Origin of the sequence: Microbacterium sp. NPDC096154, from assembly GCF_040302945.1 — a bacterium.
Classification (GTDB): Bacteria; Actinomycetota; Actinomycetes; order Actinomycetales; family Microbacteriaceae; genus Microbacterium.
On the sequence record NZ_JBEOSM010000005.1, the window covers coordinates 115344 to 172140 of the forward strand.

The 56797-nt window shown below is 69.8% G+C and carries 51 protein-coding genes and 1 tRNA gene (2 of these 52 only partly in view); 28 read left to right on the forward strand and 24 right to left on the reverse strand.

Annotation, left to right across the window (positions count from 1 at the left end; genetic code table 11):
* The 3 genes from purS to ABTW64_RS08790 form a co-directional block, all read left to right on the forward strand.
* On the forward strand, nucleotides 1–166 hold the 3' portion of the coding sequence (gene purS, locus ABTW64_RS08780; RefSeq protein ID WP_350621697.1) for a phosphoribosylformylglycinamidine synthase subunit PurS. Its footprint begins 101 nt before the window's first position; only the last 166 of its 267 coding nucleotides appear in the window; its start codon lies beyond the left edge, outside the window; its stop codon occupies nucleotides 164–166.
* Nucleotides 163–870, forward strand: coding sequence for a phosphoribosylformylglycinamidine synthase subunit PurQ (gene purQ, locus ABTW64_RS08785; RefSeq protein WP_350621388.1), 708 nt, complete (start codon nucleotides 163–165; stop codon nucleotides 868–870). The genes purS and purQ overlap by 4 nt, the downstream gene beginning before the upstream one ends.
* Nucleotides 871–974: 104 nt before the next feature.
* Complete coding sequence (locus tag ABTW64_RS08790; protein WP_350621390.1) at nucleotides 975–1916, forward strand: 2-hydroxyacid dehydrogenase; 942 nt, start codon at nucleotides 975–977, stop codon at nucleotides 1914–1916.
* An 88-nt stretch (nucleotides 1917–2004) separates the two neighbouring features.
* Here the strand turns inward: ABTW64_RS08790 and ABTW64_RS08795 are convergent, their stop codons facing one another.
* The 6 genes from ABTW64_RS08795 to ABTW64_RS08820 form a co-directional block, all read right to left on the reverse strand.
* Nucleotides 2005–3852: a coiled-coil domain-containing protein gene (locus ABTW64_RS08795; protein WP_350621392.1), complete on the reverse strand. Its 1848-nt coding sequence runs from the start codon at nucleotides 3850–3852 to the stop codon at nucleotides 2005–2007.
* A 363-nt stretch (nucleotides 3853–4215) separates the two neighbouring features.
* Nucleotides 4216–5061 carry an ABC transporter permease gene (locus tag ABTW64_RS08800; RefSeq protein WP_350621394.1) on the reverse strand — a complete coding sequence of 282 codons (846 nt, stop codon included), beginning with the start codon at nucleotides 5059–5061 and terminating at the stop codon, nucleotides 4216–4218.
* A gap of 2 nt (nucleotides 5062–5063) precedes the next feature.
* The gene (locus ABTW64_RS08805; protein WP_350621396.1) at nucleotides 5064–5873 is read right to left on the reverse strand and encodes an ABC transporter permease; all 810 of its coding nucleotides are present in this window, start codon (nucleotides 5871–5873) and stop codon (nucleotides 5064–5066) included.
* Nucleotides 5866–6735, reverse strand: coding sequence for an ABC transporter ATP-binding protein (locus ABTW64_RS08810; RefSeq protein ID WP_350621398.1), 870 nt, complete (start codon nucleotides 6733–6735; stop codon nucleotides 5866–5868). Before ABTW64_RS08810 ends, ABTW64_RS08805 begins: the two co-directional genes overlap by 8 nt.
* Before the next feature lie 29 nt (nucleotides 6736–6764).
* A complete protein-coding gene (locus ABTW64_RS08815; RefSeq protein WP_350621400.1) occupies nucleotides 6765–7823 on the reverse strand; it encodes an ABC transporter substrate-binding protein in 1059 nt (352 codons plus the stop codon).
* Nucleotides 7824–8080: 257 nt separating this feature from the next.
* Entirely contained in the window at nucleotides 8081–8593 is a 513-nt protein-coding gene (locus ABTW64_RS08820) for an adenine phosphoribosyltransferase (protein ID WP_350621402.1), read from the reverse strand.
* A 31-nt stretch (nucleotides 8594–8624) separates the two neighbouring features.
* Here ABTW64_RS08820 and ABTW64_RS08825 point away from each other — a divergent pair, with 31 nt between their 5' ends.
* Entirely contained in the window at nucleotides 8625–9215 is a 591-nt protein-coding gene (locus ABTW64_RS08825) for a hypothetical protein (protein WP_350621404.1), read from the forward strand.
* A 128-nt stretch (nucleotides 9216–9343) separates the two neighbouring features.
* Nucleotides 9344–9613 (forward strand): GlsB/YeaQ/YmgE family stress response membrane protein, encoded by a 270-nt coding sequence (locus tag ABTW64_RS08830; protein ID WP_350621405.1) that lies wholly within the window; start codon nucleotides 9344–9346, stop codon nucleotides 9611–9613.
* Nucleotides 9614–10032: 419 nt separating this feature from the next.
* On the opposite strand, the gene glgB is transcribed toward ABTW64_RS08830, so the two are convergent.
* From glgB to ABTW64_RS08850, 4 genes are read right to left on the reverse strand one after another with little or no spacing between them, the layout of a single operon-like run.
* Complete coding sequence (gene glgB, locus ABTW64_RS08835) at nucleotides 10033–12285, reverse strand: 1,4-alpha-glucan branching protein GlgB (protein WP_350621407.1); 2253 nt, start codon at nucleotides 12283–12285, stop codon at nucleotides 10033–10035.
* A complete protein-coding gene (locus tag ABTW64_RS08840) occupies nucleotides 12282–13736 on the reverse strand; it encodes a maltokinase N-terminal cap-like domain-containing protein (RefSeq protein WP_350621409.1) in 1455 nt (484 codons plus the stop codon). The genes glgB and ABTW64_RS08840 overlap by 4 nt, the downstream gene beginning before the upstream one ends.
* Complete coding sequence (gene treS, locus ABTW64_RS08845) at nucleotides 13733–15502, reverse strand: maltose alpha-D-glucosyltransferase (protein WP_350621411.1); 1770 nt, start codon at nucleotides 15500–15502, stop codon at nucleotides 13733–13735. The genes ABTW64_RS08840 and treS overlap by 4 nt, the downstream gene beginning before the upstream one ends.
* A complete protein-coding gene (locus tag ABTW64_RS08850) occupies nucleotides 15499–17496 on the reverse strand; it encodes an alpha-1,4-glucan--maltose-1-phosphate maltosyltransferase (protein ID WP_350621413.1) in 1998 nt (665 codons plus the stop codon). Before ABTW64_RS08850 ends, treS begins: the two co-directional genes overlap by 4 nt.
* A 184-nt stretch (nucleotides 17497–17680) precedes the next feature.
* Here ABTW64_RS08850 and glgP point away from each other — a divergent pair, with 184 nt between their 5' ends.
* Complete coding sequence (gene glgP, locus ABTW64_RS08855) at nucleotides 17681–20296, forward strand: alpha-glucan family phosphorylase (RefSeq protein WP_350621415.1); 2616 nt, start codon at nucleotides 17681–17683, stop codon at nucleotides 20294–20296.
* A gap of 335 nt (nucleotides 20297–20631) precedes the next feature.
* Here glgP and glgX read toward each other — a convergent pair whose 3' ends face one another.
* From glgX to dnaK, 5 genes are all read right to left on the reverse strand, one after another.
* Complete coding sequence (gene glgX / locus ABTW64_RS08860) at nucleotides 20632–22788, reverse strand: glycogen debranching protein GlgX (protein ID WP_350621417.1); 2157 nt, start codon at nucleotides 22786–22788, stop codon at nucleotides 20632–20634.
* Entirely contained in the window at nucleotides 22785–23216 is a 432-nt protein-coding gene (locus ABTW64_RS08865) for a heat shock protein transcriptional repressor HspR (RefSeq protein WP_350621419.1), read from the reverse strand. Before ABTW64_RS08865 ends, glgX begins: the two co-directional genes overlap by 4 nt.
* 116 nt (nucleotides 23217–23332) lie before the next feature.
* Nucleotides 23333–24316, reverse strand: a complete 984-nt coding sequence (locus ABTW64_RS08870; protein WP_350621421.1) for a DnaJ C-terminal domain-containing protein — start codon at nucleotides 24314–24316, stop codon at nucleotides 23333–23335.
* A 122-nt stretch (nucleotides 24317–24438) separates the two neighbouring features.
* Nucleotides 24439–25125: a nucleotide exchange factor GrpE gene (locus ABTW64_RS08875; protein WP_350621423.1), complete on the reverse strand. Its 687-nt coding sequence runs from the start codon at nucleotides 25123–25125 to the stop codon at nucleotides 24439–24441.
* Nucleotides 25125–26981, reverse strand: a complete 1857-nt coding sequence (gene dnaK, locus ABTW64_RS08880; RefSeq protein WP_350621425.1) for a molecular chaperone DnaK — start codon at nucleotides 26979–26981, stop codon at nucleotides 25125–25127. The genes ABTW64_RS08875 and dnaK overlap by 1 nt, the downstream gene beginning before the upstream one ends.
* Before the next feature lie 199 nt (nucleotides 26982–27180).
* On the opposite strand from dnaK, the gene ABTW64_RS08885 reads away from it, so the two are divergent.
* Nucleotides 27181–28539, forward strand: coding sequence for an MFS transporter (locus tag ABTW64_RS08885; RefSeq protein WP_350621427.1), 1359 nt, complete (start codon nucleotides 27181–27183; stop codon nucleotides 28537–28539).
* 90 nt (nucleotides 28540–28629) lie between these two features.
* Here ABTW64_RS08885 and ABTW64_RS08890 read toward each other — a convergent pair whose 3' ends face one another.
* Nucleotides 28630–29274 (reverse strand): MarR family winged helix-turn-helix transcriptional regulator, encoded by a 645-nt coding sequence (locus ABTW64_RS08890; RefSeq protein WP_350621429.1) that lies wholly within the window; start codon nucleotides 29272–29274, stop codon nucleotides 28630–28632.
* Nucleotides 29275–29362: 88 nt separating this feature from the next.
* Between ABTW64_RS08890 and ABTW64_RS08895 the strand changes: the two genes are divergently transcribed.
* From ABTW64_RS08895 to ABTW64_RS08905, 3 genes are all read left to right on the forward strand, one after another.
* Complete coding sequence (locus ABTW64_RS08895; RefSeq protein WP_350621431.1) at nucleotides 29363–29944, forward strand: winged helix DNA-binding protein; 582 nt, start codon at nucleotides 29363–29365, stop codon at nucleotides 29942–29944.
* Between the two features lie 194 nt (nucleotides 29945–30138).
* Nucleotides 30139–32730, forward strand: coding sequence for an immune inhibitor A domain-containing protein (locus ABTW64_RS08900; protein ID WP_350621433.1), 2592 nt, complete (start codon nucleotides 30139–30141; stop codon nucleotides 32728–32730).
* An 81-nt stretch (nucleotides 32731–32811) separates the two neighbouring features.
* Nucleotides 32812–33177 carry a YchJ family protein gene (locus tag ABTW64_RS08905; RefSeq protein ID WP_350621435.1) on the forward strand — a complete coding sequence of 122 codons (366 nt, stop codon included), beginning with the start codon at nucleotides 32812–32814 and terminating at the stop codon, nucleotides 33175–33177.
* Between the two features lie 20 nt (nucleotides 33178–33197).
* Here the strand turns inward: ABTW64_RS08905 and ABTW64_RS08910 are convergent, their stop codons facing one another.
* Nucleotides 33198–34370 carry an alcohol dehydrogenase catalytic domain-containing protein gene (locus ABTW64_RS08910; RefSeq protein WP_350621437.1) on the reverse strand — a complete coding sequence of 391 codons (1173 nt, stop codon included), beginning with the start codon at nucleotides 34368–34370 and terminating at the stop codon, nucleotides 33198–33200.
* 223 nt (nucleotides 34371–34593) lie between these two features.
* The gene (gene dcd, locus ABTW64_RS08915; protein ID WP_350621439.1) at nucleotides 34594–35199 is read right to left on the reverse strand and encodes a dCTP deaminase; all 606 of its coding nucleotides are present in this window, start codon (nucleotides 35197–35199) and stop codon (nucleotides 34594–34596) included.
* A 251-nt stretch (nucleotides 35200–35450) separates the two neighbouring features.
* Here dcd and ABTW64_RS08920 point away from each other — a divergent pair, with 251 nt between their 5' ends.
* The 9 genes from ABTW64_RS08920 to ABTW64_RS08960 all read left to right on the forward strand — a co-directional run bounded on the left by ABTW64_RS08920 (nucleotide 35451) and on the right by ABTW64_RS08960 (nucleotide 44148).
* Entirely contained in the window at nucleotides 35451–36035 is a 585-nt protein-coding gene (locus tag ABTW64_RS08920; RefSeq protein ID WP_350621441.1) for a hypothetical protein, read from the forward strand.
* Between the two features lie 111 nt (nucleotides 36036–36146).
* A tRNA-Gly gene (locus ABTW64_RS08925) sits at nucleotides 36147–36220 on the forward strand.
* Nucleotides 36221–37481: 1261 nt separating this feature from the next.
* A complete protein-coding gene (locus ABTW64_RS08930; protein ID WP_350621443.1) occupies nucleotides 37482–38513 on the forward strand; it encodes an NAD(P)-binding domain-containing protein in 1032 nt (343 codons plus the stop codon).
* A gap of 28 nt (nucleotides 38514–38541) precedes the next feature.
* On the forward strand, nucleotides 38542–39447 hold the full coding sequence (locus ABTW64_RS08935; RefSeq protein WP_350621699.1) for a cation diffusion facilitator family transporter: 906 nt from the start codon (nucleotides 38542–38544) through the stop codon (nucleotides 39445–39447).
* Between the two features lie 383 nt (nucleotides 39448–39830).
* Nucleotides 39831–40361 (forward strand): signal peptidase II, encoded by a 531-nt coding sequence (locus ABTW64_RS08940; RefSeq protein WP_350621445.1) that lies wholly within the window; start codon nucleotides 39831–39833, stop codon nucleotides 40359–40361.
* A gap of 3 nt (nucleotides 40362–40364) precedes the next feature.
* Nucleotides 40365–40700, forward strand: coding sequence for a DUF6804 family protein (locus ABTW64_RS08945; RefSeq protein WP_350621447.1), 336 nt, complete (start codon nucleotides 40365–40367; stop codon nucleotides 40698–40700).
* Nucleotides 40701–40705: 5 nt separating this feature from the next.
* Entirely contained in the window at nucleotides 40706–41650 is a 945-nt protein-coding gene (locus tag ABTW64_RS08950) for a cytochrome c oxidase assembly protein (RefSeq protein WP_350621449.1), read from the forward strand.
* An 18-nt stretch (nucleotides 41651–41668) separates the two neighbouring features.
* Nucleotides 41669–42061: a Cd(II)/Pb(II)-sensing metalloregulatory transcriptional regulator CmtR gene (gene cmtR, locus ABTW64_RS08955; protein WP_350621451.1), complete on the forward strand. Its 393-nt coding sequence runs from the start codon at nucleotides 41669–41671 to the stop codon at nucleotides 42059–42061.
* A 182-nt stretch (nucleotides 42062–42243) separates the two neighbouring features.
* Nucleotides 42244–44148 (forward strand): heavy metal translocating P-type ATPase, encoded by a 1905-nt coding sequence (locus tag ABTW64_RS08960; protein ID WP_350621701.1) that lies wholly within the window; start codon nucleotides 42244–42246, stop codon nucleotides 44146–44148.
* Between the two features lie 282 nt (nucleotides 44149–44430).
* Here ABTW64_RS08960 and ABTW64_RS08965 read toward each other — a convergent pair whose 3' ends face one another.
* From ABTW64_RS08965 to ABTW64_RS08990, 6 genes are all read right to left on the reverse strand, one after another.
* Nucleotides 44431–45408, reverse strand: coding sequence for a F510_1955 family glycosylhydrolase (locus ABTW64_RS08965; RefSeq protein ID WP_350621453.1), 978 nt, complete (start codon nucleotides 45406–45408; stop codon nucleotides 44431–44433).
* The gene (locus tag ABTW64_RS08970; RefSeq protein WP_350621455.1) at nucleotides 45405–46007 is read right to left on the reverse strand and encodes a DUF305 domain-containing protein; all 603 of its coding nucleotides are present in this window, start codon (nucleotides 46005–46007) and stop codon (nucleotides 45405–45407) included. Before ABTW64_RS08970 ends, ABTW64_RS08965 begins: the two co-directional genes overlap by 4 nt.
* Nucleotides 46008–46075: 68 nt before the next feature.
* Nucleotides 46076–46531: a DUF6153 family protein gene (locus ABTW64_RS08975; RefSeq protein WP_350621457.1), complete on the reverse strand. Its 456-nt coding sequence runs from the start codon at nucleotides 46529–46531 to the stop codon at nucleotides 46076–46078.
* Between the two features lie 43 nt (nucleotides 46532–46574).
* Nucleotides 46575–48797 (reverse strand): heavy metal translocating P-type ATPase, encoded by a 2223-nt coding sequence (locus tag ABTW64_RS08980; protein WP_502892315.1) that lies wholly within the window; start codon nucleotides 48795–48797, stop codon nucleotides 46575–46577.
* A gap of 69 nt (nucleotides 48798–48866) precedes the next feature.
* Nucleotides 48867–49193: a heavy-metal-associated domain-containing protein gene (locus ABTW64_RS08985; RefSeq protein WP_350621459.1), complete on the reverse strand. Its 327-nt coding sequence runs from the start codon at nucleotides 49191–49193 to the stop codon at nucleotides 48867–48869.
* A 24-nt stretch (nucleotides 49194–49217) separates the two neighbouring features.
* Complete coding sequence (locus ABTW64_RS08990; protein WP_067027616.1) at nucleotides 49218–49499, reverse strand: metal-sensitive transcriptional regulator; 282 nt, start codon at nucleotides 49497–49499, stop codon at nucleotides 49218–49220.
* A 114-nt stretch (nucleotides 49500–49613) separates the two neighbouring features.
* Here ABTW64_RS08990 and ABTW64_RS08995 point away from each other — a divergent pair, with 114 nt between their 5' ends.
* From ABTW64_RS08995 to ABTW64_RS09035, 9 genes are all read left to right on the forward strand, one after another.
* A complete protein-coding gene (locus ABTW64_RS08995) occupies nucleotides 49614–50018 on the forward strand; it encodes a four-helix bundle copper-binding protein (protein WP_502892316.1) in 405 nt (134 codons plus the stop codon).
* Nucleotides 50015–50536: a DUF305 domain-containing protein gene (locus tag ABTW64_RS09000; protein WP_350621462.1), complete on the forward strand. Its 522-nt coding sequence runs from the start codon at nucleotides 50015–50017 to the stop codon at nucleotides 50534–50536. Before ABTW64_RS08995 ends, ABTW64_RS09000 begins: the two co-directional genes overlap by 4 nt.
* 144 nt (nucleotides 50537–50680) lie before the next feature.
* On the forward strand, nucleotides 50681–51121 hold the full coding sequence (locus ABTW64_RS09005) for a hypothetical protein (protein WP_350621464.1): 441 nt from the start codon (nucleotides 50681–50683) through the stop codon (nucleotides 51119–51121).
* 143 nt (nucleotides 51122–51264) lie between these two features.
* On the forward strand, nucleotides 51265–51879 hold the full coding sequence (locus tag ABTW64_RS09010) for a TlpA family protein disulfide reductase (protein ID WP_350621466.1): 615 nt from the start codon (nucleotides 51265–51267) through the stop codon (nucleotides 51877–51879).
* Nucleotide 51880: 1 nt separating this feature from the next.
* Nucleotides 51881–52621, forward strand: a complete 741-nt coding sequence (locus tag ABTW64_RS09015) for a cytochrome c biogenesis CcdA family protein (RefSeq protein WP_350621469.1) — start codon at nucleotides 51881–51883, stop codon at nucleotides 52619–52621.
* Complete coding sequence (resB, locus tag ABTW64_RS09020; protein WP_350621471.1) at nucleotides 52602–54332, forward strand: cytochrome c biogenesis protein ResB; 1731 nt, start codon at nucleotides 52602–52604, stop codon at nucleotides 54330–54332. The genes ABTW64_RS09015 and resB overlap by 20 nt, the downstream gene beginning before the upstream one ends.
* Nucleotides 54329–55009: a DsbA family protein gene (locus ABTW64_RS09025; RefSeq protein WP_350621473.1), complete on the forward strand. Its 681-nt coding sequence runs from the start codon at nucleotides 54329–54331 to the stop codon at nucleotides 55007–55009. Before resB ends, ABTW64_RS09025 begins: the two co-directional genes overlap by 4 nt.
* Nucleotides 54981–56573, forward strand: coding sequence for an apolipoprotein N-acyltransferase (gene lnt, locus ABTW64_RS09030; RefSeq protein WP_350621475.1), 1593 nt, complete (start codon nucleotides 54981–54983; stop codon nucleotides 56571–56573). The genes ABTW64_RS09025 and lnt overlap by 29 nt, the downstream gene beginning before the upstream one ends.
* Nucleotides 56570–56797, forward strand: the start of a protein-coding gene (locus tag ABTW64_RS09035; protein WP_350621477.1) for a DUF3515 family protein. The gene runs 258 nt beyond the window's last position; the window shows 228 of its 486 coding nt (coding positions 1–228); the start codon lies at nucleotides 56570–56572; its stop codon lies beyond the right edge, outside the window. The genes lnt and ABTW64_RS09035 overlap by 4 nt, the downstream gene beginning before the upstream one ends.

Consider the following 56797-nt stretch of genomic DNA (forward strand, 5'->3'; position numbering starts at 1 on the left):
CCAGAACGTGCGCATCGGCAAGCGCATCGAGCTCACCGTCGAGGGCGAGGTCACCGACGAGCTGCTCGCGGAGGCCCGCCAGGTCGCCGACGAGATCCTGTCGAACTCGGTCATCGAGGACGTCGTGAACGTCGAGGTGCTCGCCGACAGCCGGGTCTCCGCATGACCGCCCGGATCGGCGTCATCACCTTCCCCGGGTCGCTGGACGACCGCGATGCGCAGCGCGCCATCCGCCTCGCCGGCGGCGAGCCCGTGGCGCTGTGGCACGGCTCGCACGACCTCGACGGCGTCGACGCCCTCGTGCTGCCGGGCGGCTTCAGCTACGGCGACTACCTGCGCGCCGGCGCGATCGCCGCGCACGCCCCGATCATGGCGGAGGTCAAGGACGCGGCCGCCAAGGGCATGCCCGTGCTCGGCATCTGCAACGGCTTCCAGATGCTGGTCGAGGCGCATCTGCTTCCCGGCGGCCTGATCCGCAACGCGCACCAGCAGTTCATCCGTCGCGACCAGCGCCTGCGCGTCGAGAACGCGTCGACCGCGTGGACCAGCGCGTTCGAAGTGGGCCAGGAGATCGTCATCCCGCTGAAGAACGCCGACGGCGGCTACATCGCCGACGCCGAGACGCTCGCGCGCATCGAGGGCGAAGGCCAGGTGGCTTTCCGCTACCTCGGCGTCAACCCCAACGGATCGCTCAACGACATCGCGGGGCTCACCAACGAGCGCGGCAACGTCGTGGGGCTGATGCCGCACCCCGAGCACGCGGTCGAGCCCGGCTTCGGCCCCGGCACGATGGCGGCCATGCGTTCGGGCATCGACGGCCTCGGGTTCTTCACCAGCGCGATCGCGGCCACCGTCGCACAGGCCGCGTAAGCGACTTCCGCCCGGCGCCGCCGCTCCCCTCCCCGGACGCGGCGGCGCCGTTTCGTGCGCCGGCATGGAGCCTCGCCCACGGACGCGCCACTAGGGTCGAGAGGGTGAGCGACTCCCCCGAATCCGTGGTCTTGTCCGTGCCCACCGCCGAGCTCGCCGAGGATGTGCGCGGCCTGATCGATCCGAACCTGCCGATCGAGATCGTCGAGTGGGACGGCTCGGCGCCCGCGCCGCGCGAGCGCCTCGACATCGTCGTGCCTCCCTACATGAAGCAGGGACAGACGCTGGCCGCGCTGGCGGATGTGCCCCACCGCCTCGTACAGGGGCAGGCGATCGGCTACGACGGCGTCGCCGAGCGGCTGCCCGCCGGCACCGTGTACGCGAACGCCGCGTCGGTGCACGAGACCGCGACGGCCGAGCTCACGCTGGCGCTCATGCTGACGGCGCAGCGCGAGATCGACCGGATGGTGCGCAACCAGGATCGGGGCGTGTGGGAGTCGTTCGAGTCGACCGGCCTGGCCGACAAGCGCGTCGTCATGCTGGGCTTCGGAGGAGTGGCGAAGGCCATCGCCGACCGCCTGCTGCCGTTCGAGGTCGAGCTCGTTCCGGTCGCGTCGAGCGCCCGGAAGGAGGACGGCATCGACGTGCATGCGATCGACGAGCTACCCGAGCTGCTGCCGACCGCAGACATCCTGGTGATCGTGCTGCCGGGCGGTCCCGAGACCCGTCACCTGGTCGACGATGCCGCGCTGTCGGCGCTGCCGGATGGAGCCCTGGTGGTGAACGTCGGCCGCGGGCCGATCGTCGACACCGATGCCCTGGTCGACCATGTGCGCCGCGGGCGCCTTCGCGTCGCCAGCGACGTCTTCGACCCCGAACCGCTGCCGGAGGACCACCCGCTGTGGTCGTTGCCGGGCGTCGTGATCGCGCCCCACGTGGGCGGGCGCTCGGCTGCCATGCGTCCCCGCATCGCCAAGCTCGTGGCGACCCAGGCCGAGCGGATGGCACGCGGAGAGGATCCGATCAACGTGGTGATCGACGCCTGAGGCGCCTCACCGAGAGACACTGAACCCCCGGGCTGAGGCCCGGGGGTTCCGGTGTGCGGGCGGCGACGGTGCGCCATCCCTGGTGGCGTCAGCCGCGCAGACCCAAACCGCCGAGCAAGCCCGTGAGGCCTCCCAGCAGACCCCCGAGGCCTCCCAGCGGGCTCTCGGGCTGCGTCTCGACGGGCTCCTCGGTGAGGCTGTCGAGCAAGTTGCCCAGCAGACCCTGGACCGCCCCCAGGCCGGCGCCGAGGCTGTCGTCGAGGCCTGCGGCCAGCTCGTCGAGCCAGTCGTTGAGCTCTGCGCCACGCAGGCCCACCCGGTCGGTGACCTGCTGCACCGCGTCCACGACCTTCGCGACGAGGCCCAGGTCGGCACCGTTCAGCAGCTGATCGATGATCGAGTCGAGCACCGCCTTCAGCTGGGCCGGGTCAAGGGCCGAGAGGCCGGGAAGCTGCTCGAGGATCTCCTGCAGCATGGCCGGGTCGAGCGCGGCGAGCTGCTCGAGGATGTCCTGAAGGATGGCCGGGTCGAGCGCACCGAGCTGCTCGAGGACGTCCAGCAGGAGCGCGGGGTCGAGCGCGCTCAGCTGCTCCAGCAGGTTCTGCAGCATCGCCGGGTCCAGCGCACCCAGCTGCTCCAGCAGCGCCTGCAGCATCGCCGGGTCCAGCGCACCCAGCTGCTCCAGCAGCGCCTGCAGCATCGCCGGATCCAGCGCACCCAGCTGCTCCAGCAGCGCCTGCAGCATCGCCGGGTCCAGCGCACCCAGCTGCTCCAGGATGTTGAGCAGCGCGGCCGGGTCGAGCTCGGCGGTGATCGTGGTGAGCGTGCCGACGATCAGCTGCAGCTGCACCGGCGTCAGCGTCTCGCTGAGGGCGACGAGCTGGTCGACCACGTCCTGGATGACAGCCGGGTCGACCGCGCCGGCCACGAGGTCAGCCACCTGCTGGGCGATCGCGGCCACGACCGCCGGGTCGAGGGCTGCGAGCTGGTCCTGAAGCTGAGCCAGCACGGTCTCGAGCTGAGCGATGGCCGCCTCGAGCGCCGCCGGGTCAAGACCCAACTGAGCGACGAGCTCCTCGATCGCGGCCTGGACCGCGGTCGGGTCGAGCATCTCGGCGAGCTCGGCGATCTGGGCCAGAGCGGCCTCGAGTGCGGCGGGGTCGAGCACCTGAGCGAGCGCGGCCAGCTGACCGAGCACAGCCTCCAGCTGCGCGGGGTCGGCGATCTGCTCGACGAGCGCCGCGACCTGGGCCGCGACATCCTCGATCACGGCGGGGTCGACGTTCACGAGCGCGAGGATCGAGAGCTGGTCGATCACGATCTGCAGCGTGGCGGCGTCCAGCACGTCGGCGAGCGACTCGATCTGGTCGATCACGGCCTGCAGAGCGGCGGGGTCGAGCCCGAGGGCACTCAGCTGATCGAGGATCTCCTGCAGCTGCGCCGGGTCGAGCGCGCCCTGCGCGAGGGCGACGAGCTGGTCGACGGCCACCTGCAGCTGCGCGGGGTCGAGCTGCTCGGCCAGCGCGGTGATCTGGTCGACCACGGCCTGCAGCTGGGCGGGGTTGAGCCCCTCGGCGACCAGCGCGGCGATGTCGTCGACGATCTGCTGCAGCTGCGCGGGGTCGAGCTGCTCGGCCAGCGCGGTGATCTGGTCGATCAGGGCCTGCAGCTGCTCGGCGGTGATCTGGTCGGCCAGCTGTGCGGCGATGTCGTCGATCAGGGCCTGCAGCTGCTCGGGCGACAGACCGAGGTCGGCGGCGTCGAGCACGAGCGAGAGGTCGGCCGCGATCTCGGTCGCCGTCAGGACGATGCTGCCGTCGGCCTCCGCGCTGGTGGCGTTCGCGGCGGTGCCCACGCTGACGAGTCCCGCGGCGAGCACGGCGGTCGCCGCACCGAACGCCGCACCCTTGCGCAGCGAGTTCTTGAGCTTCGACATAGGTGTCGAGTTCCCTTCGTCTTCCGATGGCGCCATCGGGGCGCACCGTTCGGCGCGCCTCCGCTACGGTAAGCACCGATATCCCGGAACTCCGGCGGAGTGCCCCGTGGAGAGGTGCCCACCTGGGCACGGCTCCCCACTGCCGTCGACACGACTCTCCATCCCGCGACCGACCACCCCATGGGCACGGCATTGATGCCGACTGGTGGCTCAGCCGTGCCGAGCGCGTCGACAGCTCGACGGCGCTGAGGGGCAGCTCGGGAAGCTGTGCGCCGCGAGGGCCGTGAGCGCCGAAGACCCGCGTATCGGCCCTAGGCCGAGCGAGCGCGCCCGGGCAGGGTCGAGGGAGCGGCTCGGCGCCGCTCAGACGCCCTTCACCGGATGCATGCCCATCCGGGTCAGCGCGACATCCTCGACCACCTGCATCACGTTGTAGAGGATCAGGGCCGCTGCGGTGACGAGCACGACCGACGCCCACACCTCGGGGAACTTCGACTGCGAGATCGCGGGGCCGATACCGCCGCCGATGCCATCGCTGGTCGCCAGCCACTCGGCCAGCAGCGCCCCCGTGATGGCCCCAGGCACCGAGATGCGCACGGCGGCGAAGAAGGCCGGCAGCGACGAAGGCAGGGCCACCTTGCGCAGCGCCGTGAACGCCGACCCGCCGTACACGTGCACCACGTCGTTCATCTGCGGCGATGCCGAGCGCAGGCCGAAGACGATGTTCACCAGCGCCGGGAACAGCACCACGATGCCGCCGATCACGGCCACCGACCAGAGGTCGCGGCCGAAGATCAGGGTGATGACGGGCGCCATGGCGACCAGCGGCACCGAGCGCAGCAGCATCGCGAGGGGCATGAGCGTGTGCTCGATGCCGCGGTTGAGCTGGAACAGGATGGCCCCGAGCAGCGCGACGACGAGTCCGGCCGCGAAGCCGAGGAGCGCGTGCCCCAGGGTCACCCCCAGCCGTCCGAACAGCAGGGCGCGGTTCTCAGCCGCGGCGTCGTCGGCCATCAGGTAGGTCCAGATGTCCGCCGGCCCCTTGCCGACGTAGGGGTTGACCCCGAACACCCACAGCATGACCTGCCACAGCGCGGTGACGACCACGAGCGTGAGGGCGAACATCAGCAGCCCGCGGCCCAGCACGCGCGCCGTCGACACGGCGGCCTGACGGCGCAGGGACGCGGAGGTCTCGGTAGCGTCGCTCATCCTCACGCTCCCTTCGACCACGGCGCGGCGGCGTGCGCGACGAGCCCGACGACCCAGTAGCCGGCAAGCGCGACGATGCCGGAGAGGATCGCCAGGGCCCACACCAGCGGCGCGTTGAAGTCGACCTGGGCGACCATCATCGCCCGGCCGACGCCCGCCTGGACCTTGCCGAAGAACTCACCGAGCACGGCGCCGAGGAACGCGGCGGGCACGGCGATCTGCAGCGCGTTCAGGATGGCGGGCAGCGCCGCGACCAGGCGCACCTTGACGAGCTGCGTGAGCCGCGAGCCGCCGTACACCGCGACGACGTCGAGCGCGCTGCGGTCGGCCGCCTTGAGCCCGAGCAGCGCGCCGACGACCGTGGTGAAGAACACGCTGAGGGCGGCCAGGATGATCGACGTCGCCGAGGCGTCCCCGGCCTTCGGGATCGGCAGCATCACGATCAGCACCATGCCCATCGCGACGATCGGCAGGCAGTACGTGATGGTCGCGAGCTGCATGACGACGCCCTCGAGCCGCGGAACGACGAGCACGAGCGCCGCGAACAGCAGCGCGAGGCCGTTGCCCCACAGATAGCCCAGGCCGGCCTCGGCCAGCGTCACGCCGAACTGGGGCGCGAAGTACGCCCAGCCGCGCTGCACCGCCTCGACCGCCACCTGGCCCGGCGTCGGGATCGGCTGCGCGCAGCTCGGTCCGAGGCACGACAGCACGGTGGCGGCGAGCAGCCACCACAGTGCGACGACGCCGACCACGCCGACCGCTCCCCACACCGACGAGGGGATGGGGCGTCGTGCGACGCGCGCGTCAGCCATCCGCGGTCCCGCTCTGCACGACGGCCTCCGCAGACGCCGCGGGCTCGCCGTCATCCGCAGCGGAGGGCGACCCGAACAGCAGGTCGGACGCATGGTCGACGTACGCATGGAACTCGGGCGTGCGCATCATCTCGGGCGTGCGCGGGCGCGGCAAGTCGATGTCCATGACCTCCTTGATGCGCCCGGGGCGCGGCGTCATGACCGCGACCTTGTCGCTCAGGAAGATGGCCTCCGAGATGCCGTGCGTCACCAGCAGCGTGGTCGCGGGCTTCTCGGTCCAGATGCGCAGCAGCTCGAGGTTGAGGCGCTGGCGCGTCATGTCGTCGAGCGCGCCGAACGGCTCGTCGAACAGCAGCACGTCGGGCTTCATCACCAGCGAGCGCGCGATCGACACGCGCTGGCGCATGCCGCCCGACAGCTGAGCCGGCTTGGCCTTCTCGAAGCCTGTCAGCCCGACGAGGGCGATCAATTCGGCGACGTAGTCCTTGTCGACCGGCTTGCCCGCCACCTCGAACGGCAGCTGGATGTTCGACTGCACGCTGCGCCAGGGCAGCAGCGCCGCATCCTGGAACGCGATGCCCAGCTTGTTCGAGGCGCGCAGCTCGGCCGGCGTGTGGCCGTCGACCCGCGTCGTGCCGCTCGTCGCCGACTCGAGCCCGGCCAGGATGCGCAGGATGGTCGACTTGCCGCATCCCGAGGGACCCAGCAGCGACAGGAAGGCGCCCTGCTCGGTGTGGAGGTTCGCATCCTGCAGGGCGACGACGTCGCGCCGCCCCTGCCGGAAGACCTTGTTCAGTCCGCTGATGTGCAGACCGGTGCCCAGGACATCCTGGGCACCGGTCGTTGCTGCCGTGTCGGTCACGGTGTCGAATCTCTCCGCGGTCGTGAGCGTCAGCCGGCGTAGTCGACGAGCTCGGGGTTCTCGGCGTAGACCTCTTCGAGGAGGCTCAGGTCGAAGATGTCGGAGGCCGCGACCTCGATACCGGCGCCGGCGAGGCTGTCGACCGTCGCCTGCTGCATCTCCTCCGTGATGACGAACAGACCGTGCTCCTCGGTGTCGGGCGTGGAGATCAGATCGATCTGCGCCGTCATGGCCTCGAGGGTCTTGACCGGGTCGAGGTCGGTGCCGAAGTCGGCGACGACATCCTCAGCGGCCTGCTCCGGGTCGGCGAGCACGTCGGTCCAGCCCTTGATCTCGGCGACCAGGAAGTCCTTGAGCAGTTCGCGGTTCTCGGCGAGGTACTGATCGGTGACGGACACGGTCTCGGCGACCAGCGGGAAGCCGTTGTCGGCGAGGGGCAGGTTCGTGATCTCGTGTCCGGCCAGCTTGACCGTGAGCGCCTCGTTCGTGAGGTAGCCGTAGAAGCCGTCGACCTCGCCGTTGGTGAGCGGCGCCGGGTCGTACTGCACAGCCACGATCTCGACCTCGTCCTGCGCGATGCCGTTGGCCTCGAGGAACGCGTCGAAGGCGGCGCGGTTCGAGTCCTGCACGCCGATGGTCTTGCCCGCGAGGTCGTCGACCGTGGCGATGTCGGCGCCGTCCTTCAGCGACAGGATCGTGAAGGGGTTCTTCTGGTACGTGGCGCCGATCATCTTGATCGTGGCGCCCTCGTTCGCGACCGCGGCGCCGACGGCCAGCGGGTCGTTGAGCGCGACCTGCACCGTGCCGCCCATGAGCTCGGCGATGCCCGTCGAGGGGCCCTCGAGCAGCGTGACCTCGTCGAAGCCCGCCTCCTCGTAGTAGCCCTTCGAGGTCGCATAGAACTCGCCGGCGAACTCCTCGTTCTTGATCCAGCTCTGCTGGACCGTGATGCTGCCGTGGCCGGCCGACTCGCCCGCGGCGGGCTGCTCGGCGTCGGCGCCGCCGCCGCAGGCGGTCAGCGCAAGAGCGCCGGCGAAGGTCAGGCCGGCGGCCGCGAGGCCGCGGCGGATGAAGGGGGTGCGGGTCATGATGGAACGGTCTCCACTCGTGCGGGACGGGGCGTGATCCGACATCCGGAAAGATCCGGGGGGTCTCACGCCGGGAGGGTGATCGGCGGGGACTGGCCGACCTTTCCACCGTAGGGCGCAGCGAAGAAGCCAGCCGGACACCCGCGTTTCGGCGATGTAAAACATCATGCCGTGGCCGACCTGCGAAATAACAGCATGCCGCCGCGCGAGCAGCGTCCGTTGCAGGATCGATACCCGGGATGTCTCGCCGGCGGGCGTCAGGCGGTGAAGACGGCGTGCACGTCGCCGGCGATCGCCCGGCCGCCGAGGTCGTTCAGCTCGAGCACCACGGCCGAGCCCACGACGGAGGCGCCGAGCTGGGCGACGAGACTCTGCGCCGCGGCGAGCGTGCCTCCCGTGGCGAGGACGTCGTCGAGCAGCAGCACCCGCTCGCCCTCACGCAGGACGCCGGGCGCCTCGATCGTGGCGGTGCCGTATTCCAGCGCGTACGAGACGGCGGCAGCCGGGCGGGGGAGCTTGCCGGCCTTGCGGATCTGCAGCATGCCGACGCCGGCGAGCGCCGCCGCGTAGCCCGCGAGCAGGAAGCCCCGGGCCTCGATGCCCGCGACGATGTCGAAGCGCCCGTCGAACGGCTCGATCAGGGCCCGGATGACCGTGCGCAGCGCGTCGCCGTCGGCCAGCAGCGGCGACACGTCGCGGAACAGCACGCCGGGCTCGGGGTAGTCGGGCGTCAGGGCGATCAGGGACTCGGCACGGGCGAGGGCATCCACCCCTCCATCCTCGCGCACCTACGCTGGAGGCATGATCCGACTGCAGGCTGACGCAGACGCGGCGCGCTGGGTGCCGGTGACCGGATCGCTGGGGCTGCGCGGGCGCCGCCATCGCAAGGCGGCCATCCGGATGCTGCTGGGCCAGGGATCGCTGCTCATGGGCGGTCAGGGCCGGGGCAGCGGGATGCTGGCGTGGACCCTCAGCCAGGCCGCTCCCCTGCTGATGCGCCGCGCCGACGGGCGCCTGCTGATCTGGGTGTGGAAGGACGACCCCGAGCTGCTCGTCGTGGCGGCACAGGCGCAGCCGATCACTCCCCAGCTGCGCGCGGCACGAGCCATGATGCCGATGGAATACGACGACACCGAGCCGTTCCAGGGCCTCTACCTGGGCATGGGCGAGCGCCTCGTGCTGGAGCAGCCGCCTGCGCCGAACAGTCCTCCGCTGGCGGAATATACGTGGGACACGGGCGCGCACTTCGTGTCGCTCACTGCCGTCTGCAGCGACCGCGCCCGATTCGGCGCGGTGGTCGGCGCGGTCGACGAGCTGGCACGGACGTTGCGCGTCGTCGACGACCTGCGCGTGACCGAGTCGACCGGCGTGCTGCGGCTCGGACCGGCCTGAGCCCCCGCTTTCCCGCTCAGCGGAGCGTCTAAGCGCATATTCCCAGGCGATGTCAAGCCCCTGCCGACTGTTCCTCGGCGCTCATACCTTAGATGTCGCGGGAGATCCCCGCAGGAAGGGAGCGCGTCATGGGCTTCATCGGATGGATCATCCTCGGACTCCTCGCCGGAGCGATCGCGAAGGCGATCCTGCCCGGACGGCAGGGTGGCGGCTGGATCGCCACGCTTATCCTCGGAGTCGTCGGCGCCATCCTCGGCGGTTGGCTCGGGTCGTTGATCTTCAACGTGGGGATCAATGAGTTCTGGAGCCTTTCCACCTGGCTGCTCGCCATCGGCGGCGCGATCATCGTGCTGCTGATCTGGGGCCTCATCACGGGTCGCAACAAGACGACCCGATGACACAGACGTCGGGCGCATCCTCCCCCGCGCCCGACCGCACGGGGAGCCCCCTCTCACGAGCCACCTGACCCCGCGACAGCGGGTCGGCCCCGGAGGGGAAGAGGCTCCCGGACAGAACGCCCGCCGCTGCTGCGGCGGGCGTTCTTGCGTTCCGGGACGGGCTCCCAGCGCGCGGCGGCGCTTGGGCGTCTCGCCCCCGCGCAGGCGCTGACTGAACGACCGGACCTCGGTGACCGGACGTGAGGGCGACGCCCCCGTTCGACCCCTGTGCGAGCGAAGCGAGCGTTGAGCGAAGCGAAGCCCGCAGCGCGAAGCGCTGGCGCGATGGAGCGAAGCGACAGCGCCTCGCTCGCGGAGGGCCCACGAAGCGGCGCCCGAACGCGTGCGAGACGCGCGCGAAGCGCGCTATGAGAACGCGGTCAGCCGGCCATCCGGAACCACACCGTGGCGAGGGGCGGGAGCGCGACCTCGGCGACCCCGGACGCAGGCACCTCGACGCGTCCCAGGTTGCCGACGCCCGAGCCGCCGTAGCCGGAGGCGTCGGTGTTGAGCACTTCATCCCACACGCCCGGCGCCGGGAAGCGCAGCCCGTAGCGGTCGTGCGGCTGCGCCGAGAAGTTGGTCACCGAGACCAGCAGCGAGCCGCCCTCGTCGGGGTCGACGCCGTCGCGGCGCACGAAGGCGTACACGTTGGCGCTCGCGTCATCCGCCACCAGCCACTCGAAGCCCGCGGGCTGCGTGTCGAGCGCCCAGAGGGCGGGCGTCTCCCGGTACCGGGCGTTGATGTCGCGCATCGCCTGGTGCACGCCCCGGTGGTCGGGCAGGTCGAGCAGCCACCAGTCGAGCTCGCGGGACTCCGCCCACTCGGACTCCTGCGCCAGCTCCGCTCCCATGAAGACCAGCTGCTTGCCCGGATGCGCCCACATGAAGGCGAGGTACGCGCGGAGGGTCGCCAGCTGGCGCCAGCGGTCACCCGGCGCCTTGCGCAGCAGCGACCCCTTGCCGTGCACGACCTCGTCGTGCGAGATCGGCAGCACGTAGTTCTCGCTGTACGCATACGTGAGAGCGAAGGTCAGCTCGTGGTGGTGGTGCGCGCGATGCACGGGGTCGCGCTTGATGTAGCCGAGCGAGTCGTGCATCCAGCCCATGTTCCACTTGAAGCCGAAGCCGAGACCGCCGCGCGACGTCGGCCGCGTGACTCCCGGCCACGATGTCGACTCCTCGGCGATGGTGACCACGCCCGGCACGCGCCGGTAGACGGTCGCGTTCATCTCCTGCAGGAACTGCACCGCCTCGAGGTTCTCGTGCCCGCCGTGCTTGTTCGGCGTCCACTCCCCCGGCTGGCGCGCGTAGTCGAGGTAGAGCATCGAGGCCACGCCGTCGACGCGCAGGCCATCGGCGTGGAACTCCTCGAGCCAGAACACGGCGTTGGCGTAGAGGAAGTTGCGCACCGGCGGGTTGCCGAAGTCGAAGATGTGCGAGCCCCACTCCTTGTGCCAGCCGCGCTGCGGGTTCGGGTCCTCGTACAGCGGGGCCCCGTCGAAGCGTGCGAGGGCCCACTCGTCGGTCGCGAAGTGCCCGGGCACCCAGTCGAGGATCACGCCGATGCCGGCCTGGTGCAGCCGGTCGATCAGCAGGCGCAGGCCATCCGGATCTCCGAAGCGGCTGTCGGCCGCGTAGTACGACGTCACGTGGTAGCCCCACGAGCCCCCGAACGGATGCTGCATCACGGGCATGAACTCGACATGCGTGAACCCGAGGTCGCTGACATACCCGACCAGCTCGTCCGCGAGCTGCTCGTACGTGAGGCCGCGGCGCCAGGACCCGAGATGCACCTCGTAGATCGCCATCGGGCGGTCGGTGTGACCGCGACGGCCGTGGGCGGCGCGGCTCTCCATCCACTCCCCGTCGCCCCACTCGTACGTCGAGTCGTGCACGATCGACGCGGTCATGGGCGGACGCTCGGCGTAGGTCGCCATGGGGTCGGCCTTCTCGCGCCAGACGCCGTCGACGCCCAGGATCTGGAACTTGTAGTGCGCGCCGGCGCCCACGTCGGGCACGAACAGCTCCCAGACGCCGGATGAGCCCAGCCGCCGCATCGGGTGCTCGCGACCGTCCCAGTCGTTGAAGTCGGCCTTGACGCGCACGGCGCGAGCGCGCGGCGCCCACACCGCGAACGCCGTGCCCATGACATCCGGCGCCTCTCCCCAGCCCTCGTAGCGGTGCACGTGCGCGCCGAGCACACGCCACAGCGCCTCGTGCCGCCCCTCGCCGATCAGATGCAGGTCGACCTCGCCCAGCGTGGGGAGGAAGCGGTAGGGATCGTCGCGCACGTGCGTCACACGCTCGTCCCCCTCGCCGTACGACGTCTCGACGCGGTAGGCGGGCACGTCCTCGGCCGACGCGCCGGGCGACAGCGGCAGCACCCCCGCCCAGATGCCCTCGTGCTCGTGCTGCAGCTCGACGGCCACCCAGCCGTCGGGGAACCGGCGGGTCGGCGCGGTCTGGTACCGCACCACCACGGCCGAGGCCAGCGGCTTCAGCACGCGCACGGTGACGCCGCCGTCGTGCGGGTGCGGGCCCAGCACGGCGTGTGCGTCGTGGTGCAGGCCCGCGGCCACCGCCGTGAGCGTCGCGCGGTCGACGGGCAGGATCTGGGGCTCGCCCATCATCCTCCGATCCTCTCGAGCGCCGCCAGCGGGATCGAGATCCACGACGGGCGATTGCGCTTCTCGTACACGGCCTCGTACACGGCCTTGTCGGCCACATATGCGTCGAGCAGCACCCGACGCTCGTCCTCGTCGCCGGCATCGGGGCCGAGCGCCGCGACGTACGCCTCCAGGAAGTGCCGCCTGGCGCGCGCCGACCACTCCCGTGCGCGCTGCGCGCACAGCGGCGCGTCGGAGTCGGCGACACCGGTCGACGACATCTCGACGACCCGGGCGGCGTAGTCGAACGAGCGCAGCATGCCTGCGACGTCGCGCCAGGGCGAGTCGGGCAGAGCCCTCTCGGCGAACGGACGCCCGGGCTCGCCCTCGAAGTCGACGATCTTCCACCCATGCGACGTGCGCAGCGTCTGGCCCAGGTGCAGGTCGCCATGCACGCGCTGCACGCGCAACGCGCCCAGCTGCGCGATCGCGCGGTACGCGCCGCTCAGCTTCTCCGCATAGGGCTCGATCTCCGGAACGATGCGCCGCGCCTGGTCGAGGCGTGCCGTCATCGCGGCGGCGAGCTCGCCGGCGGCTTCGCCGCCCCGCTCCTCCGACGGGAAGCGCTCGGCGAGCATCCTGTGCACCGCGGCGAGCGCCTCGCCCAGCCGCGCAGCCTCGCCGGCGAAGTCGCCGCCCGACTCCTCGACGCTCAACTCGAGGTCGGCCAGCAGCGTTCGCACGCTGCCCGTCGCGAGCTCGAAGCCGTCGGAGGCCGTGCGCAGGAAGCGCTGCAGCATCGCGAGCTGCAGGACGCCGCCCTCGCCGCCGGCCGCTCCGCCCGGCACGTCGACCTCCACCCAGCCGTAGAGGTCGGCGATGAAGTCCGACCCGCCGCGCGTGAGCTCCTCGTGGATCTCGATGTCGGGGTTCACGCCGGGGCTCACCTTGCGGAACAGCTTCATGATGGCCGAGTCGTCGAACCGCACCGACGTGTTGGACTGCTCGCCCGTGAGGGGGCTCGCGCGCCACTCGCGGTCGAGCTCCTGCCCGTCGACCTTCACGCGGCGGAAGCGCAGTCCATCCTGCTTGGCCGTGCCCGACGCCTCCGCCGCGATGAAGCCCTCGAGCCACAGCGCCATGGCGGCGCGGTCGTGCGCGGCGTCGTACAGGTGCCGCGGGCGGCCGTCGGGGCCGTCGAGCGATCCGATGTACGCGTAGGCGATGCGCTCCTGCAGCTCGTCGTAGATCGACAGCGGCACCTGGTACAGCTCGGCGCCGCCCTCGTCGTCCGAGTACTCGACCGTCACCAGGTACACCGTCACGGATGGGCCGCTTTCGCCTCCCGGCAGCTCCGCGATCTCATGCACGTCGCCGATCGCGAACGGGCGCCCCTTGCCCCCGAACCAGCGGGTGCGCGCCAGGTATCCGTCGAGCACCTCATGCCCCAGCTCGTGGGAATCGATGTCGTTCACAGCAGCCCGACCTCCTCCGACTCGTCCGCCGGTGCATGCAGCTGGAACCAGTAGAACCCGTGCCCGCCCAGCGTGAGCAGGTACGGCAGCTCGCCGATGCGGGGGAACGGCACGCCGCCGATCAGCTCGACCGGCACCATCCCCTCGAATCGCCGCAGGTCCAGTTCCACCGGCTGCGGGAACTGCGACAGGTTGTTGACGCAGACGATCACGTCGACCGTGCCGTCGGCGTTGGTGTGCTCTCGCGAGTACGACAGCACCGCGGGGTTCGACCCGCCCAGGTCGTTGAAGCTGCCCAGGCCGAAGGCCGGATGGCGCTTGCGCGCCTGGATGATCTGGCGCGTCCAGTGCAGCAGCGACGACCGGTCCTCCTGCTGCGCCTCGACGTTGACCGCCAGGTAGCCGTACACCGGATCCTGCACGACCGGCAGCGAGAGCTTGCCCGGGTTCGCCGTCGAGAACCCGGCGTTGCGGTCGCTCGTCCACTGCATGGGCGTGCGCACGCCGTCGCGATCGCCGAGCCAGATGTTGTCGCCCATCCCGATCTCGTCGCCGTAGTACAGCACCGGCGACCCGGGCAGCGACAGCAGCAGCGCCGTGAACAGCTCGATCTGGTCGATGTCGTTCTCGAGCAGGGGCGCGAGCCGACGGCGGATGCCGATGTTGGCCTTCATCCGGGGATCGCGCGCGTACTCGTTCCACATGTAGTCGCGGTCCTCGTCCGTGACCATCTCGAGCGTGAGCTCGTCGTGGTTGCGCAGGAAGATGCCCCACTGGCATCCGGACGGGATGGGCGGCGTCTGGGCCAGGATCTCGCTGATCGGGTAGCGCGACTCGCGCCGCACCGCCATGAAGATGCGCGGCATCACCGGGAAGTGGAAGCACATGTGGCACTCGTCGCCGCCCACCTCGGGGTTGCCGAAGTAGTCGACCACGTCAGCGGGCCACTGATTCGCCTCGGCCAGCAGCACCCGCCCCGGGTACTCCTCGTCGACGATGCGGCGCACCTTGCGCAGGAACTCGTGCGTCTCGGGCAGGTTCTCGCCGTTGGTGCCCGGGCGCTCGTAGAGGTACGGCACGGCGTCGAGCCGGAAGCCGTCGAGCCCCATGTCGAGCCAGAACCGCATGGCGTCGAGCATCGCCTCGTGCACCTTCGGGTTGTCGAAGTTGAGGTCGGGCTGGTGCGAGAAGAACCGGTGCCAGAAGTACTGCTGGCGCACCGGATCCCAGGTCCAGTTGCTCGGTTCGGTGTCGACGAAGATGATGCGGGCGTCCTCGTACAGCTCGTCGGTGTCGCTCCACACGTAGAAGTCGCCGTACGGGCCGTCGGGATCCGACCGGCTCGCCTGGAACCACGGGTGCTCGTCGCTGGTGTGGTTCATGACGAAGTCGATGATCACCTTGATGCCCCGCGCGTGCGCGGCGTCCATGAACGCTCGGAAGTCGTCCACCGTGCCCAGCTCGGGCAGCACGCCCGTATAGTCGGCCACGTCGTATCCGCCGTCGCGCAGCGGCGACGGGAAGAACGGCGGCAGCCACAGGCAGTCGACGCCGAGCCACTCGAGGTAGTCGAGCTTCTCGGTCAGCCCGCGGAAGTCGCCGGTGCCGTCGCCGTCGCCGTCCTTGAACGAGCGCACGAGCACCTCGTAGAACACGGCGGTCTTGAACCACTCCGGCTGCGCCCTCACCGGGCTGTCGGGGAACGGCTCCTGCGACAGGATCGGGATCGACGTCGTGATGGGGGCCGGCTCGGAGGGTGCGGTCATCCTGCGCTCCTCACGCTCAGGATGTGCGCCACGTCCCCGGCGGGGTCGAGGCGCACATAGTTGTCGGCTCCCCACACCCACTCGACCCCCGTGAGCTCGTCGTGCACCACGAAGGTCTCGGGCAGGCCGGCGGCCTCGCGGTCGAGGCGCACGATCGTCTCGTGCGCGCCGTGCGGGTCGAGGTTGATCACGACGATCACGGTGTCGGTCGACCCGTCGGGCTCGGTGTGCGTCTTCGAGAAGCACAGGATGTGCTCGTCGTCGGCCGCGTGCACCACGAGGTTGCGCAGCAGGCCCAGGGCGGGGTGCGTGCGGCGCAGCTCGTTGAGCCGGCTGATGTACGGCGCGAGGGTGCGGCCGGACTCCTCGGCGGCCTGCCAGTCGCGGATGCGGATCTGGTACTTCTCGCTGTCGAGGTACTCCTCGCTCCCGGGCCGCACGGCGACGTGCTCGAACAGCTCGTAGCCCGCGTACATGCCCCACGACGGGGTGGCCATGGCGGCGAGCGTCGCGCGGATCGCGAACATCGCCGGCCCGCCGTACTGCAGCGTGGCGTGCAGGATGTCGGGGGTGTTGACCCAGAAGTTGGGCCGCATCAGGTGGTCGCTCTCGCGCGACACCTCGCGCAGGTAGTCCTCGATCTCGTCCTTCGCCACGCGCCACGTGAAGTACGTGTACGACTGGTGGAAGCCGACCGAGCCGAGCGTGTGCATCATGGCGGGCCGCGTGAACGCCTCCGACAAGAAGAGGACATCCGGATCGGTCGCCCGGATGTCGGCGAGCAGCCGCTCCCAGAAGATCACGGGCTTGGTGTGGGGGTTGTCGACGCGGAAGATGCGCACGCCACGCGACATCCACAGCCGCACCACGCGCGTGACCTCGGCCAGGACGCCGTCGAAGTCGTCGTCGAAGTACACCGGGTAGATGTCCTGGTACTTCTTCGGCGGGTTCTCGGCGTACGCGATCGTGCCGTCCGCCCGATGCCGGAAGAACTGCGGGTGCTCCGTGACCCACGGGTGATCCGGCGCGGCCTGCAGCGCCAGGTCGAGAGCCACCTCGATGCCCAGGCGCTTGGCCTTTCGCACGAACGCGTCGAAGTCGTCGAACGTGCCGAGATCCGGGTGGATCGCGTCGTGGCCGCCGTCCTTCGATCCGATGGCCCACGGCGATCCGGGGTCGTCCGGTCCGGGGGTGAGCGTGTTGTTGGGGCCCTTGCGGTTGACCTCGCCGATCGGGTGGATGGGCGGCAGATACAGCACGTCGAAGCCCATCGCGGCGACGCGGTCGAGGCTCTTCGCGGCGGTCTTGAACGTGCCGCTGATCACCTTGCCGGTGCGCTTGTCGACCTTAGCCCCCTCCGACCGGGGGAAGAACTCGTACCAGCTGCCCGTGAGGGCCCGGCGCCGGTCGGCGTAGAGCGGAAACGGCCCCTCGACCGTGAGCAGGTCGCGCAGCGGGTGGCGCAGGAACAGCGCCTGCGTCTCGGGGCCCTCCAGCACCGCGAGCCGTGCCTCGACGGGCCGGATCTCGTCGGTCGCGGCGTCGAGCGCCGCCGTCAGGACCGCCTCGTCGTCGGCGCTCAGCGCCAGCCCGCCGGACGCCGCCGCGTCGTCGCGGATGCGCTCGAGCAGCAGCCGCGCCTCGAGGAACATCAGCTCGACGTCCACGCCCGCGCGGATCTTGATGCCCGCGTCGTGCGTCCAGGTGCCCAGCGCGTCGGAGAACGCGTGCACCTCGAACGCCCAGTCGCCCGGTGCATCCGGCGTCACCCAGGCCTCGTACCGGTCGGTGCCCTTGATCAGCTCCCGCATCCGCACGGGCTCGCGGCGCGCGCCATCCGGCCCGATGAGCACCGCTTCGGCGCCGAGCTGATCATGCCCCTCGCGGAACACCGTGGCCTGCACGGGCAGCGGCTCGCCGACGGTCGCCTTGGCGGGGCGTCGACCCCGGTCGACCAGGGGATGCACATCGATGACTGGGATGCGTCCGACCATGTGCCCAACTTTGCACAGCGGGGGCATTCGTGACCATCTTCCGGCCCACCCTTGCCAGAGGCTTCACGAGGGTGTAACCCGGGGGGCTCGGAGGCACTGATGCGCGCTGTCGGGCCGCAGGGTCTCCGGCGCCCGCCCCGGTGCGACCTGTCGGGCCGCGGGGTCTCCGGGCTAGCGTGGGCACATGCGCGCGATCCGTCGTTTCACGGTCCGTCCCGTCCTGCCCGAGCCGCTCGCCGCGCTCGGCGAGCTGGCCGGCAACCTGCGCTGGTGCTGGCACCTCGAGACGCAGGATGTCTTCACGCACGTCGATCCGCATCTTTGGCGCGAGCTGCAGGATCCGGTGCGCCTGCTGGGCGCGGTGAGCACGTCGCGCTTCGACGAGCTGGCGACCGACGCGGCGTTCGTCGAGCGGCTGGGGCGCGTGCGCGACGACCTGCGCGCGTACCTGGCCGACGACCTCTGGTACCAGCGCAGCGTGCCCGAGGGGCCGCGCACGATCGCGTACTTCTCCCCCGAGTTCGGCATCGCGGCCGCGCTGCCCCAGTACTCGGGCGGCCTCGGCATCCTGGCCGGCGACCATCTCAAGGCCGCCAGCGACCTCGGCGTGCCCGTGATCGGCGTGGGCCTGCTGTACCGCCACGGCTACTTCACGCAGGCGCTGTCGCGGGAGGGCTGGCAGCTGGAGTCGTACCCCGTGCTCGACCCCGACGAGATGCCCATCACGGCCCTGCGCGAGGCCGACGGCAGCACGGCGACGATCTCGATCGCCATGCCCGACGGCCCCGACCTGAGGGCGCGCATCTGGGTCGCGCAGGTCGGGCGCGTGCCGCTGCTGATGCTCGACACCGACGTCGACACCAACCCACCGCACTACGTCGACGTGACCGACCGGCTCTACGGCGGGGGCAGCGAGCACCGCCTGAGGCAGGAGCTGCTGCTCGGCGTGGGCGGCGTGCGGGCGCTGCGGGCGTACTGCCGCATCACGGGCGCCGCTACGCCCGAGGTGTACCACACCAACGAGGGCCACGCCGGGTTCCAGGGGCTCGAGCGCATCCGCGAGCTGACGCTCGGCGACGCCGGTGCCGGTGCCGGTGCCGGTGCCGACGCCCCGACGCAGGATGGCGTGCACCTGGCGTTCGACGACGCGCTCGAGATCGCGCGCGCATCCACCGTCTTCACGACCCACACGCCCGTGCCGGCGGGCATCGACCGCTTCGACCGCACCCTGATCGCGCAGTACTTCGCCACCGAGGGCGGCGTGCTGCCCGGCGTTCCCGTCGACCGTGTGCTGGCACTCGGCGCTGAGGACTACACCGGCGGCGATCCCTCGATGTTCAACATGGCGGTGATGGGCTTCCGCCTCGGACAGCGAGCCAACGGTGTCTCGCAGCTGCACGGGCACGTCAGCCGCGACATGTTCAACGGACTCTGGCCCGCCTTCGACGAGCCGGAGGTGCCGATCGGGTCGATCACCAACGGCGTTCACGCGCCCACGTGGGTCGCACGCGAGTTCCGCGAGCTGATCCACGAGATCGGCGCCGACATCGACGGCGATCCGGACGCGTTCGCCCGGGCACTCGAGCAGGTTCCGTTCGCGCGCGTGTGGGCGATCAAACGGCAGCTGCGCCAGCGGCTGGTCGACGACGCCCGTGCGCGGCTGCGCGCATCCTGGGCCAAGCGGGGTGCCGCGGCGGCCGAACTCGGATGGATCGACGAGGCCCTGTCGCCCGACGTGCTCACGATCGGGTTTGCGCGGCGCGTGCCGTCGTACAAGCGGCTGACGCTCATGCTGCGCGACCAGGAGCGCCTCGCGCGGTTGCTGCTCGATCCCGAGCGCCCGGTGCAGCTCGTGATCGCGGGCAAGGCGCATCCGGCCGACGACGGGGGCAAGCGGCTCATCCAGGAGCTCGTGCGGTTCGCCGACGGCGCGGGCGTGCGCCACCGCATCGTGTTCCTGCCGAACTACGACATCGGCATGGCCCAGCACCTGTACCCGGGGTGCGACGTGTGGCTCAACAACCCGCTGCGGCCGTACGAGGCCTGCGGTACGAGCGGCATGAAGGCCGCGCTCAACGGCGGCCTGAACCTGTCGATCCTCGACGGGTGGTGGGACGAGTGGTACGACGGCGAGAACGGGTGGGCCATCCCGTCGGCCGACGGCCTCGACGACCCGCACAAGCGCGACGACCTCGAGGCCACCGCACTGTACGACCTGATCGAACGCGAGATCGCCCCTCGGTTCTACGATCGCGACGCCGAGGGCGTTCCGCGCCGATGGATGGAGATGATGCGGCACACCCTCGACTCGCTCGGCCCCAAGGTGCTCGCCACCCGCATGGTGCGCGACTACGTGGGGCAGCTCTACGCGCCGGCCGCCGCCGCGGCGCGGGCGCTGGACGGCGACTTCGCCGGCGCGATCGAGCTCGCGGCATGGAAGCGCCGCGTGCGCGAGGCCTGGCACGACGTGCGGGTCGACCACGTCGAGTCGGCCGGCGTGGATCAGGCCGCCGAGGTGGGCGCCGAGCTGTCGGTGCAGGCCTACGTCGCGCTGGGCGGTCTGACGCCCGACGACGTCGAGGTGCAGCTGATCCATGGGCGTGCCGAGGGCGACGATCAGCTCTCTTCGGTGCGGATCGCGCGGCTGAGCCCCCTCGACGAGTTCGCCGGCGGGCGCGTCTGCTTCGCGGGCAGCGTGCGCCTGGACCGCGCGGGTCCGTTCGGCTACACCGTGCGCGTGGTACCGAAGAACGCGCACCTCGCCTCGACGGCCGAGCTCGGCCTCGCCGCGCTGGCGTAGCTCCGCGGGGCGTTACTAGCGCCCGGCGGGTTTACTAGCGCCCGGCGGGTTTACTAGCGCCCGGCGGGTTACTAGCGCCCGGCGGGGGTGGACCCGCCCGGTTCGCTAGCGCCCGGCGGGTTTACTAGCGCCCGGCGCACTCGCTAGCGTCGCCGACGCGAGTGAATCCGCCCGGCGCTAGCCAACAACCGGGGGGCTGAACCCGGCCGGTTGACTAGCCCCCGGCGGTTCACTAGCGCCCGGCGGGTTCACTAGCGCCGGGGCGCAGAGCCCGGGGCTTCACTAGCGCCCGGCGCACTCGCTAGCGTCGCCGACGCCAGTGAATCTGCCCGACGCTAGTCAACGGCCTGGGTGGAGCGGACCACGACGACGGTCCGGGGGCCGAGGGTCAGGGTCGTGCCGGCCTCGACACGGGCACCCTCGGGGACGTCCGGATCCGTCGACAGCACGACGTCGCCCACGCAGACCCACTCGTTCTGGGGCAGCGGCACGTCGACCGCCGTGTCGGCGGCGTTGAACCAGAGCAGGAACGAGCTGTCGATCAGCTGCTGTCCCTGCGGACCGGGCTCGCGCAGCGGGGCGCCCGAGACGAACATCCCGATCGTGCGCAGACCCCCGTCGGTCCAGTCGTCACGGCGCATGAGCCGGCCGCTCGGGTGCAGCCAGGCGAGGTCGTTCGGGCCGCCCTGGATGGTGGGCCGCCCCTCGAACCAGTGCCGCTGCCTCAGCGCCGGATGCTCGCGGCGCAGCCGCAGGGCCGCCTTCGTGACCTCGTAGACGTCGAGCCACGCGTCGTCCGCGCTCCAGTCCATCCACGAGATCTCGTTGTCCTGGCAGTACGCGTTGTTGTTGCCGCGCTGGGTGCGCCCGCGCTCGTCGCCGGCGGTGAGCATGGGAACGCCGTTCGACAGGCACAGCGTGGCCATCATGTTCGCCGCCTGCCGACGACGCAGGGCCACGATCTCCGCGTCGTCGGTCTCGCCCTCCACGCCGTGGTTCCACGAGCGGTTGTTGTCGGTGCCGTCGCGGTTGCGCTCCCCGTTGGCCTCGTTGTGCTTGCTGTCGTAGCTGACCAGGTCTCGCACCGTGAAGCCGTCGTGCGCCGTGATGAAGTTGATGGAGTTGTACGCGCTGCGTCCATCGTCGGCGTAGAGGTCGCTCGACCCGGCGAGGCGGGTCGCCACGTCGCGGATGGGGGCCCGCCCACGCCAGAAGTCGCGCACCGTGTCGCGGTACTTGTCGTTCCACTCCGCCCAGGGCGGCGGCATCCGGCCGACGAGGTATCCCTCCATCGACACATCCCACGGCTCCGCGATGAGCTTCACGTGCCGCAGGATCGGGTCCTGTCCGATCGCGATCAGCAGCGCACAGTCGAAGTCGACGTCGTAGCCCGTGCGTGTGAGCGCCGACATGAGGTCGAAGCGGAAGCCGTCGACGTGCATCTCGGTCACCCAGTAGCGCAGCGAGTCCAGGATGAGCCGCAGCGCCAGCGGGTTCCACGCGTTCACCGTGTTGCCGCATCCGGTCACGTCCCAGTAGCGGTCGTCGAATCCGCCGTCCGCGGCGACGACGCGCTTGTAGAAGCCGCGGTCGTCGAGACCGCGGAACGACAACGTCGGCCCCTCCGGCCCGGCCTCGGCGGTGTGGTTGTAGACGACGTCGAGGATGACCTCGATGCCCTCGCGGTGCAGCGCCTTGACCATCTGCTTGAACTCGGCGACCTGGCCGCCGCGATCGCCCGACGAGCTGTACGTCGCGTCGGGCGCAAAGTACGAGATCGTGTTGTAGCCCCAGTAGTTGGTGAGACCCCGCTCGAGCAGCGCTGGTTCCGAGAAGAACTGCTGCACGGGCAGAAGCTCGACCGCCGTCACGCCGAGGTCGCGCAGGTACGAGGTGACGGCCGGGTGGGCCAGGCCGGCGTACGTGCCGCGCAGGTGCTCGGGGATGCGGTCGTGCAGCTTCGTGAAGCCCTTGACGTGCAGCTCGTAGATCACGGTGTCACGCCAGCGCGTGGCCGGCGGGCGGTCGTCCTCCCAGTCGAACGCCCGGTCGACCACCACGCTGCGCGCCGTGTAGCCGGACGAGTCGGTGTCGTCGCGCACGGCCGGATCGCCCTCGCGGGATCCGTAGATGGGCTGCTCGGCGATGATCGTGCCGCTCGTCGCGAGCGCGTACGGGTCGAGCAGCAGCTTGTGCGGGTTGAAGCGCAGACCGTTCTTCGGATCCCACGGACCGTCGACCCGGAACCCGTACCGCTGACCGGGCACGACATCCGGCAGCGCGCCGTGCCAGATGCCCAGCGTGTGCTCCGTGAGCCGGTGGCGGGTCTCGCGGCCGGCGTCGTCGAAGAGGCACAGCTCGACGGACGAGGCGTAGGGGGCGTAGACCGCGAAGTTCGTGCTGTCGGGTGACCACGTGGCACCCAGCGGCCACTCCCGTCCGGGCCAGATGGGGACGGCCTCGCCGAGGGCTTGCCACGTGACGGGGGTCATCGCTCCGGCGGCCTCCACAGCACCAGGTCGGCGCTGCGGCGCACGCGCGTTCCGGCCCTCAGCGTGACGACGGATCCTGTCGCACCGGCCGCGAAGACGCGGGCGCCGGGACGGTTCTCGATCTCGTGGCGCAGACGGGATTCCAGCTCGCCGACGCGGCGACGCAGATCGCGCACCTCATCCTCGAGGTCCAGCACGCGCGCGATGGCGGCGAGACTCATGCCCTCGCCCGACAGGCGGGCGACCTCGCGCAGCTGCTCGATGTTGCGCGGCGAGTAGCGGCGGGATCCGCCACGCGTGCGGCCCGGCACGACCAGGCCGATGCGGTCGTACTGCCGCAGGGTCTGCGGGTGCATGCCCGCCAGCTCGGCCGCGACCGCGATCGCGAAGAGGGGCGCGTCCTCATCGATGTCGTACGTGTCGCTCATCCGATCCTCCTCCCGTCGCGGTGCATGTCCCACTTGCGGCCCTAATCGCCGTCGCCGTGTCCCACCTGTGGCCGGAATGCGGGTGCCATAGCGGCCACAACGGGGACACGCCCAGGCTACGAGCCGTGCGCCTTGCTCATCAGGTCGGCGCGCGGGTCGCCCTGCGGCCCCACCTCGACAAAGCGCGCGAGCGCCTCACGAGCCTCGTCGTCGAGGTGCGCCGGCACGACCACCTGCACCTCGGCCAGCAGGTCGCCCGTGCCCTTCTGCGACGCGATGCCGCGTCCCTTGACGCGCAGCACGCGGCCCGACGGGGTTCCGGGCGCGACCCGGAGCTTGACGGGGTCGCCGCCCAGCGTCGGCACCTCGATCGTGGCCCCGAGAGCCGCCTCCGCGAACGTCACGGGCACGACCACGCGCAGGTTCAGTCCTTCGCGCACGAACACCGGATGCGGTCGCACCGCCACCTCGACGACGATGTCGCCGTTCTCGCCGCCGTCCGGCGACGGGCGGCCCTTGCCCCGCAGTCGGATCTTCTGCCCGTCCGCCACGCCGGCCGGGATCTTGATCTTGAAGGGCTTGCCCTCCTCGCTCTGCAGCGAGATGGTCTCGCCCTTGGCGGCGGTGACGAAGTCGATGGTCGTGCGCGCCCGCACGTCGGCGCCCTTCTGCGGACCGCCGAAGCCGCGGAAGCCGCCGGTGGACCGGCCGAAGCCGCCGGAACCGAACCGCCCGCCCCCGCCCTGGTTGAACATCGCGAAGATGTCGTCGAAGTCCTGGGCCGATCCGCGGTTCTGCGTGAACGCGCTGAACACGTCGTCGAAGCCACCCGCGCCGCCGCCGCCCGCGGTGAAGCGAGCGCCCGATCCCATCGCGCGGATCTGGTCGTACTCCTCCTTCTGCGCGGGGTCGGAGAGCACGGCGTATGCCTCGCTGATCTCCTTGAACTTCGCCTCGGCGGCTGCGTCCCCCGGGTTGGAGTCGGGGTGGTACTGCCGCGCCAGCTTGCGGTACGTCTTCTTGAGATCAGCCGCGCTGACGTCTTTCGACACACCCAGGACCTTGTAGAAGTCCTTCTCGAACCAGTCCTGACTGGCCATCTTCACCTTCTCCTGAGGCTGGGGGCGTCTCGTCTGCGCCGCGCCCGCTCGACGACGGGGGTGCCCGATCGTCGAGCGGGGCGGCAGGGCGCAGGCGAGACGCCTCGAATCGACCTGTCGAACTACTCCGCGGGAACCGCGACGACGACCTTGGCCGCGCGCAGCTCGATGTCGCCGAGGCGGTAGCCCAGCTCGACGACCTCGAGGATCGTCGCCTCGGTCGCACCGGGCGTGGGCTGCTGGAAGATCGCCTCGTGCTGCTGCGGGTCGAACGTCTCGCCCGCCGCGCCGTACGCGACCAGTCCCATCCGCTCGGCCACGCCGCGCACCTTCTCGGCGATCGCGGCGAACGGGGTGCCCTCGCCGAGATCGCCGTGCTTCTCGGCGCGGTCGAGGTCGTCGAGCACGGGGATGAGGCCCTTGACGGCCTCGCCCTTCGCGCGCGCGATCTCGACGTGGCGCTGCTCCTCGGTGCGCCGGCGGTAGTTGGCGTACTCGGCCTGCAGGCGCTTGAGGTCGTGCAGCAGCTGCGTCTCGTAGTCGCTCTTCTCCTGCTCAGCGGCCTCGTCGCTCTGGCCGATGTTCAGGATGTCGTCGACCGTGAGCTCGGGCTCGCCCTGCTTGGCGCCACCGGGACCGTCGGCCGTGTTCGCGGCCTCGTCGTCGGCGGGAACGCCGTCCTGCTCCTCCGAGGTGCCCGCCTGAGGCGCCTCAGGGGCGGTCGCGTCCTGCGCGTCCGCCCCCTCGGCTCCAGGCTGGACCTCGTCGCCGTCGTTGCGGTCGGGCTGCTCGAAGTCCTTGTCGCTCATCAGCTCTTCTTGTCCTCGTCGTCCTCGACCACCTCGGCGTCGATCACGTCGTCGTCGGCCGCCTGGTCACCGGCCGGGGCATCCGACGCGGGCGCGGCCTGCTCGGCCTGAGCCTGCGCGTAGATCGCCCCGCCGAGCTTGGTCTGGCTCTCGTTGAGCTTGTCGAACGCGGCCTTCACGGCCTCGTCGTCGTCGCCCGCGAGCGCCTTCTTGAGCTCGTCGACATCCGCCTGCACCGACTCCTTGACGTCGGCGGGCAGCTTGTCGTCGTTCTCCTTGATCAGCTTCTCGATCGAGTACGACAGCGTCTCGGCCTGGTTGCGCACCTCGGCGGCCTCGCGGCGCTTCTTGTCTTCGGCCGCGTGCTCCTCGGCCTCGCGCACCATGCGCTCGATGTCGTCCTTGGGCAGCGACGAGCCGCCCGTGATCGTCATCGACTGCTCCTTGCCGGTGCCCTTGTCCTTCGCCGAGACGTGCACGATGCCGTTGGCGTCGATGTCGAACGTGACCTCGATCTGCGGCACGCCGCGCGGCGCGGGCGCGATGTCGGTCAGGTCGAACGTGCCGAGCGGCTTGTTGTCGCGCGTGAACTCACGCTCGCCCTGGAACACCTGGATCGACACCGACGGCTGGTTGTCGTCGGCCGTCGTGAAGGTCTCGCTGCGCTTGGTCGGGATGGCGGTGTTGCGCTCGATCAGCTTGGTCATGATGCCGCCCTTGGTCTCGATGCCGAGGCTCAGGGGGGTGACGTCGATGAGCAGCACGTCCTTGCGCTCGCCCTTCAGGACGCCGGCCTGCAGGGCGGCGCCGACGGCGACGACCTCGTCCGGGTTCACGCCCTTGTTGGGCTCCTTGCCGGTCTCGCGCTTGACGAGCTCCGACACCGCAGGCATGCGGGTCGATCCGCCGACGAGCACGACGTGGGCGATGTCCGACACCTTGATGCCGGCCTCGCGGATGACATCCTCGAACGGCTTCTTGGTGCGCTCGAGCAGGTCCTTCGAGAGCTCCTCGAACTTCGCGCGCGTCAGCGTCTCCGACAGCGACACGGGGCCCGACTCGGTGAGCGACAGGTAGGGCAGGTTGATCGACGTGGAGGTCGAGCTCGACAACTCCTTCTTCGCCTGCTCCGCGGCCTCCTTGAGGCGCTGCAGGGCGATCTTGTCGCCCGAGACGTCGACGCCCGTCGTCTCCTTGAACTGCTTGATCAGATAGTCGACGATGCGCTGGTCCCAGTCGTCGCCGCCCAGGCGGTTGTCACCGGCGGTGGCGCGCACCTGGATGGTCGAGAAGTCGTCGTCCTTGCCCACCTCGAGCAGGGACACGTCGAACGTGCCGCCACCCAGGTCGAACACCAGGATGAGCTCGTCCTCCTTGCCCTTGTCGAGCCCGTAGGCGAGGGCCGCGGCGGTGGGCTCGTTGATGATGCGCAGCACGTTGAGGCCCGCGATCTCACCGGCGTCCTTGGTGGCCTGGCGCTCGGCGTCGTTGAAGTAGGCCGGGACCGTGATGACGGCGTCGGTCACGGTGTCGCCCAGGTACTGCTCGGCGTCGCGCTTGAGCTTCATGAGGATGCGCGCCGAGATCTCCTGCGGCGTGTACTTCTTGCCGTCGACGTCGAAGGTCCAGTCGGTGCCGATGTGGCGCTTGACCGACGCGATGGTGCGCTCGACGTTCGTCACGGCCTGGCGCTTGGCGGTCTCGCCGACCAGCACCTCGCCGTCCTTGGTGAACGCCACGACCGACGGCGTGGTGCGGAAGCCCTCCGCGTTCGCGATGACCTTCGGCTCGCCGCCCTCGAGGACGCTGACGACCGAGTTGGTCGTTCCGAGGTCGATACCCACAGCACGTGCCATTTGATGCTCCTTCTGCTGGACGTTCTGATGAAGCCTGCGCGCGATCTTGAGCCGCGCTGACTCAAGGATACGCCCGACCGCGACGACTGTCAATCAAACTTGATACAGGGCGACTCAAGTTCCGGATCCGCACCACCCCGCGCATCCGAACCGGTGTCGGAGCACCGCCCGTTCACCGCGCAGCCCTACGCTCGCTCTCATGAGCAGCCCCGACGACGCCCCGCGAAGCGGCGTGCCCGCCCTGGTGCCCACCGACGCGATCCCCGCGGCGGACCCCGCCGCCGCACCCGTGCGCACGCGAAAGCGCGCCGTCGTGGCGTGGGGCCTGTGGGACTGGGGGTCCGCGGCCTTCAACGCCGTCGTGACGACGTTCGTGTTCACCGTGTACCTCACCAGCGCGAGCTTCGGCGAGGAGGGCACGGTCGAGGCGCAGCTCGGCTGGGCGCTCGCCGGCGCCGGCCTGGTGATCGCGCTGCTGGCGCCCGTCACGGGTCAGCGCTCCGACTCGTCCGGCCGTCGCAAGCTGTGGCTCGCTGTCAACACGTACATCGTGGTCGCGCTCACCGCCGCGATGTTCTTCGTTCGCCCCGACCCGTCCTACCTCTGGCTGGGCCTGCTGCTGGTGGCGGCCGGCAACGTCTTCTTCGAGTTCGCGGGCGTCAACTACAACGCGATGCTGTCGCAGGTGTCGACCCCGCGATCGGTGGGCAGGGTCAGCGGCTTCGGATGGGGCATGGGCTACGTCGGCGGCATCGTGCTGCTGCTCATCGTCTACTTCGGCTTCATCAGCCCCGAGGTGGGCCTGTTCGGCGTGACGGGCGAAGACGGCATGGACATCCGGATCACGGTGCTCATCTCGGCGCTGTGGTTCGGCGTCTTCGCGCTGCCGGTGCTGTTCGCGGTGCCCGAGTACCAGGGCGTCGGCACGCGGCGCGAGCGGGTGGGCTTCCTCGCCTCGTACGCGCGGCTGGGGCGCGACATCGCGGGCCTGTGGCGCGACTCGCGCAACACGCTGTGGTTCCTGATCGCGAGCGCGGTGTTCCGCGACGGCCTCGCGGGCGTGTTCACGTTCGGGGGCGTGCTGGCCGCGTCGGTGTTCGGCTTCAGCGCGGGCGAGGTCATCATCTTCGCGATCGCCGCCAACGTGGTCGCGGGCGTCTCGACCATCGCGGTCGGCGTGCTCGACGACCGCCTCGGCGCCAAGCCCGTGATCGTGACGGCGCTGGTCGGGCTGATCGTCGCCGGCACGCTCGTGTTCATCCTGCACGACGGCGGCCAGATCGTGTTCTGGACGGCCGGCCTCGCGCTGTGCCTGTTCGTCGGTCCCGCGCAGTCGGCGTCGCGCACGTTCCTGGCCCGGCTCATCCCGCCGGGGCGAGAGGGCGAGGTTTTCGGCCTCTACGCCACGACGGGGCGCGCGGTGTCGTTCCTCGCACCGACGGCCTTCGCGATCTTCGTGAGCCTCTCGGGCGACCAGGCGCACTTCGGCATCCTGGGCATCATGGTCGTGCTGCTGGCGGGGCTGCTGCTCCTGCTGCCGGTGAAGCCCGTGCGCTGATCGCCCCTGCCGACGCGACGACACGTTCCCTCAGCGAGGACACGCCGTCTGAGCGCGCAGATGGCGTGTCGCCGGTGAGGGCACGTGTTGTCAGCGGGGCCAGGCGTCGGCCAGCCGCGTGAGCAGGATGGCCAGCTGCTCGCGCTCCGCCGGCGTGAAGTTCTCGAGGGCCTGCGAGACGGCATCGGCGCGTGCGCCGCGGCTGCGATCGACGATCGCCCGCCCCTCGCCGGTGAGCGCCACGAGGGTGCGCCGTGCGTCGGAGGGGTCCGCCTCCCGCCGCGCCAGGCCCGCCTCGACCGCGCCCTGCACCAGACGGCTCGCACGCGGCTGATCGACCCCGAGCGCATCCGCGAGCGCACCGACCGACTGCGCCGAGCCGGCCGTCGCAAGCGACTCGAGCAGGCGCAGCCGCGCCATCCCCCGCCCCAGCGGGCCGCGACCGCCGCGGCCGTGGTCACCGTGGCCATGGCCGTGCCCGTGGCCGTGATCGTCATCGCCGTGGCCGTGGTCCCCATGGCCGCCGTGGCCGTGGTCGCCGGCGTGGCCGTGGCCGTGGCCGTGGCCGTGGGCGGCGAAGCCCCGCGGGCCGCCGAACGAGTCCCCACCGAACGGGCCCCCGCCGAACGGGCCTGCACCGAACGGGCCCGCACCGCGCATGCCGGGAGCCCACGGGCCCCGAAGGCGGCCGAGCGCCTCGGCGATCTGAGAGGCGGGATCTCGCTGGTCGACCATCCCTCCAAACTACATGCCACTTGACATGCATGTGCATTACATGTCATTGTGCATATACATGCTTAGAGACATACAAGAAGGAGCTCCCATGGAGAACACCACAGACCACCCCGCCCCCGCCGACCGTCGCCCCCTGGGCTTCTGGCTGCGCGCCGTCGACGGCCTCATCTCGCGCGAGTTCGCGGCCGCCTTCGACGACGAGCCGGTCTCGCGACGCGACTGGATGATCCTGAACGCGCTCGACGGCGACGTCGACGAGGCGCTGTCCCAGCGCGTGCGGGATCGGATGGCACGCCACCCCAAGCGGATCGTCCACCTCGCCGAGCTCGGCTGGATCGCGGCGAGCGACGGGCAGTGGACGCTGACCGACGCGGGCCGCGCCGCGAAGCACCGGCTCGCGGAGAAGGTCGACGCCGTGCGCGAGCGCGTCGCGGGCGCGGTGCCCGCCCAGGACCTCGCCACCACGCTGCGCACGCTGGAGGCCATCGCCCGCCGGCTCGGCGGCGACGACGAGGCGCTGCGCTTCGGCGCTCGCGGTCCGCGCCGGCACGGCTTCGGCCACGACCGCGGCCACCGCGGCCACCGCTTCGGTGAGCACCCGCGCCACGGCCACCACGGCCACGGTTTCGGCCGACACGAGTTCGGAACGCACGTGGGCCGCAGCTGCTGACCGACGATATGGCAAGCGGGATGGGCACCCCTGCCCATCCCGCTGTCACATCCGGGTGTTTTAACGACGGCGAAACAGGATGCCTGAGAAAGTTCTGTGATCCGCCGTGCGTCCCCACCGGCCCTCCTCGGGCATCCGCGCACGGCTTGATCGACGACCATCCGGCCGCCGATCGTCACATCCCCGGAGGAACAGTGAAGACACGCACCACCTGCGCGCTCGGCACCGCGGCCATCCTGCTGACGGGTTCGCTGCTCGTGCCGACCGCGGCATCGGCCGCGCCGGCACCCGCCGTCGAGCCGGAAACGCACGCCGAAGAGCACAGCCACAACCGCCCCGACCCCCTGGCCGAGAAGCGCACGGCCGAGAAGCAGAAGGCCGCGGAGCTGGTCGCCACCGGCGACGCGTCGGTCACCAAGACCGGCAAGGGCAAGACCGCCAGCGAGGTCGTGGAGCTCAAGCCCGGCCAGTACGTCGAGTACGGCACCGCCGAGACGGCGCAGCTGTTCACGATCCTGGTCGAGTTCGGCGACACAGTCGACCCGCGCTTCCCCGACGCCCCTGTCGGCCCCCTGCACAACGAGATCCCCGAGCCGGATGCCGAGGACAACTCGACCTACTGGCTCCCGGACTTCTCGCGCGCCCACTACGAGGACATGTTCTTCGGCGAGGGCGAGTCGATGAAGGGCGTGTACGACGAGATGTCGTCGGGCCGCTTCGACCTCGAGGGCGGCGTCAGCGACTGGGTTCAGATCGCCAACAACGAGGCGTCGTACGGCCAGACCGAGTCGCAGGCCGACATGACGCGCTTCATCCAGGACACCGCGAACGCCTGGTACGACGCGCAGGTCGCCGCCGGCAAGTCGCGCGACGAGATCGTGGCCGAGCTGCGCAGCTACGACGTGTGGGACCGCTACGACGCCGACGGCGACGGCATCATCAACGAGCCCGACGGCTACATCGACCACTTCCAGGCCGTGCACGCCGGCGACGGCGAGGAGGCGGGCGCGCCCGAGTGGGCGATCTGGTCGCACCGCTGGGCAGCGGGTCAGGCGGGCACGTACACGGAGGGCCCGGCCGACTACGCCAAGCTGGGCGGCGTCAAGATCGGCGACAGCGACATCTGGATCCGCGACTACACGACCGAGCCCGAGAACGGCGGCCTGGGCGTGTTCGCACACGAGTTCGGCCATGACCTCGGTCTGCCCGACTACTACGACACCAACGGCGGCGAGAACGGCACCGCGTACTGGACCCTCATGAGCTCGGGCTCGTGGCTCGGCCACGGCGACGGCTCGATCGGCACGACGCCGAACCACATGGGCCCGAACGAGAAGCTGTTCCTCGGGTGGCTCGACTACGAGGTGGTCGAGGCCGACGCGAACGGCGTCGTCAAGCTGGGCCCCGCCTACCACGCCAACACGCTCGGCGCCCAGGCGGCGATCGTCGACCTGCCGGACGGCGAGCACTTCGTGGAGGTCGGCGAGGCGTTCGAAGGCACCAAGCAGCTGTACTCGGGCGCGGGCGACAACCTCGACGTCACGGCGACGAGCCCCGCGTTCACGGTTCCCGCCGGCGGCACGCTGACGGCCAAGGCCAGCTACGACATCGAGGCCGACTGGGACTACGCGTACCTCGAGGTCTCGACCGACGGCTCGACGTGGACTCCGGTGCAGACGAACCTCTCGACCACGGACGACCCGAACACGCAGAACGCGGGCTTCGGCATCACGGGTGCGAGCGACGGCTGGGTCGACCTCACGGCCGACCTGTCGGCCTACGCGGGCGAGACCGCGCAGGTGCGCTTCCGCTACTGGACCGACGTCGCGGCGACGTTCCCCGGCTTCCAGGTCGACGCGATCGCCGTGGGCGACGCGCTGACCACGGATGACGGGGCCAGCGACTGGACGCTCGAGGGCTTCTCGGTCATCGAGAACGGCGGCTACCTGCAGCCGTACAGCCACTTCTACATCGCGGAGAACCGCGTGTACGGCGGCTACGACGCCACCCTCCGCACCGGGCCGTACAACTTCGGCTGGGGCCTGACCAGCCCCGACAAGGTCGAGCACTTCCCGTACCAGGACGGCATGCTGGTCTGGTACGTGAACAGCCTGTACGCCGACAACAACGTGTCGCAGCACCCGGGCGGCGGCGAGGCCCTGCCGGTCGACGCGCGCGCCAAGGCGCTGACGTGGTCGGATGGCACGATCGCGCGCAACCGCATCCAGTCGTTCGACGCGACGTTCGGCCTGCAGAAGACCGATGCGATCTCGCTGCACCGCGAGACCGAGGCGGGCATGACGACCCTGAAGGTGCCCGCGCAGAAGGCGCTGCCGACCTTCGACGACACCGACCCGAACGCCTACTACGACGAGGCCAACCCCGGCAACTCGGTGAAGGTGGGCGGCACCGGCACGTCGATCACGGTCACGGAGCAGAACGCGAAGAAGGGCACGATGACCATCGCGGTCAAGCGCGCCTCCGACGCGCCGGCTCCCGTGCCGTGGGACGCCAAGACCGCCTACCAGGGCGGCGAGGTCGTCACCTACAACGGCGCCGAGTGGCTCGCATCCTGGTACACCAAGGGCCAGAAGCCGGGCGACCCCAATGGTCCGTGGCAGGAGCTGGGCGCCGTCGACGCCAACGGCGTCCCGGCCTGGACCGCGTCGCGCATCTTCAACACCGGCGACACGGTGACGTACAAGGGCGCCACGTACGAGGCCAAGTGGTGGACCCGCAACCAGGCGCCGGGCGACAAGCACGGCCCCTGGGCGAAGGTCGGCTGAGCCCTCCCCTCGCGACAGGATGGCCGCGTCCCGCTTGCCGGGGCGCGGCCATCCGCCTGTCCGGCCGCCTACGCTGAATCGGTGACCCTCGATCCGTGCCCCTGCGGGAGCGACCTCACCTACCGCGCATGCTGCGGCGCGCTGCACGTCGGCGCACGGCTCGCGGAGACGCCCGAAGAGCTCATGCGCTCGAGGTACAGCGCGTTCGCGAAGCACGACGCCGACTATCTGCTGCGCACGTGGCATCCGCGCACGCGGCCGGCAGACGTGGATTTCGAGGACGGCCTGACGTGGATCGGCCTCGAGATCGTCGACGCCACCGACCGCGAGGTCGAGTTCGTGGCGGTGTACCAGACGCCGGCGGGCATGGGAGCGCTGTCGGAGCGCAGCCGCTTCGAGCGGCGCGGCGGCCGGTGGGTGTACGTCGACGGAGACGTCGCGGGCTGACCGCCGAGCGGCCCGTGACCTCAGCGGCGCCGGGCGGCGTCGCGCGGGTCGATGGCCACGCGCACGGCGGTGCCCGCGGCGGCCGCCGCGAGGGCCCGGTCGAGCTGCGCCAGCGGGTAGCGCGCGCTCACGAGCTCGTCGAACGGGCGGTCCGCTCCGCGCTCGCGCAGGTAGCCGATCGCGCCGTCGAGATCCCGCGGGGCATAGCCCTGCACCCCGCGCACGGTGATCAGTCCCCGCACGAGCCGCTCGGGGTCGAGGGGCAGCGGCTCGCGTGCGACCGCGCTGCCGACCAGCAGCACCACGCCCCCGACGCCCACGACGTCGAGAGCCCCGCGCACGGCACGCGGCGATCCGGACGTCTCGAGCACGATGTCGCACTCGGCGCGGCCCGTGGCCGCCAGCGCGGCCGTCAGCGCCCGGCCGCTGCGCGAATCGATCGCCTGCACCGCGCCGAATCGGGCGGCCAGCGCCCGGCGGGCGGGATCCGGATCGGCGACCACCACGGTCGCGCCGCGATCGGCCGCCATGGCGCATGCCGTCAGGCCGATGAGGTCCGCCCCCAGAACGAGCAGGATGGCGCCGTCGACGTCGGCCACCTCCTCTGCCCGCGCGAGCGCTGCCCACGCGGTGGCGCCCGCGCACGCCGCCGGAGCGAGCACCTCGGCACGCAGCGTCTCGCCCACGCGCGCGATCGCCGTGCCCGCGCGCAGATGGGCGTGGGTCGCGAAGCCTCCGGTGAGCTCCCAGCGCGGCTGGATGCGCTCGCGCCCGTAGGTCCGCAGCGAGCGGCAGAGCTGGGGCAGCCCCCGGCGGCACCGGTCGCAGTCGCGGCAGCTGGCCGTGGCCGACCACACGACGCGGTCGCCGACGTGCACGGGGGCGCCGTCGACCGCGCGCACGCCGTCGGCGACGGCTGTCACGCGTCCGACGCACTCGTGTCCGAGCACGAGCGGGCTGGAAGCCGGGAGGCCCCCTTCGACGGTGTGCACATCCGATCCGCAGATCGTCGCGAGCTCGATGGCCACGAGGGCCTCCCCCGGGCCCAGCACGACGCCCGGCACCGCGACGGTCTCGTGCGGGCGCCCCGCGCCGGTCCACACCATGGCGAGGGCGGGCGGCTCCACACACACGTCGCGCGTCGTCGGAGCGGGCGTGGCGATCCCCGCCGCAACCGTGTCGGCAGCACTCATCGGAACCCCCCGTCCGTGTCGATCGCCGCTTCGATCGCGGTCGCGCGAGCGGTCGACACCCCAGCCTGACACCCCGCGCGCGGCCGGATATTCCGGTCGCGGCATTGTTCAGACGGCGTTCACGGAGGTTTTCCGCCGCGGGCATCCACGCGGTCATGCCCGCGACGCGCGGTGGGTGGGCGTCCCGTTCCCCGGCGGTGGAGGTGCCGAGACGGGTGGGCGGCTAGGAGCCGAACGAGCCCGCGTCCGTCACCGAGACGTCCGTGCGGTGGAAGCGCTGGAACGAGCGCGACGCCGTGGGGCCGCGCTGGCCCTGGTAGCGGTTGCCGTAGGCGCCCGAGCCGTACGGGTTCTCGGCGGGCGAGGTCAGCCGGAAGAAGCACAGCTGCCCGATCTTCATGCCCGGCCACAGCTTGATGGGCAGCGTCGCGACGTTCGACAGCTCGAGCGTCACGTGTCCGGAGAAGCCGGGGTCGATGAAGCCTGCGGTGGAGTGCGTCAGCAGGCCCAGGCGCCCCAGCGACGACTTCCCCTCGAGGCGAGCGGCGATGTCGTCGGGCAGGGTCACCGTCTCGTAGGTCGAGCCCAGCACGAACTCGCCGGGGTGCAGGATGAACGGCTCATCGGAGGCGACCTCGACCAGGTGCGTGAGGTCGGGCTGATCCTCGGCCGGGTCGATGAACGGGTACTTGTGGTTGTCGAACAGCCGGAAGTACCGATCGAGCCGCACGTCGACGCTCGACGGCTGCACCATCGCGGGGTCGTACGGTTGCAGGCCGACGCGGCCGGAGTCGAGCTCGTCCTTGATGTCGCGATCCGAGAGCAGCACGGATCCACTGTATTGTCCCGGGCCGCGTCGGCGGAGCGCGGCGAGCGACCGAGAGCCTCGAAGCGACGTAGCGGAGGAAGATAGCTCGTCCACAGGCGGTGCCGGGTGGGCGTTTGTCCACAGGTGGGGATCGGGTGTGGTCGGTGGCTTCTCCCGTGACACACCTCACCGCTCCCGTCAAGCGGGAGGCGAAGCGCGTCGGAACCCGGTTACATCGGGGGCATTCGTCAGGAAGGTGGAAGGAGCCGCGTATGTCGCAGAACTCTGATCAGACGCCGGATGCACCCTCGGAGCCGGTGACCCCGGCCACGGTGGCGGCGCAGGTCGCGCCGCAGCCACCCGCCGGCGCGCCGGGCCCTGAGGAGCCGGCCTCCGCCGAGCCGGACGCCGGCACGGGCGAGCCGGACGCGTCCGCCGGCGGCTCGGAGCCCACCGAGGCGCAGCCCGCTGCGCAGGCCTCGAGCGCCGCCAACGCCGACCCGGATGCGACCTCGCCCGACCCGGGGCCGGAGGCCAGTTCGACGGAATCGGGCTCGACCGGCTCAGCCGGCGGCGCGACCTCCGCCCAGCACGTCGTCGCCGATGGCCTGCGCACGGTGGGCGAGAAGGTCAGTGCCCTCGCGGAGGGCGACGGCGTCGTGAGCGGCCTCGCCGGCAAGGCGGCAGCGGGCCTGAACCAGGCCTCGTCCTGGGTCGCCGACAGCGATCCGGAGGCCATGCTCACCCAGGCGAAGTCGATGGCACGCCGTAAGCCGTGGGTCGCCGCCGCCGGTGTGATCGGTCTCCTGATGGTCGCGCGCCGGATCACCGGGGGAAAGAAGCACAAGAAGGGCTGACCCGCCCGGCCCCGCTGAGTCCCCATGCCTCTCGGAGGGATGGGGACTCGGTGCGTCGACGGCCACCCGCCGACCGCTGTTATGCTGACTGACACGCGCTGCGGCGCGTACGGGGCTGTAGTTCAATGGCAGAACTTCTGCTTCCCAAGCAGACAGCGCGGGTTCGATTCCCGTCAGCCCCTCCACGGGATGTTCGCGAAACTCGCGACATCCGTTCGCGAAACTCGGAGCGCGGCGGACCTCGACATAGCGGCTCGGTGTCGACAAGCGGTTCCACCCTCGCGCTCGCGGCGAAGCCGCGCGCGTCCAGCTTCTTGAGTTGCCGAGGCTTAGGTGGCCAGTTGCGCGCGCGCTTCCTGTTTCCTCAGGCACCAACGGTTGGCGAGGACAGGTCACCCACACGCCTCTTCTCGACGACCTCGGCTCGAGACCCACAACGACGGTCCGAAGCATCCGCGCCTATGCGAGGTGATGTGGAGGCACAGATTTCGCGTCACGGCTCTTCCGCCGCACGAGTTCTGCGGGTACCCACTTCCTTAAGGGCAGATTCGTCAGGCATCGCTTCGGGTCGCGGCTTTCACTCGTGATCAAGGCCGACATCCGTGCTTGATACGCCAGCGAAATCGACGCCGGGACTGAGCGGCTCGAGCGAGCGATCGAGCAGGCGCCGGAAGAGACCCGGCGAAAGGTAGTTGCCCAAGACGAACGGCCGACCCGTTGAGAAGGTCGCGCCGATGAGGGCCACTGATCTACACATTTGCCGCGGAGCCCTCTGACGGCGCCGGGATCTATAGTGACGTTGATGGACTTGCTCCGATCCACCCACACGAGGGCGGGGACGAGCGACGGCCATGCGATAACGAAGATCATTACGGGCGCGATCCTGGCGCTGCTCATGGTGCTCAGTGCGTGGACGGCCTGCCATGCGGAGTCGGATGCCGTGGTATCTACCGCGTCAGCCGCGGTCACTGGCCAGACCTCAGTCACTGACCCTCCGACGACGGCCGAGTTCTCGTCGTCCGTGTCGATGGTTCTCGCGGGTGATGGCGGCGGAGCCACGCTCGGGCTCGCCGCGTGCCTACTCGGCTCGTTGTGCGGGCTTGCGCTGGCGGTGTTCTTCCTGAGGCTGCTCCGCGGCCAAACGCCATCGGTCCTCTCGATCAGTCGCGCGTGTCCGACTCATGTGTCCTGCACACATGCGCGCGCGCGTGTCGCCGTCACTTTGACCGAGCTCTCCATCTCCCGAACCTGATCCGCTATTTGCCGCCCTTTGGGTGATGCTGTGGCGCCGGTGGCCTGACCGCGCGCTGTCCTCTCGTGGATCTTGTTTGGAGTTGTTGTCTTGAAAGTCTGGAATAAGGCCGCTTTGGTCCTGGCCGCCGCGCTGGTCATGTGCCTCGCGGTCGCATTGGTTTGGTCGTTCGTCGCCGTGATCTTCCTGATCGTATGAATGCACGCGTTGAGGAGCTAGGGCTGTCACATCGACGCGCGATCATCGTCGGAGCGGGGCAGGCGGGATTGGCTGTGTCGGCCGAGCTCGTGCTCCGTGGACTGGTTCCGCAGCGCGACTTCGTCGTGATCGACCGGGCGCCGCGGATACGCAGCTGGGTGTCGCGATGGCACTCGATGAGGCTGCTCAGCGAGGCCCGACACAGCGCACTCGCGCCGTTCCCTTTCCCCGGCGACCCTCGCCGGCACCCACGTGTCGATGAGATGGCGTCGTACCTCGCCGCGTTCGAGAAGCACATCGGCCTCATCCCGCGCTGGGGGGTGCAGGCGAACGACGTGAGGCGAGTGGGCAACAGTACGACGCTCGAGCTGAGCACGGACGCGGGCGACGTACAGACCCGGAACGTCGTTTGTGCCACCGGCGCGCATGCCCGCCCCCACATGCCCGCTTGGGTCGCCGACCTCACGGTGCCAGGCACGGTGCTGCACAGCAGCCAGTACCAGTACCCACGACAGATCCCCGCCGGGGACGTCCTCATCGTCGGCGGCGGGAACGCGGGGGTGCTGCTCGCCCGAGAACTCCTCGCGAGCCACCGCGTCACGCTGGCCACCCGCACCCCTCGACGTCGACGGCCTGCTGCCGCGTATCCCACCATGTCGGGCGTCCGGCGGCGGCCCTTCGGCATGGGGCAGGTGCCCGAGCCGCTGTTCACCGATAGCTACGCGGAACTGCGCGAGGCCGGAGTCGACATCGCGCCCGCTGCGGTGGGAGCGACCGGCGCAGAGGTCATCCTCTCGGATGGACGGCAGCTCTGTCCGACGTCCGTGGTCTTCGCCACTGGCTATCGGCCTGGCGACGACTGGCTGCCGGACGACGTGCGCGCTCATCCGGGCAATCGGGGCCGCACATCAATGCCTGGGCTGTTCACCGCCGGGCTGCCCCGGTACGGGTATCCCGACGGTGACACGATCCAAGGCGTGCTGCGGGACGCGGCCCGCGTCGCCCGCCACATCATTCAGCGGCCATGAATGGCTGGGAACCGTAAGGAGGCACACCATGGGAACCGGACATGACCACGCCGGCGATGCGGGGCGGACACCGCGCAACCGGCTTCTGATCGCATTCTCGATCACGCTCTCGTTCTTTCTGATCGAGGTGGTGGGATCGGTCATCACCGGCAGCTTGGCGCTGCTGGTGGATGCGACGCACATGCTCACGGACGTGATCGGGCTCGCCATGGCTGTCACCGCCGCGCAGCTCATGAACCGCCCGCCGACCGAGACGCACACGTGGGGATTGCGTCGCGCGGAGGTCCTCGGCGCGCTGGCACAGGCCGCTCTGCTCCTCGCCGTGGGCCTGTTCGCGCTCGTCGAGGGCATCCGGCGCCTGTTCGAACCTCCGGAGATCGCATCCGGAAGCCTGCTGTTCTTCGGCGTCGTCGGGCTGATCGCCAACATCGTCTCGCTTCTCGTCTTGATGGGGGGCCGCAAGCAGAACCTCAACCTGCGCGCCGCGTTCCTCGAAGTGATGAACGACGCCCTCGGCTCGGTCGGTGTGATTCTGAGCGCCGTTGCCATCTGGGCATTCGGGTGGTACCAGGCCGACGCGATCGCGGGCATCGTAATCGCTGCGCTGATCGTCCCGCGCACGATCATCCTGCTGCGCGCTTCCGGGCGGGTGCTGCTCGAGTCGACGCCTCCTGGGCTCGATCTGGGCAGCGTCCGACGTCACATTCTCGAGATGCCTGGTGTCGTGGCGGTTCACGACCTGCATGCATCGCTTGTGTCATCCGACCTGCCGATCCTGACTGCGCACGTGGTCGTCCGGGACAGTGCCGACACCGCGGCTCTCCTCAGCTCATTGCAGGAGTGCGTAGCCGAGCACTTCGAGGTGTCCATCGAGCACTCGACTTTCCAGCTGGAGCCCGAATCACACTCCGGAGAGGACACTGCCCATGCGTGAACATCCACAGCCATGGCGAACCGCTATCGGCATCATCGTCGGTCTGGGCCTGGCCGTAACCGCCCCTCTCGGCGCAGGAGCCAACGCCCTCGAAGGAACCTTCTCCCGTGACGGATACACGAACACTGTCGCCGGGATGCTGAACTCGCCCGACTCGACAGGCGCACCGACTGTCGAGCCGGACGACGCGCCTACTCCGCACCCGGGCGAGACGTCCAGCGGGTACGAGACGAAGCCAGCTCAGCGAGGCGCGGACGGCTTGATGGCGTTTGTGGGCATCATGTTCCCGATCGTGCTCGTGGGGCCGCTGGTCGGAATCGTGCTCATGATGCGACAGGAACGACGGCGTAGAGAGCGCGGAAGTCGCGCTGTTCGGAGTTCCGATGAGAACTGACCGTGCGGTACGGTTCGCCATCGGGTGCACGGTCGCCGCCGCGGTGCTGACGATCGATCAGGTGACCAAGGCGATCGCTGTGTCCTCGCTGGGCGGGCGCGACCGGATCCCGCTGCTGGGCGACCTGCTCGGCTTGCAGCTGGCGTTCAACCCGGGGATCGCACTGTCGTTCGGTGCGGATCAGACCTGGCTGATCACGATCCTGACGTCGGTTCTCACTGCAGGCCTGTGCGTTGCTCTGGTCCGTTCGGCGACCACGATGCGTTCGCTCGCACTGGGGTTCATCCTCGGAGGCGCCTTCGGGAACCTGGTCGACCGGCTCTTCGCTCCGCCCGCGTTCGGTGAGGGTCATGTCATTGATTTCCTCGCGTACGGAGAGCTGTTCATCGGCAATCTCGCGGACGTTGCCCTCGCGATCGGGGCGATCATCCTCGCCATCGACCTCCCGCGCACGCGGGCATTCCTCACCACGGCCCCCTCGGACACCGCGGCCACAGTCGGCGCAGCGAAGAACGGATAACTCATGAGCAAGACCAAGCGGACCCCGTCCACTTACCAGCGCAATGCGCTCGCGCCGAGCCTCCTCGCCGCGCCGGTGCTGTTCCTCGCGCCGCTCCTGCTGGCAGGCGAGTGGGCGATGCTCGTCCTGTACGTCGTGTCGATCTTCGCGATCATCATCGGATGGTTTGCGATTCAGGCGCGCCAGTGGTGGTGGATCCCGGTGTTCGCCGCGATCTGTGTGCTGTGGAACCCGGCGTGGCCGATGCCGTTCGAGGGGCCGGTGTGGATGGCGGCGCAGCCCGTCGCGGCCGTGGTCTTCCTCGTCGCTGGAGCGCTCATCAAGATCGAGCGCCCCTGAGCGCCGTGGACGACGTGTCGCTGCCACCCCCGGGCCTGCTGGAGTACTTCGCGCCCGGCCCGTATCCGCCATCGCCGCTCGCTGCACTGGGTCTGCTGCTCGCGGTCGCCTACCTGGCCGGGGCAATCCGCCTGTGGTGGCTGCGACGCCGGTGGTCGGTAGCTCGCACGATCTGCTTCCTTGCCGGCTGCCTCGCCCTGGTCGTGACGATGGGGCTGGGCGTGGAGAGCTACGGTTACGTGCAATTCTCCGTGTTCATGTTCCAGCAGCTCACCCTGATGATGGCAATCCCGCCGCTGCTCGTGCTCGGCTCGCCCGGCACACTGCTGCTGCGCGCCACGCCGCATCGCGGCCTCGGGCGTAGGGTGCTGCGTGTCGCGCACGGGGCGCTGCGCAGCCGCGCTGCCCGCTGGATGCTGAGCCCAGCCCTCGCGGTGCCGTTGTACCTGCTGGCGTACTACGGGCTCTACCTCGGCAACCTCGCCGACCCGCTGCTTCGGCTGCCATGGGGCCATCAGGCGCTTGAGATCGGGTTCTTCGTCGTTGGAATGCTGTTCACGATCCCGGTCCTCGCCGAGGACCCGCTGCCGGTGCGGATGAGCTACGGCGCCCGCGCCATCGACCTGTTCGTCGAGGCCGCCCTCCACGCGTTCTTCGGTGTGTTCATCATGATGAGCACCACGCTGATGATCAGCACTTTCGCTGAGAGCACGCTCGCACTGGGTCTCGACCCCCTCGAGGACCAGCAGGTCGCCGGCGCGCTGGCCTGGTCATACGGCGAAGCGCCCACGCTGATCATGGTGCTGTACGTCATGCACCGCTGGTTCCGTGAGGACTCAGCCCGCGCGCGTGCTCATGACCGCTACGCCGACGTGCACGGCGATGACGACCTCAACCGCTACAACGACTACCTGGCACGTCTCGAACAGCGATCCAGGACTCGTCAGTGAAGGCTGTATAGTCATTGCATGCTGACTATTGCCTCGCGGCTTGACGTGATGAACCGGCTGGGGCGCGCCATGGCAGACACCACGCGATCGCGCATCCTGCTGTCGCTGCTGGAGGCGCCGGGTTATCCGGCGCAGCTCGCCCGCGATCTCGAGCTGACGCGTACGAACGTCTCAAACCACTTGTCCTGCCTGCGTGGATGCGGTCTGGTGGTTGCCACTCCGGAGGGACGCCAGACGCGCTACGAGATTGCCGACCCACACCTGACGCGTGCGATCGGAGAGCTGGTGAAGACGGTGTTGGCGGTGGACGACGGTGTGCCATGCGTCGACAGTGATTGCGACGTGCCGCTGTGCTGCGGCACCGGTACCGGTACGGCTTCGAGTGGCGCACCGTCGGCGGTCGCGCGATGAGCGCCGAGTGCTGCGGCCCAGATGAGTCGCGTCCGGCCGCAAGCGTGCGGCGGGTGCAGTTGAGCGCCGCGCATGCCGCTGATGACGCCTGCTGCACGCCCGCAGCGACAAGAGCTGCAGAGGCTGACGGCGATGCGTGCTGCGGCCCCGATGCTCCTGACCCCGGAAAGGACCACGTTGAGATGCGCCCGGTGTGGTGGCGCGATCGCGCGCTGCTGCCCTCGGCGATCGCCGGAGTGTTCCTGCTCGGTGGGTATGCCTTCGAGTGGTCAGGACTTCCCCTCGCAGCGGTCGCCCTCCATGCGATCGCGCTGCTGGCGGGCGCGTACACCTTCGCTCCCGGCGCGATCCGTCGGCTTCTGCGCGGACGCCTCGGCGTCGGGCTGCTGATGACCATCGCCGCGGTCGGGGCGGTGCTGCTCGGGCACGTCGGCGAGGCCGCGGCCCTGGCGTTCCTGTTCTCCCTCGCCGAGGCCCTCGAAGACCGCGCGATGGATCGAGCGAAGGAGGGCCTGCGGGCCTTGCTGGCGCTCGTCCCGGCGACCACACGAGTCTCCCGGCTCGCCGGAGAGGTCACCATCCCCGCAGCGGAGATTCGCGAGCTGGATATCCTCGTGATCGGCGCCGGGGAGCGGGTTGCCACCGACGGCATCGTCGTGGAGGGGCGTTCCGGTGTGGACACCTCCGCGGTAACCGGCGAGTCGATCCCCGTCGAGGTCGGCCCGGGTGACGTGGTGCCGGCCGGTGCGGTGAATGGTGCCGGGACGCTGCGGATCGAGGCCACTGCTGACGGACGCGACAACTCGCTGACTCAGATCGTCGCACTCGTCGAGCAGGCCCACGCACGCAAGGGCGAGCGTGCCCGCCTTGCGGATCGCATCGCACGTCCGCTGGTTCCGGCAGTGCTGATCATCGCCGGGCTGGTGGCGCTGTTCGGCGTTGTGATCGGGGACCCGTGGACGTGGGTCGAACGGGCGCTCGTCGTCCTCGTCGCTGCGTCGCCTTGCGCGCTGGCGATCGCGGTGCCCGTGACGGTGATCAGTGCGATCGGGTCCGCGTCGAAGTTCGGAGTCGTCATCAAGTCGGGTGAGGCGTTCGAGCGCCTCGGCACGGTCGGTCGTGTCGCGCTCGACAAGACGGGAACCCTGACCCGCAACGAGCCCTCAGTCGTAGACGTGCGCACGGTGCCCGGTGTCACTCGGGACGAACTGCTGAGTGCGGCGTCGGCCGTGGAGGCGACCAGCACGCACCCGCTAGCGGCCGCGATCCTCGCCGCCGCTCCCGGTGCTCCCCTCGCCGCCGAGGTGATGGAAGAGGCCGGACACGGCCTCACCGGACGCGTCGACGGCGTGGCGGTGCGTGTCGGCAGCACCCGGTGGCTGGACTCGCGCGCGCTCGGCGAAGCCGCCGAGGAGATGGCTGCGACGGGCATGACGGTGGTCGTCGTCGAACTCAACGGGCAAACCGCGGGACTGATCGGGGTACGCGACGAGCTGCGGCCCGAAGCCGCCGAGACCGTCCGGATGTTGCGGGAGCAGGACATCGACGTCGTCATGCTGACCGGTGACAACGCCCGCACCGCTCAGGCGCTGGCAGCACAGGCCGGCATCGCTGACGTGCGGGCCGAGCAGCTGCCGGCCGACAAGGCCGCGGTGATCGATCAGCTCATGAAGGAGCGCCCCACGGCGATGGTCGGCGACGGCATCAACGACGCACCTGCCCTCGCGACCGCCACCGTCGGGATCGCCATGGGGGTCACCGGGTCCGCGGCCGCTATCGAGTCCGCCGATGTCGCCTTCACCGGACACGACTTGCGACTGCTGCCCGTCGCGTTCGCGCACGCCCGGCGCGGTCGGCGGATCATGACGTGGAACATCGGCCTGGCGTTGGCGATCATTGCCGTGCTGTTCCCGCTCGCCCTGTTCGGCGTGCTCGGGTTGGCGGGTGTCGTGCTGGTACACGAGATCGCCGAGGTCGTCGTCATCCTCAACGGCGTTCGCGCCGCCCGGCGCCCGCGACCGGCACCCATCACCGAACCGGTGTCCCTGCCGGCCGCGGCCGCCACTGTCGGTTCTCACGCGAGTTGACGGAAGAGGGATGGGCTAAGCGCAGCGTGTGCTTGGGAGCCGGCAACCAAACCGATCTCGATCTGTCTCGTGAGATTCGTCGGTACTCGCCGCAGCATTGGTGATCGGCCTCCTGCTCAACAGTTCTGCCCGCCAGCTGGTGGTGAGCGGACGACGACCTCCCTCCAGTGCCTCATACAGCGACGCCGCGACCACTGGCCGACCCGTCTTCTCGCGAGAAGCGCCAGACTGGTGAGTCGCCAAGCTTGCCGTGCGCCGCCAGCGATGTCAGGCGCACCCGTTTCACGTGTGCGGCTCCGGGCGATAGATCGGAGTCCACGTCGCTCCGAAGTCGCTCGTGAGGACGATGCCTCGGTTGTCCACGAGGGCGACCTCGCCGGCGGGCGTGATGGTGAGGGCTTGTGCCGTTCCGGCGTACTCCCCGCCCGTCGCCCATTCGCCGCTGGGGAGCTGGTAGACGAGGGCCCCGTCGAAGCTTGTGCCGATGAGGAGTCCGTAGGTGTTGGCGGCGATGAGCATCATCCGCGGGGCGTTCTGGTCGAGTTCGAACGTCTCGCCGGCGTCGTGGCTGACATAGAGGCCCTCTGGGGTGGTGGCGTAGACGATGTCGGCGTCGTTGGGGTCAGCGAGGATGTCGTGTGCGTCGACACCGACCCCGTCGTTCCAGGTGCGGCCGCCGTCGTCGGAGCGGTAGACGATGCCGTAGTTGTTGGCGTAGATGCGGTCTTGGTCGGATGCGCTGATGGCGAGGTCGTGGAAGTCAGCCTCGCCTGTGAAGGCAATGTTCGTCCAGGTGCGGGCGTTGTCATCCGAACGGATGAGACCGAGGTTCTGGGCACCGAAATGGTCAGGGCTGTTCTCCCCCGGGTGGCCGGAGGCGTATAGCGCTCCGTCGATGGCGGTGAACCCCATGGCGTCGAAGTCGTTGCCGGCGAGCGGGCCGGTCAACTCTGCTGTGGGAGTGAGGGCATCGAGTTGGTATACGCCGCCGTGGCTGGCGATGAGCAGCCCTCTCGTCTCCGGGTCGGATGCAAGTCCATGTATGTGCTCCAGGGCGACCTGGGTGTCGTGTTCGGGGTCGGCGGGACGAATCAATGCGCAAGCGGTCAGCACGGGCGCAGCAGCACCGAGTACGACGAAAGCGGTGACGAGGCGGCGCGGAATGGCGTGAAGGGGCATGGGAGATCTCCGGGATGGTTCGGGCAGGGCGGAGCCGGTGACCACCCGGACGGGGTGGCCACCGGCGTGGCGGGTGCTCACAGCTGGGCGAGCAGCTCCTGCATCTCGGTGATCTCGGCGGTCTGGTCCTCGACGATCTTCTGCGCGAGCGAGACGGCGTCGGGGTTCTTACCGTTGTCGATCTGGGTCTGGGCCATGTTGATCGCGCCCTGGTGGTGCATGATCATCTGCTCCAGGAACATGCTCGATGCGGTTTCGCCGTCGGCTTCCTCGAGGGCGGCCATGTCCTCTTCGGACATCATGCCGCCGCCGTGGTCCATCCCACCTATGTCGGTGTCCTGGCCCCAGTCTTCGAGCCACTGGTTCATGGTCTCGATCTCCGGGCCCTGGGCGGCCTTGATGCGCTCGGCCAGGGCGACGACGTCCGGGTGAACGCCGTCCTTGGCCAGCAGGGTGTCGGACATCTCGATGGCCTGCTCGTGGTGCATGACCATCTCCATCGCGAACGTCACGTCGGCGTCGTTGAACACCGCGTCGCCGGCCTCAGCGGAGGCGCTGGGCGAGCTGCCGTTGCCGTGGTCCATGCCTTCCATGTCGGACCCACCGGTGTCGCTGCAACCAGCCAGGACGAGCGCGGTGGCGAGGATGCCCGCCTGGAATGCAATCGTGCGGATCTTCATGAGATCTGTCTCCTAAGTCGTGGTTTGAGGGGCGCGCCGAAGCGCGGGATCTGCGATGCAGGTGACCCTCAGGTGCGACTGATGGAGAGGACGTTCAGATCGGGAGGAACCGGCGGCGCCTCCGTGAGCGTCGCGGTGGCCTGTGGCGGCGACTGAGCGCGCGCAATGGTGACGAGCCGGCCGGGCCGGATGGCGAGGATGATGCTGACAGCAAGCAGGGCGAGTACGCACGCCATGAACGCCATCGCGTCCATGCCGCCCCCGCAGTCGGCTGCGCAGGATTCCACCGCGGAAGGATCGGTCGTGGCCGCCTCAACGCTCGCGACGTCGACCATGGCGGCCTCACCGCCATGGTGCGCGCTCTCGTTCATCACCACGGGAGCGTGGTGGGCGCTACCGCTGCTCAGCACGTGCATCCCGATCAGTCCGATCAGCACGCCCATGACTGCCGCGGCGGTGAACAGGAAGGTGCGCGCCAGCGTGGCACTCGGACGCATCGCCCGGCGCAACGTCATCACGCTCATCAGCGCATCTCCCTTCCCGCTCACACTCTACGAAACCCGCCTGTCAGGCACCGCGCAAGACAGCTGCAGCGGTGACCTCGGGGCGCATGTCGAGTCGCCGCAGCAACTGCGCGTTCAGCGCGACGACGATCGTCGACAGCGACATCAGGATCGCACCGACCGACATCGGCAGCACGAACCCCAACGGGGCGAGCACACCTGCGGCGAGCGGCACGGCGATCAGGTTGTACCCGGCAGCCCACCACAGGTTCTGCTTCATCTTCCGGTAGCTGGCCCGCGACAGCTCCATCACCGCCAGCACCGACCGCGGGTCGTCGCTGGCGAGGATGACACCCGCAGAGGCGACCGCAACGTCGGTGCCCGCACCGATCGCGACCCCCACGTCCGCCTGAGCGAGGGCGGGAGCGTCGTTGACGCCGTCGCCGACCATCACGACCTTCCGGCCCTCCTCCTGCAGCTGCCTGACCTTCGAGGCCTTGTCCTCGGGACGCACACCGGCGAAGAACCGGTCGATGCCGAGCTCCTCGGCCACAGAGGCGGCGACCGCTTCCGCATCGCCGGTGATCATCACCACCTGCACGCCGCGCGCATGCAGCGCCTCGATCGCCTCCCGGGACTCGCTGCGGATCTCATCGGCCAAGCGCAGTGCCCCGGCGACCTGACCGTCGATCAGAACGTGCAGGATGATCGCCCCCTCGCGGCGCCACTTGTCCGCGACAGGCAACTCCGCCGATCCCTCCTGCTCGAGCAGGTAGGGGCCTCCGACCTGCACCACGTGGCCGTCGACCATCGCGCGCACACCGACGGCGGGCGACGACTCGAACCCGGAGGAGCCCGGTACGGCCAATTGCTTTTCAGCCGCGCCACTCACGATCGCCCGCGCCAGCGGGTGCTCGGAGTCAGCTTCCGCGGCTGCCGCGAGGGCCAGTAGCCGATCCGGCTCGATCCCGCCGGTGGGGTGGATCGCCGTGACCGCGGGGGCGCCCTTGGTGAGGGTGCCGGTCTTGTCGAACAGGACCGTGTCGATGGTGCGCATGCTCTCCAGCGCGAGGCGGTCCTTGATGAGCACCCCGCCGCGCGCGGCCCGCTCGGTCGCGATCGACACCACCAGCGGAATGGCCAGACCCAGCGCGTGCGGGCAAGCGATCACCAGCACGGTGATGGTGCGCACCACGGCCTGATCCGGCAGACCGAGCACCGTCCACGCCAAGGCGGTGATGACGCCGGCGATCAGGGCGAACCAGAACAGCAGCGCCGCGGCGCGGTCGGCGATCCGCTGCGCCCGCGACGTGGAGTTCTGCGCTTCGGCGACGAGCCGCTGGATGCCGGCGAGGGTGGTGTTCTCGCCGATTGCGGTGATCTCCACCCGCAGACCCGAGTCGGTCGCGACGGTGCCGGCGACAACCTGGTCGCCCTCGGAGCGACGCACCGGGCGGGATTCACCGGTGATCATCGCCTCGTCCATGCTCGCCGACCCCTGCACGACCCGCCCGTCTGCGGGTACGCGGCCGCCCGGACGGACTACGACGACGTCCCCGACACGCAGGTCGGCGGGTGGCACGGTCACGGTGGTGTCTCCCTCGACGCGCTCGGCCTCGTCCGGGAGGAGGGCGGCGAGGGAGTCCAGCGCGGAGGTGGTCTGGGCCAGGGAGCGCATCTCGATCCAGTGGCCCAGCAGCATGATGACGATCAGCAGCGCCAGCTCCCACCAGAAGTCGAGCTCGTGGTGCAGCACGCCAAGGCTCGCGCCCCACGAAGCCAGGAATGCGACCGTGATGGCCAGACCGATCAGCAGCATCATCCCGGGCTTGTGGGTGCGCAGCTCGCTGACCGACCCGGTGAGGAAGGGCGCACCGCCCCACACGTACATCACGGTGCCGAGCACGGGTGAGATCCAGTTCACCCACGCGGCATCCGGCAGCGCGTACCCGAGCAGCATCGCGAACATGCTCGAGAACGCCACGACCGGAACGGCGAGGACGAGCATGATCCAGAACAGGCGCCGGAACTGCCCCACGTGATCACCGTGACCGGCATGCCCGCCGTGGCCGGAGTGCCCGTCGTGGCCAGCGTGTGCGTCGTGGCCGGTGTGCGCACCGTGATCGTGGCGGGCGTGGTCGTGCTCCGCGTGGTCGTGGTGCCCGTGCGCTGCGGGTTCGGTCGCGACGGCTTCGCGCATGCCCTCGGCGGTTGCCTCGGGATCCGTGTGCTCGGTGGCGTGGTCGTGGCGGGTGTGCCCGTGCATGGTGTGGTCGTGCTGGCTCATCGGAGCCTCCTCTGCGAGTTGCCGTCGCGGGACGGCCGGGAGGGCAGGAGTGGTGGGTGCTTGGCGGTGTCAGGCGATGTCGCTGACGGTGTAGCCGGCCTCAGCGACGGCGGCGCGCAGCGCATCGGCGTCGACGGGGGCGGAGCTTCGGACGGTGACGGTCGAAGTTCCGCTGGCAGCGAGCGCGACCGACACGTCGCCCACGCCGGGAACTGCGGACAGCTCTTCGGTGACGCTGGCAACGCAGTGCCCGCATGTCATCCCCTCCACCAGCAGCGTGGTCGACACTCCCGCGTGCACGGGCTGCTGCTGCGTGGTCGAGGTGCTGGGCGCGGCACAGCAGGCGCATCCGGCGCCGGCGTCCTTGAGGCCCAGCTCGACTCGTTCGATCGTCATGGTGATGTCCTTTCGGCGATGGGGTCAGGAGCGCACCAGGCGCGCGATGGCGGCGTTGGCTTCGCGGATCTTCTCCTCGGCGACCGGTCCGCCCTGCGCGGTCGCCTCGGCCACGCAATGGCTGAGGTGGTCGCCGAGCAGCGACAACGCCACCGCTTCCAGGGCCTTCGTCGCCGCGGATACCTGCGTGAGGATGTCGATGCAGTAGTCGTCGTTCTCGACCATCCGCGCGATCCCCGCGACCTGTCCCTCGGCGCGGCGCAGCCTCTTCAGCAGCGCTTCCTTGTTGTCCGCGTACCCGTGCACGCGCCAATGATACATACCCCTGGGGGGTATGCAACCCCGGTGCGTGAATCTGTGCCAAGGCCCTACCGTGCCGAGGGTCGGGGAAGCGCCCCGATCGAGGAGAAGGAGGACGAGATGACTGTTGCAGAGCAGATGCTGACCACTCACCCCCGGGCGGGCGCCGGCACTGACACCGCGGCTCTGGTGCGCTGTATCGAGGCGTGCGTGGAGTGCGCCCAGGCGTGCACTGCATGCGCAGATGCCTGTCTCAGCGAAGAGATGGTGGCTGAGCTGACCGCGTGCATCCGCAAGAACCTCGATTGCGCCGACGTCTGCGCGACGACCGCCGCGGTGCTGTCCCGTCAGACCGGCTCGAACACCGACGTCCTGCGCGCCCAGCTCGAAGCATGCCGCGCCGCATGCGCGTCGTGCGCGGCCGAGTGCGAGTTGCACGCCGAGATGCACGAGCACTGCCGGGTGTGCGCCGAGGCCTGCCGCCGTTGCGAGCAGGCGTGCGCGGAGCTGCTGGGGGCACTGTGAGCCAGGCCGAGCACCACTCCGAGCACGAGGGCATGCAGCACTCGAAGCAGGGCGGGATGCAGCACGGGGGGATGGCGAGCTACGGCAAGCTCGCCATCTCTCTCGTTCTCAGCTTCATCGTGATGTACCTGCTCACTTTCGCGATGATCAACGTCTTCGCGGACTTCCTGCCCAACATCAGCAACCTGTACATGGCGCTGATGATGGTGTTTCCGATGGGGATCATCATGATCGCAGTGATGTGGAAGATGTTCCCCCACAAGCCGCTCAACATCGGACTGCTCGTGGGCTTCGCCGCACTGTTCGTGGTGGCGTTCCTCATGGGCCGGGCGGAAGCCTTCGTCGGGGATGACCAGTTCCTGCGGTCGATGATCCCGCACCACTCCCGCGCGATCCTCGTCTGCGAGCAGTCCGACATCACCGATCCCGAGATCGTCACCCTCTGCGACCAGATCGTCCAATCCCAGCAGGAGGAGATCACCCAGATGAAGGACATCCTCGAGCGGCTCAATCAGTAGCCCCGAGCAGCTTCATGCGCCTCGGCAGCGAGCCGTCAGGGCATGTCTTCTGACAGGGACGTGAGATTCTCACAGAGACGGGGCAGCGACGTCGGCGTGATGCGGGCGCCGGAACCTGTCAGCAGCGAAGTTTATGCTGAGGACATGAGCCTCACCGCCGTCGACGGTCCCCCCACGGGGAGCCGACGAGGTGCCGTCGCATGGATCGTGCTCGTCCTTGGGGCGGTTGCCCTGCTGCTACTGGGTCTGTGGACGTCATCCGCACACGACAGCATTGAACGCTCCGCCGCCACGGCGACCGTGAGCATTGGCGGGGACAGAGCCCCGTCGGACACTGCCGTGTCCGACGCCGACGTCGTCGTGGCGCTCGCTCCCGCGGAAGCGGGCGCGGAGGAAACGGCACTGTGCCTGCTCGGCGCGCTCTGCGGTGTTCTGCTCGCGATCGCCGCCGCCCGGTCACTCAGGCACCGCCCGCGCCTGCTCGCGAGGGCTCCGATCGGCGTGCTGCTGTTCTCCGTCCCTCGTCCGGTTCCCACCTTCACGCCGGTACTGACGCCTGCTCTGCTGGGGATCTCCCGGACCTGATCGCGGTCATTGCGACGTCGCCCGCCGGGGACGTCGCCCGCATGCCGTGAGGCGTCCATCGGCTGACGTGGCGCACGCAACCGTCGTGCCCGCGCGCTGAGCGCGCTCCGGCGTGCGTCGGACTGCCGATCACGAGGAGACCCATGACATCCCATCCCCGGCCGAGCCCTCGCACGGCCGTAAGCCTGCTCGCTGCCGCAGCGCTACTGGTCGCGCTCGTCGGCTGCACACCGCAGGACAGCGTGGCAGCCGGATACGACTCCGGCGTGCAGACCTACGAATCCGGTGACTTCCGCGTCGAGCAGATCCCGGTCGCCGAGCGCGGTGACCCGGTCGTGTTCGACGGCGTCACGGAGTACGACGAGCCCGCCTCCAGCGATGACTTCGCCGGCCGCGTGTACGTCGTCAACTTCTGGTACGCAGCGTGCGGACCGTGCATCGTCGAAGCTCCCATGCTCGAGGAGGTCTGGCAGAAGTACCAGCAACAGGATGTCGGGTTCCTCGGCATCAACATCTACGACCAGCCCGCGTCCGCCCGCGCGTTCGCCGCAGACAACGAGGTCACGTATCCGAGCGTGATCGACGCGAACGATGGCCAGGTGAAACTGGCGTTCGCCGCGGCGACTCCTATCCAGGCGACCCCGACGACGCTCGTGATGGATCGGCAGGGCCGGGTCGCCGCGCGCATCATCGGGCAACTGCAGTCGGCATCGATCCTGTCGACGCTCATCGACGACGTGCTCGCCGAGGTGCATTGAGATGGGTGCGGTCATCGTCGACGGATCGCTGTGGCTGGCAGTCCTGATAGCGACGCTCGCCGGGCTCATCTCATTCGCCTCGCCATGTGTCCTGCCGCTGGTGCCCGGCTACTTCGGGTATCTCGGATCCGCTGTCGGATCACTCGAGGACGGTGAGTCGACCGCGAGGCGCCGGCTGCTCATCGGAGTGGGGCTCTTCATCGGCGGGTTCACCGTTGTATTCATAGCCGTCACGATCCTCGGTGGCGTGTTCGGGATGTTCTTCCTGCAGCACTCGAACCTGCTCACCCGGGTACTCGGTGTGCTCGTGATCGCGATGGGGCTGGTCTTCATCGGCGTCTTCCGCACCGCTCAGCGCACAGTCCGGGTCCGTCTCGGGCGCGACCTCGGTCTTGTCGGAGCGCCTCTGCTGGGCATCGCGCTCGGAATCGGCTGGACACCGTGCATTGGTCCCACGCTTGCGGCGATCATGTCGGTCTCATGGAACATCGGCGACCCGTGGCGGGCGGGGCTCCTCGGCCTGGCGTACTCGCTCGGCCTGGGCCTGCCTTTTCTGCTGCTTGCGCTCGGCCTCGGCTGGGCAACCCGTTCCGTCGCGTTCATGCGCCGCCACATCCGGGCGTTCAACATCGCCGGCGGCGTCGTCTTGGTGCTGCTAGGTGTGCTGATGGTCACGGGCGCCTGGGGTCGACTCATGTCCGTGCTGCAGGGGGTGATGGTGAATGTCACCCTCCCGTTCTGACACCGTCTCAGCCGACCCGATGCGCCCGGCCGATCACATCGACCGGAGTGACGACGACCGGATCACAAACCCGACCCTCGGCGCGACCGGCTGGCTGCGGTGGGCCTGGCGGCAGCTGACCAGCATGCGCACGGCGCTGGTGCTGCTGCTCCTGCTCGCACTGATTGCGGTACCGGGGTCGATCTTCCCGCAGCGGATGGCCAATCCGAATGGCGTGACGCAGTACTTCCGCGATAACCCCGACCTCGCACCCGTGCTCGATGCACTCCAGCTGTTCGACCTGTACGGGTCGGTGTGGTTCTCGTCGGTGTACTTGCTGCTGTTCGTCTCGCTCGTCGGCTGCATCATCCCCCGAATCCGGCACCACGCGAAGGCGCTGGGCTCGCGACCACCGCGCACTCCGGCGCGCCTGGGACGTCTCGAGGACCACCTGATCGAGGACGTTCACGTGCCCCGAGGGTTGGTTGCCGACGTCGAGGCGCCGGCCGCGATCGCGGTCGCCGAACGACTGCTGCGCCGTCAGGGGTACCGCACTGAGCGCTATGACGCGGCCGGCACCTGGTCGGTGTCGGCCGAACGCGGCTACCTCCGCGAGACGGGCAATCTCGTCTTCCACGCCTCCCTCGTCGGCGTGCTCGTCACTGTGCTCGTCACCGGTGGCTTCGCTTACACCGGACAGCGGGTCATCGTCGAGGACTCCACGTTCGTCAACAGCCTCAGCGACTACTCCTCGTTCACACCCGGTCGTTTCGTCGACGACACCGCGCTCGAACCGTACTCGCTGACGCTCGACCGGTTCGATGTCACCTATGAGCTGCCGGGCGCGCCCGGTGCCGGACAGGCCGGGAACTTCGCCGCACGCCTGACGATCCGCGCTCCGGGTGACCCGGAAGGTCGCAGGGACGTGGTGCGAGTGAACGATCCGATCGACGTCGGCGGCGACCGCATCTACCTGCTCGGCAACGGGTACGCACCGACGATCACGATCCGCAATGCGGCGGGCGAGGTCATCTACAGCGAGCCCCAGCCGTTTCTGCCCCAGGACGGCATGATGACCTCCCTCGGCATCATCAAGGTCCCCGACGGGCTGCCCGAGCAGATCGGCCTGGTCGGGTTCTTCTACCCGACCCAGGGAACGCTTCCGACCGGCGCATACACGTCCGTGTACCCGGACCTGGTCAACCCCGTCGTCACCTTCAACGTGTTCTCTGGCAGTCTCGGCATCGACGACGGCACGCCCCGCTCCGTGTACACGCTGGACACCTCCGGGATGACGCAGGTCACCGGCGGCGACTCCGGCCTGGAATCCATCGAGCTCACGTCCGGGCAGACCGCCGACCTGCCCAACGGCTGGGGAACGATCACCTTCGAGGACGTGTCCGGAACAGACGATCCCCTCTCCTCGGTCAAGCGCTTCGTCTCGCTGCAGATCCAGCGAGACGGCGGCGCCGGCTGGGTGCTCGTGTTCGCCTCCCTGGCAACCGCCGGTCTCATCACCGCCCTCCTCGTACCCCGGCGGCGTCTTTGGGTGAAGGCCACGTTGCAGCCGGGCGACGGCGAAGGTGCGCCGCGGCTGCGGCTGGAGTACGCCGGGCTCGCGCGGGGCGAGGACCCCCAGCTCGCCCAGGCCGTGGCCCGACTCCGCGACGACCACCTCCCCGCCGTCACCGACGACCCCAACTCCCCGTCCCCATCGAAGGAGAACCCATGACCACGCCCACCCCAGCCGACAAGAGGCTGTCGACCCCGGTGAAAGCGACGCTCATCGCCACCGCCGTCGTCATCGCCCTGGTGCTCGCCGCGATCGTCTACGTGAACGTCACCCGTCCCGCGCCCGTCACACCCGACGACGGTGCGCTACCCGGCACTCGCAGCAACTCCCACATACTCGACGACGCCGGTCCGGACGCGCCCACGCTGGTGGAGTTCCTCGACTTCGAGTGCGAGGCGTGCGGCGCCTTCTACCCGTATATCGAAGAGATCCGTGAACAGTACGCCGGAGAGATCAACTACGTCGTGCGGTACTTCCCGATCCCGAGCCACTTCAATTCGATGAACGCCGCGATCGCCGTCGAAGCAGCGTCTCAGCAGGGCCGGTTCGAGGAGATGTACGCCCGGATGTTCGAGACGCAGATCGAGTGGGGCGAGGGCTCCAGCTCGGAAGCCGACCGGTTTCGCGGGTATGCCGAGGAGCTGGGTCTCGACATGGACGCGTACGACGGAGCGGTCGCGGATCCCGCCACCCAGGAGCGCGTGGAGGAGGACTTCCTGGCAGGGCAGGAGATGGGTGTGACCGGTACACCGACGTTCTTCCTCGACGGCGAGAAGCTCGAGCTCAACTCCCTTACCAACCTCACCGATGCCCTCGACCGCGCCATCGCCGACTGAGACAGCGCATCCCGCCGAGCGGGCGCCCGCGGCTGGACCGCTGCTGCCGCTCCGCTTCGCGTTGCCTGCCGCGTTGCTCGGCGGGGTGATGCTCGACCTTGCGTACCCGTCGGTCGGCTGGTGGCCGGCGGCCTTCATCGCCATTGCCCTGGCGCTCGTGCCGCTGATCGGCCGCAGCGCGCGCGGCGCCCTCGGGATCGGCCTCGTGTTCGGTGCGGCTTTCTTCCCGCCGCATCTGGTGTGGGTGGCGGAGTTCCTGGGGCCGCTGCCGTGGGTCGCGCTGTCCGGGCTGCAGGCGGCGCTGTTCGCGGCGGGGTCGGTGCCCATCGCGCTGGCGTACCGGTGGGCGCACCGGTTTCCACGTCGCAGTCGGTGGGCGCTCACGGCGCTTCTCGTCGGCGGCGCGTGGACCCTGCGAGAGATCGCCATGGGATCCTGGCCGTACACGGGGTTCCCGTGGGCGCGAATCGGACTGAGCCAGGCAAGCGGGCCACTCGCTGACCTGGCGTCTTGGGTGGGCATCGGCGGATTGTCCCTGCTGATCGTCGGACTGTGCGCGGCCGTGATCGAAGCGGCACGTGACGGGGCGTTCCGTTCGGTCTGGACGAGCGCCTCCCTCGCCGGCGCGCTCGCAGCGCTCGTGCTGGTGCCACCGTTCCCGACGACGCCGTCCGGCAGCTTGCGGATCGGATGGGTGCAGGCGAACGGCCCCTCGGCATACTTCGACGACCGCGCAGCCGGCGATATCCTCCGCGCGCAGCTGGCCGCCACTGAGCCGCTACTCGGTGCGCCGATGGATCTGCTGGTCTGGCCGGAGGGATCCGTCGACAGCGACCCGCTGAACACCCCGGCTACGGCAGCGATCCTCGATGAGACGGTGCGCCGCGCCGGCGCGCCCCTGCTCGTGAACGCCGCCACGGACCGCGACGGCAGCACCTACAACACCTCACTGCTGTGGACCGGGAAGAAGGCACCGCAGCTGCACGACAAGGCGAACCCCGTGCCGTTCGGCGAGTACGTGCCCGACCGTTGGCTCTACGAGACGATCGCCCCCGATCTGATCGGGCTGATCCAGCGCGAGTACGCGCCGGGAAACAACTCACCCGTCGTGGCCCTCGACGACCGCACGCTCGGACTCGCGATCTGCTTCGACGTCATCTATGACGACGTCATCCGCGCCGGGGCGTTGGGCGGTGCACAGGCGTACGTGTTCCAGACGAACAACGCCGACTTTCGCGGCACCGATGAGAACCTCCAGCAGCTCGCCATCGCGCGGATGCGCGCGATCGAGACCGGACGGACCGTCGTCAACGTCTCCACGACCGGTACCAGCCAGGTCATCGGGGCCGACGGGCGCGTTATCGATGAGGTCCCGGCCGCCGAGGCTGCGGCGCGCATCACGACCGTGCCGCTGCACACGGGGGTCACCGCCGGCGTGCTGCTCGGCCCCTGGATCACCGGCGTCGCCGCCGCGGGCAGCGTCGCAACGCTGCTCCTGCTCCAGCTGACTCCCCGCCTTCCGGCGGTGCTTGCCCGCCGCGACCGCGAATGGAGAGCCTCATGATCCGACGACTCAGTACCCTCGGCCCGGCGTTCACGCTGTCGGTCGCCTTGGCCGGTTGCGCCGCCACTGTCACGGTGCAGCCCGCGGCAAGTGCGAACGACCCACGCTGCGCCGACGTGTCGGTGCGCGTACCGGACACCATCGACGACTTGCCGCGTCGCTGGACCGATGCACAGGCGACCGCCGCATGGGGCGACCCGACCGCGGTGGTGTTCAGCTGCGGA

Excerpts from the sequence above, each read along its gene's own strand:
- purQ (WP_350621388.1), top strand. The coding sequence starts at position 163 with ATGACCGCCCGGATCGGCGTCATCACCTTCCCCGGGTCGCTGGACGAC.
- ABTW64_RS08795 (WP_350621392.1), bottom strand. The coding sequence starts at position 3,852 with ATGTCGAAGCTCAAGAACTCGCTGCGCAAGGGTGCGGCGTTCGGTGCG.
- ABTW64_RS08800 (WP_350621394.1), bottom strand. The coding sequence starts at position 5,061 with ATGAGCGACGCTACCGAGACCTCCGCGTCCCTGCGCCGTCAGGCCGCC.
- ABTW64_RS08805 (WP_350621396.1), bottom strand. The coding sequence starts at position 5,873 with ATGGCTGACGCGCGCGTCGCACGACGCCCCATCCCCTCGTCGGTGTGG.
- ABTW64_RS08815 (WP_350621400.1), bottom strand. The coding sequence starts at position 7,823 with ATGACCCGCACCCCCTTCATCCGCCGCGGCCTCGCGGCCGCCGGCCTG.
- ABTW64_RS08825 (WP_350621404.1), top strand. The coding sequence starts at position 8,625 with ATGATCCGACTGCAGGCTGACGCAGACGCGGCGCGCTGGGTGCCGGTG.
- ABTW64_RS08830 (WP_350621405.1), top strand. The coding sequence starts at position 9,344 with ATGGGCTTCATCGGATGGATCATCCTCGGACTCCTCGCCGGAGCGATC.
- glgB (WP_350621407.1), bottom strand. The coding sequence starts at position 12,285 with ATGATGGGCGAGCCCCAGATCCTGCCCGTCGACCGCGCGACGCTCACG.
- treS (WP_350621411.1), bottom strand. The coding sequence starts at position 15,502 with ATGACCGCACCCTCCGAGCCGGCCCCCATCACGACGTCGATCCCGATC.
- ABTW64_RS08850 (WP_350621413.1), bottom strand. The coding sequence starts at position 17,496 with ATGGTCGGACGCATCCCAGTCATCGATGTGCATCCCCTGGTCGACCGG.
- glgP (WP_350621415.1), top strand. The coding sequence starts at position 17,681 with ATGCGCGCGATCCGTCGTTTCACGGTCCGTCCCGTCCTGCCCGAGCCG.
- glgX (WP_350621417.1), bottom strand. The coding sequence starts at position 22,788 with ATGACCCCCGTCACGTGGCAAGCCCTCGGCGAGGCCGTCCCCATCTGG.
- ABTW64_RS08865 (WP_350621419.1), bottom strand. The coding sequence starts at position 23,216 with ATGAGCGACACGTACGACATCGATGAGGACGCGCCCCTCTTCGCGATC.
- ABTW64_RS08870 (WP_350621421.1), bottom strand. The coding sequence starts at position 24,316 with ATGGCCAGTCAGGACTGGTTCGAGAAGGACTTCTACAAGGTCCTGGGT.
- ABTW64_RS08875 (WP_350621423.1), bottom strand. The coding sequence starts at position 25,125 with ATGAGCGACAAGGACTTCGAGCAGCCCGACCGCAACGACGGCGACGAG.
- dnaK (WP_350621425.1), bottom strand. The coding sequence starts at position 26,981 with ATGGCACGTGCTGTGGGTATCGACCTCGGAACGACCAACTCGGTCGTC.
- ABTW64_RS08885 (WP_350621427.1), top strand. The coding sequence starts at position 27,181 with ATGAGCAGCCCCGACGACGCCCCGCGAAGCGGCGTGCCCGCCCTGGTG.
- ABTW64_RS08890 (WP_350621429.1), bottom strand. The coding sequence starts at position 29,274 with ATGGTCGACCAGCGAGATCCCGCCTCTCAGATCGCCGAGGCGCTCGGC.
- ABTW64_RS08895 (WP_350621431.1), top strand. The coding sequence starts at position 29,363 with ATGGAGAACACCACAGACCACCCCGCCCCCGCCGACCGTCGCCCCCTG.
- ABTW64_RS08910 (WP_350621437.1), bottom strand. The coding sequence starts at position 34,370 with ATGAGTGCTGCCGACACGGTTGCGGCGGGGATCGCCACGCCCGCTCCG.
- ABTW64_RS08920 (WP_350621441.1), top strand. The coding sequence starts at position 35,451 with ATGTCGCAGAACTCTGATCAGACGCCGGATGCACCCTCGGAGCCGGTG.
- ABTW64_RS08930 (WP_350621443.1), top strand. The coding sequence starts at position 37,482 with ATGAATGCACGCGTTGAGGAGCTAGGGCTGTCACATCGACGCGCGATC.
- ABTW64_RS08935 (WP_350621699.1), top strand. The coding sequence starts at position 38,542 with ATGGGAACCGGACATGACCACGCCGGCGATGCGGGGCGGACACCGCGC.
- ABTW64_RS08940 (WP_350621445.1), top strand. The coding sequence starts at position 39,831 with ATGAGAACTGACCGTGCGGTACGGTTCGCCATCGGGTGCACGGTCGCC.
- ABTW64_RS08945 (WP_350621447.1), top strand. The coding sequence starts at position 40,365 with ATGAGCAAGACCAAGCGGACCCCGTCCACTTACCAGCGCAATGCGCTC.
- cmtR (WP_350621451.1), top strand. The coding sequence starts at position 41,669 with ATGCTGACTATTGCCTCGCGGCTTGACGTGATGAACCGGCTGGGGCGC.
- ABTW64_RS08960 (WP_350621701.1), top strand. The coding sequence starts at position 42,244 with ATGCGCCCGGTGTGGTGGCGCGATCGCGCGCTGCTGCCCTCGGCGATC.
- ABTW64_RS08970 (WP_350621455.1), bottom strand. The coding sequence starts at position 46,007 with ATGAAGATCCGCACGATTGCATTCCAGGCGGGCATCCTCGCCACCGCG.
- ABTW64_RS08975 (WP_350621457.1), bottom strand. The coding sequence starts at position 46,531 with ATGAGCGTGATGACGTTGCGCCGGGCGATGCGTCCGAGTGCCACGCTG.
- ABTW64_RS08980 (WP_502892315.1), bottom strand. The coding sequence starts at position 48,797 with ATGAGCCAGCACGACCACACCATGCACGGGCACACCCGCCACGACCAC.
- ABTW64_RS08985 (WP_350621459.1), bottom strand. The coding sequence starts at position 49,193 with ATGACGATCGAACGAGTCGAGCTGGGCCTCAAGGACGCCGGCGCCGGA.
- ABTW64_RS08995 (WP_502892316.1), top strand. The coding sequence starts at position 49,614 with ATGACTGTTGCAGAGCAGATGCTGACCACTCACCCCCGGGCGGGCGCC.
- ABTW64_RS09005 (WP_350621464.1), top strand. The coding sequence starts at position 50,681 with ATGAGCCTCACCGCCGTCGACGGTCCCCCCACGGGGAGCCGACGAGGT.
- ABTW64_RS09010 (WP_350621466.1), top strand. The coding sequence starts at position 51,265 with ATGACATCCCATCCCCGGCCGAGCCCTCGCACGGCCGTAAGCCTGCTC.
- ABTW64_RS09015 (WP_350621469.1), top strand. The coding sequence starts at position 51,881 with ATGGGTGCGGTCATCGTCGACGGATCGCTGTGGCTGGCAGTCCTGATA.
- resB (WP_350621471.1), top strand. The coding sequence starts at position 52,602 with ATGTCACCCTCCCGTTCTGACACCGTCTCAGCCGACCCGATGCGCCCG.
- ABTW64_RS09025 (WP_350621473.1), top strand. The coding sequence starts at position 54,329 with ATGACCACGCCCACCCCAGCCGACAAGAGGCTGTCGACCCCGGTGAAA.
- lnt (WP_350621475.1), top strand. The coding sequence starts at position 54,981 with ATGCCCTCGACCGCGCCATCGCCGACTGAGACAGCGCATCCCGCCGAG.